Below are 47,804 nucleotides of genomic sequence, written 5' to 3'. Positions count from 1 at the left end.
GGTTGACTCGCCGGATTCCCGTGGACCACTTTGCCTTTGTCCGGGTGAACCGACGCCGAATGCGCTGTCGTGAGCCTTAGCGCCGTTGATGAGGGTGCGGGCCCAGCCGGCGGGGACGGTGCCGTAGCCGGGGAGCCGGGCCGGTTCGGCGTCGGCCTGGAAGAGGGTGCGGTCGGTCATGATGACCTGGATTTCGACGCTGCTGATCCCGCCGGGGGTGCCGGTGGTGCGGTCGACCAGGGCATCGGCCATCAGCTGCCCGCGGGTGCGGCTGTCGCTGGCGGCGTGGAGGGTGTCGGCGTGCCCGCTCAGTGCCTTGTAGACGGCGACGCCGGCGGCCACGGGCAGCAGGGCGGTCAGGTGGCACATGGTGTCGGGGGCCGGGCGGAGGCTGACGTGCCGGTCGGAGACGGCGTGCGCGGCGCGCTGGGTGACAGTGCGCGGATCACGCCGGTAAGCGGCGGCCCGGGCCGCGGCGACCAGGGTCCGGTCACCGGCCCCGGCGAAGGTCCCGGCGTCGGCGGCGAGTTCTTCGTCGACGGCGGCCCGGTCCGCGGCGGTCAGGCAGGCGGTTTCGCGCACGAGCAGGGTGGCACGCCATTCGTTCAGCTGCCCGGTCTGCAGGGCGGCGAGGGTGTGCGGCATTTCGGTCACGAGGGCTTTGGCCAGGCCCAGGAGCCGGCCGCCCTTGGCGGGGGATTCGTGCCGGGCGAGGGCGAGCTGCGCGCCGATCCCGGCGCCCAACTTCTCCGCCGGGACCCCGAGCCGGGCCTGGTCGCGGCGCTGGAGCAGGTCGAAGGCCACAGCGAGCCGGGCCTGTTCCGCGGACGCGGCGGACTTCAGGTCTTCCAAGTCCCGGATCCGGTCAATGATCCCGGCACTGTCCGTGGCCGGGCCGACGGCAGCCAGCAGGCCCGCCGCGTCCGAGACGGCCGTGTCCACGGGGGCCGGTCCGGCGCCCAGCAGGCCGGCCGCGGCGGCAAAGGATCGGGCGCGGCCGAGGCCGCCGTCGCCGTGTCCCGCCGGAACCACTTCGGGCCCCTGAATGCCGTCCATGAAGCCAGTCTCCTCCGGGGGTCGGACATTAATAGGGATAACCAGACGGAGGCCGCGAGGTCAGCGGGGTTGGGGTTTCGATGGCGGTTGTGGAGGTGCGGTCGGCGAGGTCAGCGGGGTTGGGGTTTCGGTGGCGGTTGTGGAGGTGCGGCCGCGAGTTCCCGGCCTCCGAAGACCCCCCACCCGAGCGCAACGCCCCCTGTCTCAAAAACCGGCGCGGGTCCATCATGGGAGAGGGCGTTAGCGCTGCGCCCCGAGCGGAATCGGGCGGAGGATTGTCCATGAACCAGAGGGAATCTATCGCGACGAGGATCAGCTCGCTGCCTTCGGACCGCCGCTCGCTACTTAAAGCGGCCGGCGTCGGGGCCGCGGGTATAGCGGGCATGCCGCTGCTGGCCGCCTGCACGGCCCAAAGTGTCCCCGGCGGTGCCGAAAATAGTGCCCCTGGCAACTCCGGTACGCCGTCTCCGTCGCTGCTTCCGGCGCCGGAACCGCAGGTCAAACCGCTCCTGGACCAAGAGAAGGTCAACGTCGCCTTGGCAAAGCTGGATGAAATGGTCCAGGGTGTGATGGAAAGTACCGGTGTTCCCGGCGTCGCCGTGGCCGTGGTCTACCAAGACCAAATGGTCTACGCCAAGGGCTTCGGCGTGCGGGAATCGGGCAGGCCCGAGACAGTGGACGCGGATACCGTCTTCCAAGTGGCCTCGGTATCCAAACCCTTGGCCTCCACGGTGGTGGCCGTGGCCGTGGGCCGCAAGGCCATCTCCTGGACGGAACCGGTGATCAACCACACCCCCGGCTTCGCCCTGAAAGACCCCTACGTCACGCGGAACGCCACGGTGGCCGACCTGCTGTCACATCAAGGCGGCCTCAGCACGGGGGCGGGCGATCTGTTGGAAGACCTCGGATTCGACCAGTCCTACATTCTCAGCCACCTCAACCAGCAGCCGCTGGACTCATTCCGGTCGAGCTACAACTACAGCAACTTCGGCTACACGGCAGGTGCACAGGCTGTCGCCGATGCCATGAACAAATCCTGGGCAGACCTCGCCGAAGAAGTCTTGTTCAAGCCCCTTGGCATGACCTCCACGAGCTATCGCCACGCTGACTACCAAAAGGCTACGAACAAGGCTCTGATCCACGTCCCCGCCGGTAACAAGACCTGGGTGGCCAAATACACCCGGGATGCCGACGCCGAAGCACCCGCCGGCGGGGCCAGCTCCTCCGTGCGCGACCTGGCCCGCTGGATCCGCCTGCAGCTCGCCAACGGCAGCTTTGAGGGAAGCGAGGTTATCGACCCGGACGCGCTTGGCGTCACGCATATCCCGCACGCCGTCTCGGGCCCACCGGCGACGCCGGGCGCCCGCACCCGCTTCTACGGCTTGGGTTGGAACGTCTCCTACGACGACCACGCCCGGCTCATGCTCGGGCACTCGGGAGCCTTCAACCTTGGTGCCGCGACCGCCGTCTCACTGCTCCCCGGCGAGCAGCTGGGCATTGTGGCCCTGACGAACGGCCGGCCGCAGGGCATCCCCGAAGCCATCTGCGCCGCATTCCTGGACACGGCCCAGAACGGCGCCCCGACAGTGGACTGGATCGGATTCACCTCAGGCGTCTTCCAGAAGATCGATGAGGCGGAGAAGCCAAAAGTCGACTATTCCAAGGCGCCGGCCCAGGCCAAACCGGCGCAGGGCAACGATTTCTACGTCGGCAGTTACGCGAACTCCTATTACGGCCCGCTCACCGTCGCGGTGGAGAACGGCGTGCTGACCCTTGAGCTGGGCCCGGCCGGCAGGACCACCAAGTTCCCGCTCACTCATTTCGACGGCGACACCTTCAGCTTTGAATCCATCGGCGAGAACGGCAACGGTCTTGCCGGGGCAATCTTCGCCCCCGGCGCGAACGCTGCCCCCGGCGCGAACGCTGCCCCCGGCGCGAACGCTGCCCCCGGCGCGAACGCTGCCCCCGGCGCGAAGGCTGCCCCCGGAGGCGGCACGGCGTCGAGCGTCAGGCTTGATTTCTATGATCAGACCGGACTGGGCACCTTCACCCGCGGCTGAGCCCGGACTTCAGTGAGTGAGCTTCTTCCGTAAGCTTCAAAGGAACGCCACGAGCCCCGATCCAAGGAACCCATGCCCATCAACACACAGTCGCTGAAACAGGACGGATTCACCGGTTTCCGGCCGCTCCAGGACCTTGACATCAACCGGATCCCGCAGAAGCCCGGGATCTTCGCGGTACTGCGGCCCGAGGGCTTCCGGCCGCAGTTCCTGGCCAGGAGCACCGCCGGCATCTTCAAGAAGAAGAACCCCACCCTGAAGACGGAAGCTCTCGACGCCGAATGGGTGGACGGCGCCGATGTCCTCTTCGTGGGCAAGGCCGGCCCCGGAAGCAAGGCCAACCGCGGACTGCGCCGGCAAATCCAGGAATTCGTCGACTTCGGCGAAGGCAAGCCGCCGGGCCACTGGGACGGCCGGCTCATCTGGCAGCTCGCGCTGCCTGGGTCCCTGATCATCGCGTGGAAAGAGTTGCCCGTTGAGCAACTCAACGCGGCCGAAGCCCGGTACCATGCCGCATTCGTCGAAGAATACGGCCGCCTGCCGTACGCCAACTTGGTCCAGGCGCGCATCAAAGGTGCTTAGCCGCCGTACGTGAACCGTCCCGCCACCAACGTGGCGGCCACCGGCATCGCCGCAAACTCCGCATCCGACACGGTCAGCGGGTCGCCGTCGAGCACTGCAATATCGGCGGGGTCCCCGACCCGGAGAGGGCCGCGGCCGCGGGCCGAGGCCGTGAGGGCCTCCTGCCGTGTGAGGGCCTGCTCGGCATGCCATGGCCCGCGGCCATCCAGCCGGGCCCGCGCCGTGGCGGCTGACATGGCAATCCACGGGTCCAGCGGGGCCACCGGAGCGTCCGAGCCCAGGGCGAGAGTCGCCCCGGCGGCCAGCAATGAACGGAGCGGGAAGGACCGGTCCGTGCGCCCCGGCCAGTTCGCCTCGGCAGCGTCCCGGTCATCGAGGGCATGCGCAGGCTGGACGCTCGCGGTCACGCCCAATCGGCCGAAGCGGGCGAAATCCTCGCTCCGGACAAACTGGGCATGCTCCACCCGTCCGGCGATGCCCGCCGCCTCAAACGCATCCAAGGCAACTTGGTTGGCCGCGTCGCCAATCGCGTGGACCGCCGGCACAAAACCTGCCTGCCGCGCCCGGACCAGCAGGGCGAGCAGCTCCGCCTCGCTCACGGTCAGCAGCCCGTGGCCGCCGTTCGGATACGGGTCAACGCAGTACGCTGTGCGGGTATTGAGCGAGCCATCGATCAACACCTTCAAGGGGCCCACGCTCAGGAGCCCGCCGGCGCCGGCCACCGCCAAACCTGTCCGCAGCCCCTCGGCCACGGCCCGGTCCAGATCCTGCGGATAGACGCCCGCCTCAACCCGCAGGGCCGCGAAGCCGCCGGAGATCCTCCGCAGCCAGGCGTCGCGGTTCCACGTCATCTCGAAGTCCACAATCCCGACCACGCCCCGCGCGGCCGCAGCCTGCCCTGCCTGCCGGACCCATTGGTCCACCACCGCATCCGGCAGCTGGCCGAGCTCCCGGGTCAGGGTGAACGCCGGTTCTTCCCGTAGCAGCCCGCCCGCATCCACCGGCACGCCGTACTGTTGGGCCGCTGCGGAGTTGAGCCAGACACTGTGGAGGTCGTGGCTGATCAGCGCCGTCGGCCGGCCGCGCGTCACGCCGTCCAGGAGGTCCAGACTGGGCAGGTCCGGCCAGATGGCATCGCGGAAACCGACGCCCACCAGCGTCTGGACGGGACCCGGAGCGCCGGCGCCGTTTCCGGCCTCCGCGATATTGTCCCCGGCCATATGGGCCCCGACGACGGCGGCCGCCTCGCGCGCCGAACCGGCACCGGAGAGGTCAAGCCGGTTGGAGGCCAACGCCCACTGCGTCATATGGACATGCTCATCCCACAGCCCAGGAATGACGTAGCGGCCCTCCAGGTCCACCACCCGGGTGGCAGCGGGGAGCGCACCCGAGTCCCGGCGCGACGGGATAATCGCCGACACGGCCCCGGCGCGAAGATGAACGTCGAAGCATATTTCCTCCCCAGGGTGCCGCACGGAAGCCAGCACGAGATCCGGGGGTCGGCAGGGATCGAGCGGATCAGACATAGGAACAGGCTAGGCTGGCGACGCCGCAGGAACCAACAGGCCCACACGGGACTTTCGCCCCTTACCCCCGCCACGAGCGCCCCCCAAGCTGAATGTGTGGGGAGGTTGCTGCACGGCCAGTTGGGGGCCGTGGTGAGCGAAGAACCCCTTTTACGCAATACGGCACGGGTCTCACCGCGAATTGGGGAAGGAAATGGCGTTTTGCACTTTCCGGCTTCAGCAGGAAAAGGCAGGAGACCACGGCCACATGAGTATCCATCACCATTCGGGGGACCCTAAACTCAAGGTGCTCATCCGTCTGAACGCCGACGCCGAAACAGCGCGGATCGACGTGCATGGTGTGGTGACTGTAGCCAACGTGCGGGCACTGTACGTCGTTTGCCGCCGCGTCACGACCAAGCTTCCCGGGTTCGAACTCGTGCTCGACCTCGCCCATGCCCGGGTGTCGGCCGCCGCGATCGAGGAACTCCGTGAGCGTGCCCGCGCCTCGTTGCTGTATTCGGGGATCGATGGCACGGAGACTCCGTGCCGTCTGCGCCTCGTGGACCCGCTGGTCATCCTCAAAACCAAGGAGCACGTATGAAAGCCCTCGTCTATGGCGGTCCCGGGGAGAAATCGTGGACCGAGGTCCCCGATCCCACCATCCAGAATCCCAGCGATGTGATCGTCAAAGTGGACACCACCACCATCTGCGGGACCGATCTGCACATCCTCAAAGGCGACGTTCCCGCGGTGGCCAAGGGCCGCATCCTGGGCCACGAAGGGGTCGGCACCATCACGGAGATCGGCGCGTCCGTGACCAGCCTCAAGGTCGGGGACCGCGTCATCATTTCGTGCATCAAGTCCTGCGGGCACTGCGCCAACTGCAAGACAGGTCTGTACTCGCACTGCCTGGGGGAGGAGGGAACCTCTGGCATCGGCTGGGTTTTCGGACATCTGATCGACGGCACGCAGGCCGAGTTCGTCCGCGTCCCCTACGCCGAAAACTCCCTGCACCTCCTGCCTGAGGGGGTCAGCGACCAACAGGCCGTCATGCTCTCCGACATCCTCCCCACCGGCTTTGAGATCGGCGTGCAGTACGGCCGGGTCAAGCCCGGCGACACGGTCGCCGTCATCGGCGCGGGCCCCGTGGGACTTGCCGCGATCTCCACCGCCGGCCTCTACGGCGCCGCGACGATCATCGCCGTCGACCTCGACGCGAACCGGCTTGAGAAATCCCGCGAATTCGGCGCCACCGATGTGGTCCTCTCTTCCGATGCCGACTGGAAGGAGCAGCTCATGCTCCTGACCGACGGACAGGGCGTCGACGTGGCGATCGAGGCCGTCGGCGTCCCGGCGACCTTCACGATGTGCACCGACATCGTGCGTCCCGGTGGCACCGTTGCCAACGTGGGCGTGCACGGCAAAGCCGTGGAACTGCACGTCGAAGACCTCTGGATCCGGAACATCAACATCAGCATGGGCCTGGTCAACACCAACACCACCCCCATGCTGCTCAAGCTCGTGGCACAGCAAAAAATCCCCGCGGACAGTTTCGCCACCCACCACTTCACCTTCGACGAGTTCATGGAGGCGTACGACACTTTCGCCCGCGCCGCGGAGACGAAGGCCCTCAAAGTCGTCATCACGGCATGAACGCGTTCGTTGTCCTCCACGCCGGCGGTGCCGGCATCATCGCCGAAGCCAAGCCGTTCGTGATCTCGCTCGGGCCGTAGCGGCCCGGGCCGCCAGCTTCCGGAAGCCACGCCCGGCCGGGCGTGGCAAACGGACCATCTGAAAGGACGGCGGCCATGAAAGCAGGCCGGATTGTCATGCTGGTGATCGGCTCGCTGTGCGCGCTGGTCGGTTTGGGATTGTTGGCGGGCGCCGGCTTTGCGGGCTGGGTCAACTACCAGCAACGCGACGGCAGGTACTTCATCACGCCGTCGGCGCCGTTTTCAGGCAATTCCTACGCGCTGACGACCCCCCGGCTGGACCTCATGACCGGCGGCGGGGTGGACGACGGCGTTCCAGTGGACTTTGCGGGCAGCGTGCTGCTCCGCGGTTCCTCCACCGATCCCGGCAAGGAAATCTTCATCGGAATTGCCCCGCGGGCCGACGTCGCGACGTACCTGGCCGGTGTCCGGCGCACCGAAATCGTCGACGTCAGGTTCAACCCCTTCCATGCGCAGTACCGCGAAGTGGCCGGTTCCCAAATCCCGTCCAATCCGGCCCAGCAGACCTTCTGGGCCGCGACTGCCACGGGCCCGGGGGAACAGGAACTGACCTGGGACCTCCGCTCCGGAGCCTGGGCAGTGGTGGTCATGAATGCCGACGCGACCTCTCCGGTGAGCGTGAATCTGCAGGCCGGGGCACGCACCGATCTGCTCCTGCCGGTGTTCATTGGTCTGCTGATCGGCGGCCTTGTGATGCTGCTGATCGGGGTGCCCCTGATAGTGCTGGGCGCCGTTGGACTCGGCCGTGGCGGCCCGGGCAAAGGCGGGACGGGCAGCGGTGTCCCTCCCGGCTACCTGCCGGGCCAGCCCGGTCAGCCGTATCCCGCGGGTCCCTACCCGCCCAGGGCCACCCCGGGCCAGCAGAACAGAACTGCCCCGCCGGGTGCCGTAGCGGCCTACGCCGCCCCGCCGGGGACTCCGTATCCGGTGGCGCCACGTGCGACGACCCCATACGTCTACCCCGCCCGCCTCCACGGCTACCTCGACCCGAACCTGTCACGGTGGATGTGGCTCGTGAAGTGGTTCCTGGCCATCCCGCACTACTTCGTCCTGTTCATCCTCTGGTTCGCCTTCGGAGTGGTCACAATCGTGGCGTGGTTCGCGATCCTGTTCACGGGGCGCTACCCGCGCTCGCTGTTCAATTTCAACGTCGGCGTGATCCGCTGGAACTGGCGCGTGGCCTTCTACGCCTTCAGCGCGATCGGCACGGACGTCTATCCCCCCTTCACGCTGGCCCGCACCGATTACCCGGCGGACTTCGACGTCGACTATCCCGAACGGCTGTCCCGCGGCCTGGTGCTGGTGAAATCGTGGCTGCTGGCCATTCCGCAGCTGCTGATTATCAGCCTGCTGACGGGGACCGCGAGGACGTGGGAGTACCGGAACGGCGAGTGGGTGCAGCATGGAGTGGGCATCTCCCTCCTGGGGCTGCTGGTGCTCATTGCCGGCGTGATCCTGCTATTCACAGGCCAATACCGGCAGGGGCTCTTCGACCTCCTGCTCGGCCTGAACCGCTGGATCCACCGCGTCATGGCCTACGTCGCCCTCATGCGCGACGAATATCCGCCGTTCCACCTCGATATGGGTCCGGTCGATCCGGGCGAGCTGCCGGTGCCTACATACGCCGGACCCGCCGGACCCGGCCCCGCGGTCGGACCAGGACCCGCCGGACCCGGCCCCGCGGTCGGACCAGGACCCGGACCCGCCGGACCCGGCCCCGCGGTCGGGCCCGGCCCCGCGGTCGGACCAGGCGCCGGACCCGCCGGGCCTGGACCAGCCGCCGGACCCGGAGGGCCGCCCAGAAGCTAAGGCCACGCTGCTCCCGGTCCTCTTGCCACCGGCCCGCCGCAAGAACATAGTTGAGGGAATTCACGTACTCCGCGGCACAAGGCAGGCGACCATGGTGAACATCGGGATTCCTGAAAGCGGCTTGCTTCACGGCAAGACCGCCCTGATCTACGGCGGCGGCGGAGCGGTCGGCGGGGCCGTGGCAAGGGCTTTCGCGGCCGACGGCGCCACGGTGCACATTGCCGGGAGGACGGAATCACGGCTGGAAAAAGTTGCCAATGACATTCGCGAGGCAGGCGGCACAGCCGAAACCGCCGTCGTCGACGCCCTGGACGAAGAGCAGGTGGATGCCTTCGTAAGCCGGGTGGCGAAGAAGACCAAGAGGATCGACATCTCGTTCAACGTGATCTCGTTCGGCGACGTCCAGCAGCCACTCATGGAAATTGATGTGGATGACTTCACCCAGCCCATCACCCTGGCCACGCGGACGCACTTCCTGACCACCCGCGCGGCCGCCGCCTACATGGTCAAGCAACGCTCCGGCGTCGTGCTCATGTTCGGGGGCTCGGGCCCGCAGACGATCCCCGGCCTGGGCGGTTTCAAGGTGGCGCTCGACGCGATGGAAGGGCTGCGCCGGCAGTGGGCCCTGGAACTGGGAAAACACGGCATCAGGGTGGTCACCATGGTCACCGGCGGCATTATCGAAACCATCCCGTGGCAGGCCGAGGGCCGCGAGGAGATCGTGGTGGAGATTGCCAGGGCCGCGCACCTGAACCGCACGGCCACGCTGGCGGATGTCGGTAACGTGGCCACGTTCATCGTCTCGGACAAGGCGGCGGCCATCACGGACGCGACCGTCAACATCTCCGCCGGCGCGATCGTGGACTACTGACGCCGGTTAGGCCACCAGGTTGGCTGCGGCGACGTCCATGTGCTCGAGGACCGTCGTGCGGGCCAGTGTCGCGTTGCCAGTCTCGATCGCGGCGACGATGTCGTGGTGCCGGTCCACGCTCATGTTCTTGACGGCCCTCTCGATCCCGGCAAACATGATGGACATCCGAATGGAGCCCTCAAGCGACTCCCAGGAGTGCAGCAGGGTCTCGTTTCCGGTGAGCCGGCACAGTGTCCGGTGGAACTCCAGATCGGATTCAATCCGTTCCTCCAGGCTGGCCTCGGCGGCCGCGGCCATGGCATCGACGGCCGAGCGCAGGGACGTAATCACGGAGGCCCGGTCCGGCAACTCACACAGCGTCCGGACCGCAAGCGATTCGAGCGCGGCCCGGACGGCGAAGATGTCCCGGATTTCCTTGCCGTCCAGGTGCCGCACGGACAGCCTGCCGCGCGGTCCGGCCGACAGCAGTCCTTCCTGCTCCAGCTGACGCAGGGCCTCGCGCAGTGTCCCGCGGCTGATCTGGAGCATGTCGGAGAGTTCGGTCTCCACCAGATGCCGCCCTGGCTCCAGCTCTCCGCTCGTGATGGCCGTGCGCAGGGCGGATAGCGCCTGCTCGCGGAGGCTCTTCTTTTCCAGTCCGAGAAGCGGGGCTGTTGCTCCGGCCATCGTTAGTCCTCACGCTCAGTGGTCAACTGTCTGTCAGTGGTCAACTGTCTACAGTTGGTGTGTTAACAGTTGATGGTACGGCACGGGCGGGGCCGGTGACTGCCGGCCCCGCAACATCCTCAGCCGAGTTCGGCGAGCACCTTGGCAACGACCCTCTGCACCGAGAGGCCATAGCGTTCGTGCAGGGTGGGCAGTGCGCCGGCGTCCAGGAATTCGTCCGGCAGCGCCACCGGCACCACGCGTTTGCCCAGTCCCGCGGTGACCACGGCCGAGGCCACGGTCTCGAACAACCCGCCCACCACACTGTGGTTCTCCAACGTGACCGCCAGGCGGTCGGTGTTCAGTTCGGCGAGGACCGTCGCGGTGTCGAACGGCTTGATGGTGGGGGCGTGGACGACCGCGACATCCACGTGGTGCGCTGCCAGCGCCTCGGCCGCCTGGAGGGCCCGCATGGTCATGAGCCCGCTGGAGATGAAGACGACGTCACGACCTCCACGCAGGACTTTCGCCTTGCCGAGTTCGAAGGTGTAGTCGTACTCGTCCAGCACGGTGGGGACGTTGCCGCGCAGCAGACGCAGGTATGTGGGCCCCTCGCTGGCCGCCAGCTGCGGGACCGCCTGCTCGATGTCCAGCGAGTCGCAGGGATCGACGATGGTCAGGTTGGGCATCCCGCGGAAGATCGCCATGTCCTCGGTAGCCTGGTGGCTTGGACCGTACCCGGTGGTCAGCCCCGGGAGCCCGCCGACGATATTGACGTTGAGGTTTGGCTCGGCGGCATCCAGGCACAGGAAATCGTAGGCGCGCCGGGCAGCGAACACCGAGTACGTCGAGGCGAACGGGACCAGGCCGGTCTCAGCCAGGCCGGCCGCGGCGCCGAAGAGCAGCTGTTCGGCCATGCCCATCTGGAAGAAGCGTTCCGGGAAGGCCTGGGAGAAAATGTGCATGTCCGTGTACTTGCCCAGGTCCGCGGTCAGTCCCACGATCTTGTCGTTCTCCTGCGCGGCCTTGACCAGGGCGTGCCCGAACGGTGCGGACGCGGTCTTCTGGCCCGGGTCCGCGAAGGAGGCGATCATGGCAGAGGTCTTCAGTTTCGGTGTTGTTGCGGTACTCATCGTGCGGCCTTTCCTTCGAAACCTGCGGTCAGCTGCTCTCGACAGAGCTGCCATTCGTGTTCTTCGATGCGCATGAAGTGGGCTTTTTCGCGATCCTCGAGCAGCGGCACGCCGCGGCCCACCTTCGTGTCGCACAGGATCACGGAGGGGCGTCCGACGGCGGCCGCCTGGGCGGTCGCGTTGTCAAAAGCGGCCAGCAGCGCGCCGACGTCGTTCCCGTTCACGCGCTGGGCGTACCAGCCAAACGCCTGCCACTTTTCGGTGACGGGCTCGGTGCGCAGCACGGTGTCGGTCTTGCCGTCGGCCTGCAGGGCGTTGATGTCCACCATGGCGGTGAGGTTGCCGAGCCGGTGGTGGTGGGCGCCCATCGCGGCCTCCCACGTGGAGCCCTCGTCGAGTTCGCCGTCCGAGAGGAAGTTGTAGACCCGGGAACCCGAACCCTGGTAGCGCAGGCCCAGGGCGGCACCGACGGCGATGGAGAGGCCGTGTCCGAGGGAGCCGCCGGAAATCTCCATGCCGGGGGTGTAGGTGGACATCCCGGACATCGGCAGCCGGGAGTCGTCCGAGCCGTAGGTCTCCAGTTCCTTGACGGGGATGATTCCGGCCTCGGCGAGGGCCGCGTAGTGGCCGATCGCGTAGTGGCCGGTGGAGAGCAGGAACCGGTCGCGGTCCTCCCACCCAGGATCGTCGGCGCGGAACCGGAGCTGGTCCGAGTAGACTGCGGCGAGCATGTCGGCCGCGCCGAGGGCCTGGCCCACGTAGCCTTGGCCCTGGACTTCGCCCATGTTCAGGGCATGGTGGCGGATCCGGTAGGCGGCCCCTTCGACCCGTGCCAGGCGTTCTGCCTCGACGTCGGAGGCTTTGCCTCGGGTTGTTATTTCCTGTGTTGAAACCACAATTCTGCCTTTCAAATATGACGTGACGAGCTGCTGCGGGATGCCTTCGACGGCTTCCGGGGCGGTGCGTTTCTACGCGCTCACGTGGGTGGGGGTGCTTTTGGTGGCCTCGGTAGCGAGTTCACGTTCGCGCTTGCCCCAGGTTTCACGGGTGGCGACGGCGGCCCACAGGCCGATGGCGGCGTAGGTGCCGAAGAGCAGTGCCGGTCCCATCCAGCCGAAGCTGACGAAGAGCAATGTGGTGATGAACGGGGTGAAGCCGGAGACCATAGCCGAGATCTGGTAGGCCAGCGAGGCGCCGGATGCACGGGTCTTGGCCTGGAAGAGCTCCGGGAACCAAGCGCCCTGGGCTCCGGCGAGCGAGTTCTGGCACACGGCGTAGGAGATCACCAGGGTGGCGATGATGAAGATGAACAGCCCCGTATTGACCAGCAGGAACATCGGCACCGCGAAGGCCACCGCGAAGGCGCAGGACAAGATGTAGAGCGGGCGCCGGCCGATCCTGTCCGTCAGCCGTGCCCAGGCCTGGGTGGCGAAGATGCCGATCGCGGAGGCGATGCACAAGGCCACGAGCGTCTGGGACTTGTCGGCCAGGTGCTGGCTGTTCAGGTAGGAAATCATGTAAGTGATGGACACGGCGTACCCGGCGGTCTCGGCGATGCGCAGGCCGATGCCCTTGACGATATTGCGCCAGTCGGTCTTCAGGACCTCCTTAATGGGCGACTTCACGATGTCGCCGCTGTCCTTGACCTCGTCGAAGACCGGGGACTCGGGGACCTTGGAACGGATGATCAGTCCGACGACGACCAGCACGATGCTGGCGAGGAAAGGAATGCGCCAGGCGAGTTCGCCGCCGAGCTGGACGCTGAAGAGGAACACGAGGTTGGCCAGCAGCAGCCCGACCGGGAAGCCGGCCTGAACCATGCCGGTGTACTTTCCCTTCGACTTCCAGGGTGCGTGTTCGTAGCTCATAAGGATGGCGCCGCCCCACTCCGCGCCGAAGGCCAGGCCCTGGACGATGCGGACGAACACCAGCAGAGCCGGAGCCAACAGACCCACCTGGGTGTAGGTGGGGAGCAGGCCGATGACGAAAGTGGCGATGCCCATGAGGATGAGGGAGGCCACCAGGACCGGCTTGCGGCCGACTTTGTCCCCGAGGTGCCCGCCGATGATGCCGCCGATCGGGCGGGCCGCGAATCCGACACCCAGGGTGGCGAAGGCAGCCAGGGTTCCGGTCACGGGATCGCCGGTGGGGAAGAAGGCCGTACCGAAGTACAGGGCAGCCGCCGTGCCGAAGCCGATGAAGTCATAGGTTTCGATGACCGCGCCGACGCTGGAGCCGATCGCGACCCGTTTCGCTTCCCTGGTGCCGTGCACCGGGCCCCGCATGGTCAGAGCTTCGTTGCTCATGTCAATCCCTTTCGAAGAGAGCTGCCGACGCTTCCGCACCGACACTGTCGACTGTTAACAGATGATACGCCAGTGTGACCCGCGCCATAAGGTAATGTCAACAGTCAACTTCAAAGGTTGACTGTTGACAGTCGAATTTTGTAGTGTGGTCCATATCACCACCGCCTCCGGGCGCGACCAGAGGATCAACGACGATGTTCAATTCCCGACTCGGCTGCTCGTCCATCAGCTTCCGCCACCAGGGCCTGCCAGAGGCCCTGCGCACCATAGAGGGCCTCGGCTTCGAGGAAATTGATCTCGGTGCCCTGCCCGGAGTGTGCGACCACGTTCCCTACGACCTCGACGCCGATGCCGTCGCCGCCGTCACAGCCGAGGTGGTTGCCTCCGGGCTGCGGGTCCGGTCGGTTAACGGGGACATCGGGGACCTGAACGCCTTGCTCGACGCCGACGCACAGTCAGCACGGAACCGGCACCTTGACGCGCTGCTCGCCCTGGCAGCCGGCACGGGCGCCAAGGCGCTGGTCCTGCCCTGCGGCGCCCTCGGCCACGACCCGGTCCGCAGCCTCGACGAGGACCTGGACACCATTGCCGCGCAACTCACCGCCGCCAAGCGGCGGGTCGACGTGTTCGGCGTCGAGCTCTGGACCGAGTCCCTGCACTTCCTGAGGTTCTGCTGGAACCTTGAGCGCGCGGAACAGCTGGCCGGGCGGCTGGCCGGTTCCGGGGTCGGGATCGTCATGGACTTCAGCCACATCGTGGCCGCCGGCGAGGATCCGTTGGACTACCTCAAGCGCCATCAGGGCCGGATCGCACACGTCCACTTGCGCGATGCAGTGCCGGGGAACATCAACCTCAGCATCGGCAACGGCCAGGCCGATTTCGCCGCCGGCCTGGAGGCCCTCGCGGCTGACGGCTACACCGGCCACTTCTCCCTGGAGCTGGAGACCCGGGACGTCACCCACGGGGAGCGCCCCGCGGCGGCCGCCAAGGCCGCGAGCTTCATCACAGACCTCATCTGAACCATCGATTGCTCCGAAACGGCCCTTTTGGACCGCCAAAACGGCGCTGCTGGAGCAATCGATTCAAGCAACGAGACGCAACACCAATCCAAGGAGCATCATGAATACCATCCAGCGCACCGCCGTCCTCACCGGGGCAACCTCGGACCGAGGCATCGGCATCACCACTGCACGCCGCTACGCCAGCCAGGGCTGGGCCGTGGTGATCCTGGACCTCGACGGCGAGAAGTCTGCCAAGGTCGCAGCGGAGATCGGCAACGAGTTCATCGTTCCCGCGTTTGGCTTTGAGATCGACGTCGCCAGCGAGGACTCCGTGACAGCCGCGTACAACGCCGTGGCCGCCGAAGTCCGCTCCGGCAGCCTTCCCGCCGTCGGGGCCCTGGCCAATATCGCCGGCATCACCTCCCCGGTGCCGTTCCTCGAGACCACCCTGGAACTCTGGAACAAGGTCATGGCCGTGAACGCGACGGGAACCTACCTTGTCACCCGCGCCTTCCTGCCGGACATGATCGCCAGCGGCTGGGGCCGGATCGTGAACATGTCCTCGGTTTCCGCCCAGCGCGGCGGCGGCGTCTTCGGCAAGGTCCCGTACTCCGCAGCCAAGGCCGCCATCCTGGGCTTCACCAAGGCCCTGGCCCGCGAAATAGGCAGCACCGGCGTGACCGTCAACGCCATCACCCCCGGCGCCGTGGACACGAACATCCGGGTGGGCAGCACCGAAGAGCAGGAAGCGGCCATCAACGCCGGCATTCCGCTGGGGCGCAACGCCAGTACCGAGGAAATCGCGGCCGTCATCACGTTCCTGTCCTCCGAGGAATCCGCCTACCTCACCGGCACCACCATCGATATCAACGGCGGAAGCCACATCCACTAGCCGTCCCGCCGTTGAGAAGACCGCGAGCAGCTGAAAGAGCCCACGATGACCAGAATATTTAACAACCCGTCCGATTTCGCCGAGGAAGCCCTCGCCGGCTTCTGCGACGTCCATGCGAACCTGGTGCGCCAGGTTCCCGGCGGCGCCGTCCGGCGGCACCGGCCCCGCCAACCGAAGGTGGCCGTGCTGGCCGGCGGCGGCTCGGGGCACTACCCGGCCTTCGCCGGGCTGATCGGCACCGGACTGGCCGACGGCGCCGTCGTCGGGAATATCTTCACCTCGCCGTCGGCCCAGCAGGCGTACTCCGTGGCCAAGGCAGCGGATTCCGGTGCCGGGGTGGTCTTCACCTATGGCAACTACGCGGGCGACGTCATGAACTTCGGTATGGCCAGCGAACGGCTCGCCGCCGAGGGGATCGAAGTGGAGAACGTCCTGGTGACCGACGACGTCGCCAGCGCGCCGCCGTCGGAGTCGGAAAAGCGCCGCGGCATTGCTGGTGATTTCACGGTCTTCAAGATCATGGGCGCGGCCGCCGAAGCCGGCGCCGACCTGGCCGAGGTGGTGCGCCTGGGCCGGAAGGCCAACGACCTGACCCGCACCATCGGCAGTGCCTTCCACGGCTGCACCTTCCCCGGCGCCGAGGCGCCGCTGTTCACCCTCGAGGACCGGCAGATGGGCCTCGGCCTGGGCATTCACGGCGAACCCGGCCTGTTTGATACGGATCTGCCGCCCGCGAAGGAGCTGGGACAGGAGTTCGTGTCCCGGCTGCTGGCTGAGACGCCGCATGGTGCGGGAGACCGCATCGCCGTCATTCTCAATGGGCTCGGTTCCACTAAGCACGAAGAACTCTTCGTCCTCTGGCTCAGCGTCGCAACCCTGCTTCGCGCCGCCGGCTACACACTGGTGATGCCGGAAGTCGGCGAACTGGTTACAAGCCTGGATATGGCCGGTGTGTCCCTGACCGTGACGTGGCTCGATGACGAACTCGAGCCGCTCTGGACAGCTCCCGCAGAGACCCCCGCCTACCGGCGCGGGAATGCCGCGCTCCCCGGCGGCGAGGCGGACGAGTCGGCCCCGGCCGAGGACACGGAGGAGCCGGAGGTCTTTGCCGCGGCAGAAGCTTCACGCGACTATGCACAGCAGTGCGTTGCCGCCCTGGCGGCAGCCCGCGAAGCCATCCACGACTCCGAGAAGTTCCTTGGCGACCTCGATGCCATCGCCGGCGACGGAGACCACGGGCGGGGCATGGTGCGCGGGATTGATGCGGCCAGTGCCGCCGCCGCAGACGCTGCGTCCCGCGGTGCCGGTGCCGGTGCCGCTCTGGCCGCCGCCGGCGATGCGTGGGCGGACAACGCCGGCGGCACCTCCGGGGTGCTGTGGGGCGCCGGCCTGCGGGCCTTTGGCGAGGCCCTCGGCAACGACCACGCACCCAGTGCAGCCGAACTTGCGGCAGCGGTGGTTGCCTTTGCCGCCCGGATCGCCGAGCTCGGCAAGGCCGAGGTCGGCGACAAGACCATGGTGGACGCGCTGGTCCCGTTTGCCGAGACCTTCAGCCGGCTCACCAGCGAAGGGGCGGGGGCGGATGCCGGCTGGGCGGAAGCTGCGCGGGAGGCTGCCTCCGCGGCGCAGGCCACCGCGGCCCTGCGCCCGCTGAAGGGCCGGGCGCGGCCCCTGGCGGAAAAGAGCGTGGGCACACCCGACCCCGGAGCCACGTCCCTGGCAATGGTGTTCACGGTGTTCGGTCCGCACCTTGCCGGTGTGCGGCAGGCTGCAGGGGCACGCCCGTGAGCCCGGCGGCAGGGATCCGGCTCATTGTGGGTGCGGACGAGGCCGGAGTGGATTACAAGGACCAGATCCTGGCGGACCTCCGGACGGACCCGCGGGTGGCCGAGGTCGTCGACATCGGCGTCAACCTGGGTGACGCCCCGGAGGCGTTCGCCAAGCCGTACCCGTACGTGGGCATCGCCGCGGGCGAATTGATCCGGGACGGGCAGGCGGACCGGGCCATCCTGTTCTGCGGCACCGGGATCGGGGTCGCCATCGCCGCCAACAAGGTGGACGGCATCCGGGCCGCGACCGCCCATGACTCCTTCAGCGTGGAGCGCTCCGTGCTCTCCAACAACTGCCAGGTCCTCACGATGGGCCAGCGCGGGTGGGGCTGGAACTGGCACGGCGGCTGGCGCGGGAGTGGATCGGCTACACCTTCGATCCGTCGTCCGCCTCGGCGGACAAGGTCAAGGTGCTCACCGGCTACGAGGGATGCTGAGACCTGCCCCAGGCCGCCCGGCCAGGCACGGGCCCGGGCTCCAGGCCCCTACGCCACGCTGACCTTGATCCGCTGCACCACGTTGTTGCCCATGCCCTGGTAGTTCCATGCCGGCTCCAGCGGCTGTTCGGCGCCGGTGGCATCGGTGGCACGGCAGGAGAGCTCGTGTTCGCCGGGATCGGCCACCCACGGCATCGACCATGCGCACCAAGCGAACGGCGCGGCGGGGTGCTCCAAATGGGCCGGGGCCCACTTTCCGTCGATCCCGACCTCGACTCGCTGCACGGCGCCCTGCCCGGACCACGCCCGGCCGGTCAGCATCACCGGTCCCGGGGGCAGGATCCGGCTCCGGGTGAAGAAATCCGGGACGCCCGGGGGAACCATGAGCGAGCGGACCTTGATCCAGTTGACCGGGGTGCCGGGATCCTCGGCATCGTGCTGGTAGCGGTACGCCACCGCCTGCTGGAAACCGTCATAGGGCTTAGTCAGAACCTTGATCGAGGTCAGCCACTTTACGCTCGCCATGCCGTACCAGCCGGGCACCACAAGCCGGAGCGGATAGCCGTGCTGCGGCGGCAGGTCTGCGCCGTTCATCCGGTAGGCGAGCACGACGTCGGGCCGCAGGGCCTCCTCGATCGGCAGGCTGCGCGCGTACTGCTGGGCGACGCCGCCCTGGCTGCCGGCGTCGGCCCCGGTGAAGAGCACCTCCACGGCGTCGTCCTCTACCCCGGCCCGCGTCAGCAGGTAGGCGAGCGGGACACCGGTCCACACGGCGGTCCCCACTCCCTCGAGCACCCACGGCTGGCTCAGCGGACGGGGCCGCAGGAGGGACCGGCCGTTGCCGGCGCACTCCAGGGTGACCGGGAGGGTGATGCTCGGTGCCCGGAGCAAAGCCCGCAGGCTCAGTTCGAAGGACCGCTGCACGGCGCCGCCGATCCACAGATGCCAGTGTTCGGCGTCGATGAACGGGATGTCGAAGTGGGTGAGCACGTAGTGCAGTCCGGGCGGTGTGGTGTCGCTCCGCAGGGCCTCGAGCGGCATGGAATGGTTCCGCACGGCGAGCTGGAGCTCCTCCGCCGTCAGCGGGCCGTGGCTCGGTTCGCCGGGATGCGCCCGTTGTCCGGCCTGCCGGCGCGGACTCCTCAGGACAGAAGAGTGTCTGGACATTTGCTTTGGCATGGCACGCCGCGATTCTCCCGAAGGACCAGCCCGGACTTGTGAAGAACCAGCCCGGTTTTATAGGTGTCACCTGGTTTCAGGTCTACGCCGCAGCCCGGAAACCGTCAACACCGTCCGGTCTCTTCCGACCCGGGGCTACAGCGTGTGCGCCTCGGCCAGGAACTGCTCGAGGCTCAGGGGTTCGCGGCCCGTCAGCTCATGCACCGCCGACGTCGGACCGGCGAGTTCACCGGCGGCGATGGCCGTGTAGGTGCTCACCCAGGCGTCCACCTGCCATGGCGGGGCGCCGTAGGAGGCGCGGGACGCGTAGGCCTCCGCCACGGTCTCGTTGTGGAAGGTGATGGCCCGGCCGGTTCCGGCGGTCAGGAGTTCGGCGCCGCGGGCCAGCGAGATGTCCTCCGGGCCGGTCAGGTCATAGGTCCGTCCCACGTGCAGGGACGGGTCCCGCAGCACGGTGACAGCCGAGCGGGCAACGTCCGCCCGCGCCACGGCCGCCATCACGCCGTCCCCGGCCGGGCCGCGGATCACGCCGTCCTCGCCGGCCAGCAGCGGCAGGAAGTCCAGGTAGAAATTGTCCCGCAGGAACGTGTAGTCCATGCCGGAGGCCTTGATGCGCTCCTCCGTCGCAAAGTGGTCCCGGCCCAGCGTGAACGTGGAGACCGGCGCCGCGCCGAAGAACGAGGTGTACACAATGTGCTGGACGCCCGCTGCGGCCGCCGCATCGATGAAGGCGTAGTGCTGCTGCAGCCGGTCCTCGGCCTCGGCTGCGGAGACCATGAACAACGTTTTCGCCCCGGCCAGCGCCGCCTTCGCCCGCTCCGGTTCGGCGTAGGTGGTCACGAAAGGGACGGCGCCTTCGAGCTCAGGTGCCCGGGCCGCGTCCCGCACCAGGAGCCGTTGCAGGCTGCCGGCCTGGGCCAGCAGCCTGGCCACCAGGCCGCCCAGTTGGCCGGTGGACCCGGTGACGGCAAGCTCGGGAGCGTTGGGCATGGGCCTAGGCCTCGCGGGAGGCGGGCGACTTGGTCTGCGCGGGGTCGCGTTCGGCCAGCGAACCGATGACGGCGTCGATCTTGTCCATGATCACCGCGTCCAGCTTCACACCCGCTGCCGCGACGTTTTTCTCGATCTGCTCCGGCCGGGACGCGCCCATGATCGCCGAGGCCACGTTTTTGTTCTGCAGCACCCAGGCGATGCTGAGCTGCGCCATGGTCAGCCCGGCCTCCTCCGCGATCGGCTTGAGCTGCTGGACGCCGGTGAGGACCTCGTCGGACATCCAGCGCTCGATCATCCGCGAGCCGCCCTTGGAGTCCGTGGCGCGGCTGCCCTCGGGGGCAGGCTTGCCGGGATGGTACTTGCCGCTCAGCACGCCCTGGGCAATCGGGGACCAGACGATCTGGGACAGGCCCAGTTCTTCCGACGCCGGAATCACCTCGGCCTCGATCACCCTCCACAGCATGGAGTACTGCGGCTGGTTGGAGATCAGCTGGAAGCCCAGCTCCTTGGCGAGGGCATGGCCGTCGCGGATCTGGTTGGCCGTCCACTCGCTGACCCCGATGTACAGGGCCTTGCCCTGCCGCACGATGTCTGCGAAAGCCTGCATGGTCTCTTCCAGCGGCGTCTCGTAGTCGTAGCGGTGGGCCTGGTAGAGGTCCACGTAGTCGGTCTGCAGCCGCGTGAGGGAGCCGTTGATGGATTCCATGATGTGCTTGCGGGACAGCCCAAGATCGTTGTGGCCTTTGGGCCCGGTGGGGCCGAAGACCTTCGTGAAGATTTCCAGCGACTCGCGGCGCTCGTCCTTCAAAGCAGCTCCGAGGACCGTCTCCGCCACGGTGTTGGCATACACGTCGGCCGTGTCGAAGGTGCTGATACCGGCGTCGAGCGCAGCCCGGACGCACTGCGTGGCGACGTCGTTCTCCACCTGGGAGCCATGGGTCAGCCAGTTGCCAAACGTGATTTCTGAAATCTTGAAGCCGCTGTTCCCGAGGTATCTGAATTCCATGGGTTCCAACGTAGCGGACTTGCCTGCCCGGGGTAAGGGCTCAGCCGGCCTTGCGCTCCTGGACCGGTTGTTTGGCCTTCCCAGGCGGCAGGGTTCCGCGCAGCGACACGAGCGATCCGGTGTCCAGCAGGGACTTCGCTGCGGGCATGGGCGGTTTTTTGAATGCCCGGGGGACGGTGCCAGGCGTTCCATTGGTGTCCGTGGCCGACTGCACGAGGGCAGAGACTTCCTTGATGTCCTGTGCCGGTGCCAGGGGGTTGGGCAGGTCCCGGACGGTGACCCGGACGGCCGGGCCGGCCTCGGCTCTGGCCCTCGCGGCGGCGCGGGCATCTGCCCGGGCCACGGCGGCCGCCCACTCCGGGGACAGCGCCGGTTCTTTTTTGCCTGTGTTCCGGGCGGGGCGCGCGGTCTTCGCGGCCTTGGCCGGCTGGTGCCGCGTCGGCTCCTGTGCCGCATTCTCCCGTGCCGCATCGTCCCCAACCCCGTGTTCCCGTAGTAAGGGGCTGCGGCGGAAGAGCCCGGCGACGGCCAGGACAACGACTGCCGCCAGCCGGCCGACCCCTGCGAGCACGAGGGTGGCGGCGAAAACCAGGAAGAGGCCGAGGAACATCAAGAACGCCACGCCGAGGGTCCCGAAAAAAGTCAGGTTCAGCGCAATGGTCGTTGGATCTTCCATGTCACCTCTCCTTGCCGGCCTGCTTCAGCGTGGTCCCTGCCGCAAGCACGTGGCGGGCAGGAGCCCCCTTAACAATACGTACTTTTCGCTGGCCCCGTGCCGCCCACGGCAGTCGTGGCGAAGATGTGTCAAAGCCGTTATCCGCGGGCGGGGCGCGGGCCTTCCCGGCCGGGCGTCTATAGTCAGAGACAGCCCCGCCGGCGTCGTCCGGCCCGCAGGAAGGACACCGTGTGACGCACGCCGCAGCAGCCGATTCCGAGCCCGCCGGAGCATCTGGCACGGACCGGTCGGTGAGTATTCCGGAAGCGGCATATTCCGCGCCGTATGAGGGGAACTGCCCGTGCCTGTCGGGCGAGGCGTATGTGCACTGCTGCGGCCGGTTCCATCGCGGGGACGCCGAGGCGCCGACGGCGGAGCAGCTCATGCGCTCCCGGTACAGCGCCTTCGTGGTCCGGGACGCGGGCTACTTGCTCCGAACCTGGCATCCGGACACGCGCCCCGCGGAACTGGAGTTTGATTCCGGCTTGCAGTGGCGGCGCCTGGACATCCTCTCCACCAGCCGCGGCGGCCCGCTGGACAGCGAAGGCGTGGTGGAATTCGCGGCGCACTACCGGCACGAGGGTGAACGCGGCCAGCACCGCGAAACCAGCCGCTTTGTGCGGGTGGACCGGCGCTGGTATTACCTGTCCGGCTACGAGTCCGGCGTCGTGGCCGGCTGACGCCTCCGGAGCTGGCGCCGTCGGGCTAGCGGCGCCCGGCTGATGTGTCCCCGGCCGAGTTGTCCGTGGCTGAGTAGTCCCCAACGGGGTGGTTCTCCACCGTTGCCGCCGGGCTGAAGCCGGCCCGGTCCACCTTGCGGTGGAAGCGCATGCCCGCGAGGCCGCCCAGCACTGCGCCCACCAAAGCCACCGCGGCCACGACAATCGCCGCGATGATGCTCAGGGTGTTCAACTCGCCCTCGTTGATCGGGATGCGCGGGAAGCTGTTCAGGTTGGCCAGGATGTTGAAGCGCTGCCCGGCGACCAAGCCCAGCGCGGCGACGACGATCGCGGCGATCAGGGCCCAGATCCAGACCATGAAGCCCTGCCGGGCGCCGTTGAAGCGGGCCATCCGCCCGGCGACATACCCGCCGCAGTAATAGGAGACCAGGAGGATCCCGAGCAGCACGATGATGCCGGTCAGCCCGACGGTCTGGTTGTTGGAGGCCTGGTCTACGGCGTCGTTCACGTCAGTGTTGGTAGCCAGTCCGACGGCGGTGCCTCCGGCAGCGACCAGTGCCGTGAGCAGCACGGCCGTACCCGTCGCCGCCAGCCAGCCGAAGAATGCCGAGCCGACCTTGATGCCGCCGAACTGTTCCTTCTCGCGGGCCACGACGGTCTCGCGCGTGGGGATCTCTTCCACGACAGTGTCGGGAACAGCGTCGCGGACCGGCGCGTCGCTGACGGGCCCGTCGTGGCGGACTGCCGTCACCGGGCGGGTCGTGGCGGCTTCCTGCGTGGCGGGGCGTGTTGTCTTGTCGTCGGGGCCTGCGGTGCTGCTCATGAGGGCTGCTCACTTTCGCTGAATGACCGGGCACCCTGGAGGTGCCGGTCTGGCGTCAACCTAACCACGGCAGAAACCGGTTAGCAAGGATGCTTACTATCCGTGGCGGCGGCCCGTCAGCGGTACTTGCGGTGCAGGTCCTCCCGGACGGAGGCCCGCCGGCTGGCGTCCGCGATCCACGGACCGGTTCCTTCGGACTGGTCCAGGATCCCGGCCTCCAGCCAGGCGTAGTCGCCGGCAAGTGTCTTGCGGGCCAGGGCGTGGTCTGCGTCGTCGGTGTTCCGCCACAGCCGGTCGAAATATTCATCGACGCGAACACGGGCCTGTTCGCAGTACGCCTCGGCGAGTTCGTACGCGGAGGCGCCGCGTTCGGGCTGAGTCCGCAGCAGCATCTCGGCGCGCGAACAGCAGGCTGCCATGGCAAACAGCTCGGCACCGATGTCCACGATCCGGCCCAGGAACGCCTGCTTGTGCTCAAGTTTGGCCTGCCAGCGGCCCATTCCGTAGAAGGTCTGCCGCGCCAGGCGCCGGGAGGAGCGCTCCACGTACCGCAGCTGTTTCGCGAGCCGGCCGAAGTCGCTGTAGGACCGCGGGTCCATGCCGGCGCCCGCCACGAGTTTGGGCAGCCACTTCGCGTAGAAGCCGGAGGCGCCGACGGCGGCCTTCGCCTTGTCGGAGAGGCGGGCGTCCTCCGAGGCGAGGTCTCCCGCGGCCGCCAGGTGCGCGTCCACGGCTTCGCGGGCGATCAGCAACCTCATGATTTCCGAGGACCCCTCGAAGATCCGGTTGATCCTCATGTCGCGGAGCTGCTGTTCCGCGGCGACGGCGCGCTCGCCGCGGGCCTCGAGTGAGTCGGCCGTTTCAAAGCCCCGGCCACCGCGGATTTGCACGAGTTCGTCCGCGATGAGGCAGCTGATCTCCGTGGACCACAGCTTGGCCAGGGCCGCCTCGATCCGGATGTCCTTCTGCCCGGCGTCGGCCATTTCCGCGGAGAGTTCAAACACGGCGTCCAGGGCGAAGGCGCTGGCCGCGATGAAGGCGATCTTCTTGCCCACGGCCTCATGCTGGCCGATCGGCCGGCCCCACTGCGTGCGGGCCTCGGACCATTCGCGGGCGATCTTCAGGCTCCACCGGCCCGTGGCGACGCACAGCGCAGGGATTGAGAGCCGGCCGGTGTTCAGCGTGGTGAGGGCGATTTTCAGGCCCTGCCCTTCCCGGCCCAGCCGGTTGGCCGCGGGGACCCTCACCTGGTGGAAGCGGGTGACGCCGTTTTCGATCCCGCGGAGCCCCATGAAGGTGTTGCGGTTTTCCACGGTAATGCCGGGGCTGTCCATTTCGACCACGAACGCGCTGATGCCGCCTTTGTGGGCGGTCCCGTCCGCATCGGTGTGGGGCGGCACCAGGGCCATGACCACGACGAGTTCGGCGATAACACCGTTGGTGGTCCACAGCTTGACGCCGTCCAGGAGGTACGACTCGCCGTCGTCGGAGAGGACGGCCGTGCTGCCCATCCGGGCGGGGTCGCTGCCGACGTCGGGCTCGGTGAGCAGGAAAGCGGTGATGGCGCCGGCGGCGCAGCGGGGCAGGTATTCACGCTTCTGGGCCGGAGTGCCAAAGACCTTGACGGGCTCCGGTACACCGATCGACTGGTGCGCGGAGAGCAGGGCGCCGAGGCTTGGGTGCACCGAGCCAAGCAGGGCCAGTGCGCGGCCGTAGTAGACGAGCGTGAGGCCCAGTCCGCCGTATTCGCGGGGAATTTTCATTCCGAACGCACCGAGCTCGGCGAGCCCCTTGAGATAGTCGTCCGGGATCCGGTCGTCACGTTCGATGGTGCGTCCGGACATCGTGCGGCAGTAGTCGGCAAGCCGGGCCATGAACGCCTCGCCGCGTTCGACGTCGTCGGCGGGGGCCTCGGGCCACGGGTGAATCAGGGACAAATCGAAGCTGCCCAGGTAGAGGCCCTTCGCGAAGCTGGGCTGGCTCCAACTGGTTTCGCGGGCGGCCTCGGCAATGGCACGGGCATCGGCGGCCGTCGCGTCGGGACCGACGTGCTCAGGCGCCCCGGCGGCCGACGGGCTCGGAGTATCTGGTGTTGGAGTACCCGGTGTTGGAGTACCTGATGCTGGAATACCTGACGCGGTGGCGGGGTCTTCGATGGCGGAGCTCACTGGGCATCTCCTCTAACCGGGTGACCGGCTTGAGCCCTGGATCCGCCGCGGGTGGAGGACCCTTCAGCTGTCCCGCAATACTACTCGCGGGTAAGTGCCTGTGCTAGGGGAAGACTGGCCCGGATATTCGGCCCGGAAGTCCGTGCCGAAGTCGACCTGGAAATCGGCCGGCAACTCCACCGTTGAGGCGTGGTGGACCAGCCGGTCCCAACCGTGGTTGATGCCGTGGACCAGGCCCACCACCGCGCCGGCCACTAGGTACCAGGCGAGCCGGCCCACGCCGACCAAAACCATGGCCGCGAACGCGGACACCATCATGAAGGCGCCGATCATCACGGCAAACACGAGGGTTCCAATGACCACCATCGTGCCGGTTTCCACTGCGCTTAGGTCGAACTGCATTCTTCCCCCTGCACCATTGCTCCGGTTGAACCAGTAGCCCGAGCGTAGGGTGCCGGGGTGTGCTGAACTAGGGTCCTTTGGACGTTCGTGGCCTCTTGATACGGGATCGAAATGCTACCGGGGCGTAGGTCACGGCGGAGTTGCGGCACCCTCACCAATCGCGGGTGTCGCCCCCTTGTCAGTGCCGGGATGCTGCCCTGCGTCAGTCTTCGTCGTATTCAGGGGCGCTCTGGCTCATGACCTGGAAGTCCGCGCCGAGGGCGACTTCGACCTGGGACCCGTCGTTGAGGCGCACCTCGACCTCGTAGGCCGCACCGGAATCGTCATCCCGCTCCACTTCGGTGACGCTGCCCTGGCCTACCTTCGCCAGCGCGGCACTTGATGCCATGGCACGGTCGGCGTCGCTGAGCGCCGGTCCGTCGGAATCGTCACCGATCTCAAAGTCCCCGATCTTGGCTGTGAGGGCGCCCGCACTTCCGGACCAGACATCCCTGGCCTGGGTGGCCCCGACCGCAATTGACGCTCCCCCCAGCACTACCGCTGCAGAGGCCGCCCCCGTGATCCAGATCGTTCTCTTCCGCATGATCGTCTCCTTTCAGCTGGTCATTCCAGTGTGCGCCGACATGGGGGAGCAGACAACGATGAATGCGTACGGGGCCCTGCGTTAACCTTGTAGCTGGCAGTTTTTCGAATCCGCTGCCCCGTAACGCCACCCCAAACCATCCCCTGGCAGCCGAAGGAGAGCGCGTGTCCCGTTCCGCCGTGTCATCAGCCGACGCCATCAGCGCCCGGCTCCGGGACCTTGAGCTCCTCACCAAGGGACCTGCCTGGGCGCTGACGCGCTCGGCGCCATGGGTGATCGCCGTGCTCCAGGCTTCCTTCACCCGCACGCGCGCTCAGCTGCCGCTGGAACAGTTCCATGCCGACGTCGACGCTTTCCTCGAGCAGCTCCGCCGGCAGGCCCCGGGCACGGGAGAGCAGCACAGCGGCTCGGTCAACGGCACACTCTCCGGAAAGAAATACGCGGACGAATGGACCCGCAAGAACTTCCTGACCCGCCGGAACCAGTCGGGCCAGATCGTTTACGAAGTCACCGAGCCTGCTGCCCGCGTCCTGGCTTTCCTGGACAGCCTCTCCAGCGAGCGGTCCACGCTGAACGGCTCCCGGCTCGGCACACTGCTCGGCGACGTGGAGAAGCTCGCCAACGAGACCAACCCGGACCAGAGCGCACGCATTGAATCCCTCGAAGAGGAGATCGACGAACGCCGCCAGCTGATGGAAGACATCAGCTCCGGGGATTTCGACGGACTGCTCGACGACGACGAGGCCGTGGAGGCTGCCGGCAACATCCTCGATCTCGCGGCCAGCCTGCCCGCGGACTACAAGAAGATGCGTGACCGGATCGAAGAGCTCGTGGGGGAGCTGCGCAACCAGATCATCGAGGAATCGCTCAGCAAGGGCGCCACCATGGCGCAGGTCCTCGAGGCCGACAAGCGGCTGCGGCAAAGCCCCGAAGGCCGGACGTTCCGCTCCTTCACCGCGTTCCTGGAGGACCCGCAACAGCAGCTGAGGTTCCGGTCGGCGATCGGCGAAGTGCTGAGCCGGCAGTTCGCGGACGAGCTCAGCCACGATGAACGCGAGACGCTCAAGAACCTCGTGGCCGAACTCCGCAGCCAGCACAGCCAGATCCAGCGGATCTACGGCAAGCTCAGCGAGAGCCTCAACACCTACGTCCAAAGTGACGATTTCCGGCAGTCGGTCCGGCTCCGCAAGGTCCTGCGCGAGGCCGAGCAGGCGATCCGCTCCCTGCCGTACGAGCGCGAACGGCCCGGCCTGGTCCGCGGCCCGGTGCTGTTCAGTGCCGGCTTCGAGTCCCTGGCCATGGTCAAGCTCTTCGATCCTGACGAATTCGCGGCGCCGCCCAAACTGGCCGACCCCATCGCGTTCTCCGACTCGGACCGGGCGCGCTCGCCCCGGACCGCCAAGGCCAAGCCGGAGGCCATCCGCGCCGCGCTCGCGGGGGCCGCAACCCTCACCGAGGCCTGGGCGCAACTGCCGGCGGAGGAACGCCACATCAACTCCATCCGGGCCCTCCTGTCGCAGACCCTCCACGAAGGCGCCGGCTTCGACCGCGGGGCCTGGGGCCCCATCGAATTCGAACAGATCGACGGCACCACCCGCACCGCCTACCTGCCCGTCGTCACGCTCGCGAAGGATTGACCATGACCGAAGAGACTGTGACCGAGACCCTGACAGAGACAGAGACCGCGACGGCGGTCCTGCAGTCCGCGCCCGAGCCCGCGCCAGCACCTGCGGACAGCGATGGCGCCCACGTCCGGAGCGACCCCTTTACCGTCACTCCCCGGGACACGTTCGTCGACGGCGCCGCGCTCTTCCCGGGCGACACCGGCGTGCTGCCCATGAAAGTGCGGCAGGCGCTCGTGAAGCTGCTCAAGGGCCCGTACATCGACGGCGGCCGCGACGAAAAGCTGTGGACCACGCTGCTGGACAACCAGCTGATCCTGCGCAGCCGCCTCTCCGAACTCTTCCTCACTCTGCAGCTGGACCACGAACGCAAGGTCGCCGTCCTGCGCCCCGTGGACCCCGAGGCGATCGGCGGAAGTACCCGTTCCAGCATCCTGCGCCAGCAGCGTGCCCTGAGCCGGGTCGAGACGATCGTCCTGCTCCGCCTGCGCCTGCTCCTGGACCGCCACGTCACCGCCCAGACGGACCCGACGATCACGCGCGAGGAAATCGCCGAACTCGTCGCCCACTACCAGCCCACCGGCCAGCAGGACGCCCTGCGAGATGCCGACGTCGTCAATCGCGCCATCACCAAACTCCTGGCTCGCCAGCTCCTCCTGGCCACGGGCCTGGACGAGGTCTACACCATCTCCAACGCCCTCCCGCTGGCCCTGCCGTTCGAAAACATCGGAGACATCCCGGCCCAAATCGAAGCCCTGGTCGCGGCCAGCACAGACCAGTCGGGAACGGAACCACTCCTGGAACTCGACGACACTCCTCTGGCCGGCTCTGGCTCGGAGGATGATCCGGACGACGACGCCGATGCCGCCGCCGTCGGTGACGATGACACCGACGACGCCGATGCCGTGGTCGCCCAAGGCGACCTGACAAACGAAGACGACGACGGCGATGCCGCCCCGGGAGTGGCATCGGGCCTGTCGGAGCCGGCAGCATCGTCCGCAGGACGAATGCTGTCCGGCGAAGGGGCGGGGGCGGCATCGCCGTCGTCGTCACCCAGCCGCACTGAAGAAGCCGAGGAGACCAAGTGAGTATCGCAACCATGCTCCCCATGGGCGAGCTCACCAACCCCGGCCAGATGCGCCTGGCCCTCGTCCAGGTGGTCAACTGGGGCACCTTCCACGGCGCCCACACGATGCACGTGGACCGCAACGGCACACTGCTGACCGGCAACTCGGGCGTCGGCAAGTCCACGCTGTTCGATGCCATGCTTCGGGTCTTCGACGCCCGTCCCCGGTCCAACGAAGCTGCGGCACAGCGGGCCGGGGGCGCTGTCGAGGACAAGCGCACCACGTTCACGTACATGCGCGGCAAGGTGGGCGACAAGGCCGTGGGCGAGGGCTCGGCGAGTGCGTTCCAGCGCCCCGGCGCGACCTGGTCCGCCGTCGCGCTGACATTCGACAACGCCGCCGGCACCCGGGTGACGGTTTCGGCGCTGTTCGATCTGCCCAAGAACGGCACGGAATCCAGCGTCGGCCGGTACTACGTGATCGACAACAAGCCGCTGGACCTTGGGGCGATCGAGGGCATCGCGGAGAAGAGGTTCACCAAGTCAGCGCTGGACGCGATCTTCCCGGATGCCCAGATCTTCGACGTCCACAAGGCCTTCGCTGAACGCTTCCGCCGCCTTCTCGGCATCAACTCGGATCAGGCCCTTCCGCTGCTGCGCGTCATCCAGGCCGGCAAGGGTCTCGGCGGCAGCGTGAACACCTTCTTCCGCGACCAGGTGCTCGATGCCCCTGCCACGCTGGCCGCAGCGGACGACGTCGTCGAGGAATTCAGCAACCTCATGTCCATCCGGCAGCGCCTCGAGGACGTCCGGCAGCAGCGCGACCAGCTGGCGCCCGTCCCCGGGCTGAACAAGGAATACGCGCAGGCGCTGCTGGATGCGAACCGGCTGCGGGACCTGTCCGGCGAGGAATTCGAGGCCTACAAGCAGCAGCTCGCGGTCACGGTCCATGAGAAGACCCTGGCGCGGCTGAAGGAACTGGCCCGCACTAAGGCGACTGACCTGGCCGCCGAACGTGCAGTCCGGGACGGCTTCGCCAAGGAACTGCGCCAGCTGGAGGGGGAGTACAACAACCAGGGCGGCAACGCGATTTCCGCGATCGAGCAGTCCCTGGAGAACGCAAGGGTGGGGCTCAAGCTCCGGCAGGAGGTGGAGGCATCGACCCGCAAGGCGCTGACCGACGCCGGGCTGGAACTCCAGTGGTCGGCCGCCGGCTGGGAACAGGCGCACGAGCACGCCGCGGCGCGCTCGGCCGAGCTCCAGGACGATTCCGAGGCGCTCAAGGAACTGCGCTTCGAGGCCTTTGACGGCCACGCCACCAGGAAGCGTGAACTCGCCGCGGCCCAGCAGGAGCTCGTCTCGCTGAAGACGCGCAAATCGCTGCTGCCGCCGTCGAGCATTGAAAACCGGAGCGCCATTGCCGCTGCCACGGGCGTGCCCGAGGAGCAGATGCCCTTCGGAGGCGAGCTGATCGACCTGGCCGAGGGCCAGGAACAGTGGCGCCCGGCCGCCGAGCGCGCGCTGCGGAGCCTGGCCACCACGCTGCTGGTCCCGGGCGAGCACTTCGCGGCAGTCACCCGGTACCTCAACGACCATTCCGTGCGCGGGGCGCTGCGCGCCGTGGACGTCTCCCGGCCCCTGGCCGGCGGCGCACTGGCCGTCGAGGACGTGGCCGATCGCGATCTGCTGACCAAGCTCAGTTTCCTCACCGACGCCGGGCTGCCCGCCGGGCCCCACGCCCAGGCGCTTGCGCAGGCCAGTGCCTGGCTCCGCGAACGGATTGCCCTCGACTTCGCCTACCCGTGCGTGGACGACCCGGACGAGCTCGCCGGCCTGGACAAGGGCCTGAGCCTGGGCGGCGTGGTCAAGCGCAACCGCCACACGGTGGAAAAGGATGACCGCTTCACGTCCCGCCAGGACTACGTCCTCGGGTTCGACAACGCCGCCAAGCTCGAACTGGTCGCGGCCCAGGTTGAGGACCTGCAACAGGAGCTGGCCAAGGCCGCCGAGCTGGCCCAAAGCCGGGAAGAGTCACACCAGGGCATGACCCGCCAGCTTGAAGCCCTGCGCCGGGTGGCCGAGGACCACCGGCCCTGGGAACAGGTCTCGGCCGCCGTGGCCGCGGAGGAGCTCGCCCGGATCGAGCAGCGCCTCAAGGACGCCCTCGCCGCGCAGGCCGACCTCGAACCGCTGCGCGCCAGCATCGAAGCCGCGCGGCACAAGCACCAGTCCAGCACGGAGTCCGCGGCCGTGCTGCAGAGCGAGTACAAGGCCCTCGATGCGCGCATGACCGCCGCTGATGCGCTGCTCGACGCCGCACGCACCCGGCTGGCGCAGACACCGCCGTCGGACGCCGGCGTCGCCGCGCTGGAACCGTACTTCACCGGCTTTGGCGACGTCCTGGAGATGCACGAGCTCGACAACCTCGCCAACCAGGTCCGCACCCGGCTCCTGGCCGAACTGCACGTCGCCGAGTCCCGCGGGCAGGCCACCTCGGAGCGCCTCACCCGCATTTTCGAGGGCTTCGTCCGGGAATGGGGCACGGCGATTTCTGCGGACCACGGCACCTCGATCGGCGCCGCGGGGGAGTTCGAATCCCGGTACCACGCGATTGTCAGCGACGGGCTGCCCGCCCAGGAGGCCGAGTTCCGGCAGTTCTTCAACCAGCGGACGCACGAATCCTTTTCCACCCTGCTGCACCTGCTCGACGAGGAGCGGCGCGCCATCACGAGCCGCATCCTGCCGCTGAACGGGATCCTGTCCGAGGTCAACTTCCACGAGGGCAGCTTCCTGGAACTCGACATCAAGCAGACGCTGCCCGCGACGGCGAAGCAGTTCAAGGACGCCATCCACAACGCGCTCAGGGTCCGGCACACCCGGCCCGGCAAGACTGTCGCTGCTACGTCCGCTGCTACGTCCACTGCTGCGTCCGGGGCGGAGGGGGACGACGACGCCGAGCTCACCAGCCGCTACAAGTCGCTCGAAACGCTCGTGAAGCGGCTGGGCTCGCAGACCCCGGAGGACCGCCGCTGGCGGGCCGAAGTGCTGGACGTCCGCGGCCACCTGTTCATCCAGTGCAAGGAACACCGCGAAGTCCAGGGTGCCGGTTCCAAGGGCGCCGGTCCCAAGGGGGCGGCGAAGGGTGCGAAGAAGACCGAGGTCTACATGCACGCGGACACCGGCTCCATGTCCGGTGGCGAGCGGCAGCGCTTCACCGCGTTCATCATGGCGGCGGCGCTGAGCTACCAGCTGGGCATCGCGGAACAGGGCTTCACCACGTACGGCACGGTCATGATGGATGAGGCGTTCGTCCTCGCCTCGGAGGAATTCGCCGGCGCGGGCATCAAGGCGCTGCATGAGTTCGGCTTCCAGCTCCTGCTGGCCGCGCCGGAGAACGTCATCGACCTCTCCCGGCACCTCGGCTCGGTGACGGAGATCCTCCGGGACAAGCGCACCAACCGTTCCGGCGTCCTGACGGCTCCGGTGATTGCCGCGCGTCCCGGCACGGAGGGCGCCTGGCGCTCCGAGGCGAACCCCGTGGACATCGTCCTGCGCTGACCGCACCCCTCTCCCTTGGAGCAACGCGGGGTCACTTACGGCCCATAAACGCCACCGTAATGGGCCGTAAGTGACTCCGCGTTGCTTGTGTCGGTGCTACGTTCCCTGGACGCGCTCCACGAACTGGGCCGTGCGGGCCACCAGCCCGTCGATCTGCCGCAGCACCACCGCGGCGGGGTCAGGGTTGATCTCGTTGGCCGCAGGCTCCACCCTGACATTGCGGCAGCAAAGGAAATCGGCGCAGATCAAGGTGCCCAGCGTGTTGCCGTTGCGGCCGGACTGCCCGGCGCGCTTGGCCACCCACAGCAGGACGTCGTCCTTGGAGAACACGTCCCGGCACAGCTCGCAGAGCACGGAACGGTTCTTCTTGGCCCCGCATTCAGGGGCCCGGAGCATGATGCCGGTGGGACCCTTCGGCCCCTGCACCACGAGATAGCCGCGGAGGGGCATCTTTGCGTCCCGCCAGGCCAGGAAGTCCATTGTTTCCCAGTCCAGGGTGTCGAAGCTTTTGGGGAGATTGAGTTTGGCGGCTTCTGACCGGCTCGCGTTGATGAAGGACGAGCGGATCTGCTGCGCCGTGATTTTTTGCATGACGGACACTTTCGAAAACCGGATGGCTCCGGCCAGGCGGCGCGCGGCACGCCGGGCGGATTGGGGGCAGAACACTGCCAGCCTGCGACTCCGGTGGGGCAAGGCGTCTCGCGGGACTAGTCCGTGGTGGTTCGGGACTCGGCGGGAAGGGCCTGTGCAGGAAGGCCCTATGTAGGAAGGGCCTATGCGGGCGGGGCTGGCAGGAGCGCGGGCGCGTTGCAGGCCACAGTGGCCACCCCGCTAACCGTGGCAGCAGTCATCGTCGCGATGTCCATGCTCACTTCTCCCGTCCCAGCACATCGCCGGTTCCGATTGTCCGGCGAGCCCATCCTTGCAAAGCCCGGGATTCGTGTCCAGTTCACATTCCGCACCCGACTGCTGTGCCTTGAGTGCTGCAACGCGGGGCGCATCGATGTCCCGATGCACTTCACAGGCCAATTGAGACAATTACGTTACTCGAACCTTTCTTAATTACACAAAGGATAGGCTAGCCTTACTTAGGTTTGCATCACTTACCTAAGGAGTTCCGTGGCTTTCGCCCTCTTCCCCCGTTCAGGCGGCCGCCCCGCCGGTCGCCGCCTCCGCAAGGGCGCAGGGCGGGCCGCGGCCCTTCTGGCCGCCGTCGCGCTGACCCTGACCGCCTGCTCCACCGGACCGGCAAGTTCGACGGCGACGGACGCCCCCAGCCAGCCGGTCAGCATCGCCTTCCCGGTCACCATCAAGCACCTCTTTGGCGAGACCACCATCAAGGAACAGCCCAAGCGCGTTGTGACCGTTTCCTGGGTCAACGACGACGTCGCCATCGCCCTCGGAGTGGTTCCCGTGGGCGTCCCCAAGAACGAATGGGGCGGTAACGACAAGGGCTCCACACCGTGGAAGGACGCCGCGCTGGAGAAGCTCGGCGCGGGCTTCGGCTCGGCGAAGGCCCCCGTCCAGTTCTCCGAGGCCGACGGCATCAACTTCACCGAGATCGCCAAGCTCAACCCGGACGTCATCCTGGGTGCCTATTCCGGCCTGACGGCGGAGGACTACAACAAGCTCAGCGAAATCGCACCCGTCGTGGCCCAGCCGGAGATCGCCTACGGCACCTCCTGGCAGGACTCCACCACCATCATCGGCAAGGCCCTGGGCAAGGAAGCCGAAGCCGACAAGCTGGTCTCTGACACCGAGGCCACTATCAAGGACAAGGTCTCCAAATACCCGCAGATCGCCGGAAAATCCTTCATCTACGGCAACCTGGAACCGGACAAGAGCGACGGTGTCAACGTCTACACCGCCAACGACAACCGTCCCCGCTTCCTGACCGAAATCGGCATGAAGCTCGCATCTGTTGTCGAGGACAACTCCAAGGGCTCCAAGGAATTCTTCATCCCGTGGTCCGCCGAAAAGGCCAACGAACTCAACTCGGACATCTTCGTGACCTGGGTGCCGGATGCCGCCACCACCGATTCCATCAAGACTGATCCGCTGCTGGGCCAGATCCCGGCTATCAAGACCGGCGCGCTGGTTGCCGACTCGAACAACACGCTGACGCTGTCCATCTCCGCGTCCTCGCCGCTGAGCCTGCCGTGGTCCCTGGACACGTTCCTGCCGCAGCTGGCCGGCGCCGCGGACAAAGTCGCCGGCGCAGCGAAGTAACACGCTTCCATGACGAACAGTACGACGACGGCGCCCGCCGGCCGTGTGCCCGGCGCGCCGGCCGCGCCCGCCGGGAAGAAAGCCCCCGCCAACCAGGCCGCCTGGCTGCTGGCCGCCGTCGTCATACTTGTCCTGGTCTGTGCAGCTTCCCTGGCCGTCGGAGCCCGCGGTGTCCCACTCGGCACCGTCTGGCAGGCGCTGACGGAGTTCCACCCCACCGACGGCGACCACGCCGTCACCCACGCCCGCATCCCCCGCACCGTGTTGGGCCTGCTGGCCGGCGGTGCCCTCGGGCTGGCGGGCGCGGCCATGCAGGGCGTGGCCCGCAACCCGCTCGCCGACCCCGGCATCATCGGCGTCAACGCGGGCGCGGCCCTCGCCGTCGTCACGGGGATCTACGTCTTCGGCGTTTCGTCCCTGACCGGCTACATCTGGTTCGCGTTCATCGGCTCCGCGGTGGCCGCCGTCGTCGTCTATCTGATCGCGTCCATGGGACGGGACGGGGCGACGCCGATCAAACTGGCCCTGGCCGGCGCGGCCCTGAGCGCGGGGCTGTATTCGCTGATGAACGTCGTCCTGGTTTCCAGCCAGGACACCCTGGACCGGTTCCGTTTCTGGCAGGTCGGCGGGATCGCCGGCCGGGACTGGTCCGTGGTGCTGCCCGGGCTGCCGTTCCTGGCCGCCGGGGCGCTGATCGTCCTGTTCACCGGCCGGATCCTGAACAGCCTTGCCCTCGGGGACGACATCGCCCGCGGCCTGGGCCAGCGCGTCGGACTGGTCCGCGGCGTCACCGCGCTGGGCGTCGTGCTGCTCTGCGGCTCGGCCACGGCGCTGGCCGGGCCGATCGGATTCGTCGGCCTGGTGGTTCCGCACGCCGTCCGCTTCCTGACCGGCCCGGACTACCGCTGGATCCTGCCCTTCTCGCTGGTCTCGGCGCCCGTGCTGCTCCTGCTTTCGGACGTGGTGGGCCGTGTCATCCTGCTGCCCGGCGAAGTCCCTGCGGGCATCATGACGGCCCTGGTGGGTGCGCCCGTTTTTGTGTGGCTTGTCCGCCACGGAAAGGGGGCAGGGCTGTGAGCAGGGCAGACCTCGCCAACGTCAGGCGCGAGCTGGGAGACAACGCTCCCGCGGAGCGCGAACAGGCTGGCAATGCCCGGTTCATGAGCCGAACGGCCCTGCTGGCCTTCGCCGTCGTGGTGCTCCTCGCTGTCAGCATCCTGCTGGGCAGCTACACCGTCACCATCCCGGACTTCATCAGGATCCTCACGGCCCACCTCACTGGTGGCGAAAGAATCCCCGGCGCCAGCTTCATAGTGATGGAAAACAAGCTGCCGCGGGCCGTCATCGGCACCATGATCGGGATTGCCTTCGGGCTCTCGGGCACCCTGTTCCAGACCATGCTGCGCAATCCGCTGGCCAGCCCCGATGTGATCGGCATCAGCTACGGGGCCAGCGCGGCCGCCGTCACCGCCATCGTCGTTTTCGGCGCCTCCGGGGCCGCCGTTTCCGGCGCGGCACTGTGCGGGGCCATGGCCGTAGCCGTCCTGATCTACACAATCTCGCGGAGCGGTTCCCTCGGATCAGGCGGTGGCAACCGCGGGAGCGCCGCCGGAAACCGGCTCATCCTGGCCGGCATTGGCATCGCCGCGGCACTGAACGCCGTGGTCAACTTCCTCATGACGCGGGCCGATATCCGCACCGCGGCCGAGGCCCTGATCTGGCTGAACGGATCCCTGAACTCCGCCAACTGGGACCGCGCCGGAGTGCTGACACTGGCGCTGCTGGTCCTGCTCCCCGCCGTCGCCCTCCTCGCGGGCCCGCTTCGGATCCTGGAACTGGGAGACGACGCCGCCGCCGGACTCGGCATCCGGGTGGGCCTCACCCGGCTGGGCGTGGTGGCCGTTGCCGTCGCCCTGGCCGCCGTCGCCACTGCAGCCGCGGGGCCCGTGGCCTCCGCCGCCTTCCTGGCCGGTCCCATCGCGCGCCGCTTCACCGGCAAGGCCAGCCTTCCGGCCGGCGCGTTCGTCGGCGTCCTGATTGTCCTCGCCGCCGACTACTTCGCCGCCAACATCGCCCCCCTGCTGCTGGACGGCACCGTCCTTCCCGTCGGTGTGGTCACCGGCGCGCTGGGGGCACCGTTCCTGCTGTGGCTCCTGGTCACAGCCAACCGAAAGGACGCCTGACATGGCCGTTCTGAACGCCAAGAACCTGACGCTGCAGTACGGCCAGCGCCGGGTGGTGGAAGAGCTCACGGCGGAGATTCCGGAGGGTAAGGTGACCATGATCGTGGGCGCCAATGCCTGCGGCAAATCCACGCTCCTCCGCGGTCTGTCCAGGCTGCTGAAGCCGGCCGGCGGTACCGTGACCCTGGACGGCAAGGACATCCATTCCCGCCCGGCCAAGGAACTCGCACGCATCCTTGGCCTGCTTCCGCAGCACCCCACTGCCCCCGACGGCATCCTGGTCCGGGACCTCGTGGGCCGCGGACGCTACCCGCACCAGGGCTTCTTCCGCAGCTGGAGCACAGGTGATGATCTCGCTGTGCAGCGCGCGCTGGAAGCCACCGAAACGCTGGAGCTCGCCGAGCGCAACGTCGACGAACTCTCGGGCGGGCAGCGCCAGCGCGTCTGGATCGCGATGGCGCTGGCCCAGGAAACCGAGGTCCTGCTGCTCGACGAGCCAACCACCTACCTCGACCTGGCCCACCAGGTGGAGGTCCTGGACCTGATCACGGACCTGAACCGGCAGCGCGGCACCACCGTGGCAATCGTCCTGCACGACCTGAACCTGGCGGCCCGGTACGCGGACCACGTCATCGCCATGAAAGGCGGCAGGATCGTGGCCGAGGGCACCGCCGTCGAGGTCGTCACCGAGGACTTGGTCCGTGATGTCTTTGGCCTGGACTCGCGGGTTCTTCCCGACCCCATTTCCGGCACGCCACTGATCATCCCGCTCGGCCGTCACCACGCCGAGTTCCCAAAGGCCGAAAAAGCAACCCTGGAGTTGGTCCCATGAGGGCAATTAACAGCAGTGCAAGAGCCAACAGTGCAACGGACAGTAAGGCAGCCGACATCAGCGAGGCGTGGGCACGCCGTGCGCCCTCGGCGGTAAGGGACCAACCGACCACCGAACCAATGACCCTGGCGTTCGACGTGACGGTCGCCGCGGTGCAGGAGCTCAGCCCCAACTTCCGCCGCGTCACCTTCGGCGGGTACTCCCTGCGCGACTTCGGGGTCCACGGCGAAACCCTGGACCTGCGTGTGAAGCTGATGATCCCGTCCCTTGCCGGAGACGGCACCCAGCTGCCGCTGCCGGTGTTCCACATGGAGCAGGCCGGCTGGTACCAGGCATGGCTGGCCATGGATCCCGCGACCCGCGGCTCCATGCGCACCTACACCGTGCGGCAGGAACGCCTCGACTCCGTCTACCCGGAGATCGACGTCGACTTCGTCATGCACTTCGACGCCGCCGGCAACGGCGGTCCCGCCGCGAACTGGGCCCTGAACGCCAAGCCCGGCGACGCCCTCACCATCATCGGACCCAACAACCGGGCCGCACACTGCGTCACGGCCGGGACCTACTCCGGCATCGAATGGCGGCCGGGCCTGGCCCAGCGCGTACTGCTTGCCGGTGACGAGACCGCTGTCCCGGCCATCAGCGCCATCCTAGAAAGCCTGCCGTCGTACATGAGCGGGCACGCGTTCCTGGAGGTCCCCGAGGCCGGCGACTTCCTGGACCTGACGTCGGACGCCGACGTCGAAATCACCTGGCTGGCACGCGGCGCCTCGATCGGCCGCTCCCGTCCGCACGGCGAACTCCTGCAGGAGGCGGTCCGCGCTGCCGTTCCCGAGCCCGGCTGGGTGGGCATCAAGGCCGCCGCCGGCAGGGCAGGGCCGGAACCCGATGACGTGAACGTGGACCAGGACATCCTCTGGGAGACCCCCGCCCGGATGGACGCCACGGCGATCAGCGCCGGCCGGAACCCCGGCAAGCCCGCCGGCGCACTGCCCTTCTACGCCTGGATTGCCGGCGAAGCGGGCACCGTCAAGGAGCTGCGGCGGTACTTGGTGCGGGACGTGGGGATTGACCGGAAACAGGTCGCGTTCATGGGGTACTGGCGGCAGGGGAAAGCCGAGTTGTAAGCCGTCGGTGCGTGGTCTGCCTGCGACGCCTCCGTTGCCGGCTTGCCGTCACTCCCGTTGTGCGGGCTTCGCCCGCTGCCGGTGCTTTGCCGTCGCTTAGACACCTCCCGCCGCTTCCCTCGGCCGCGAGCGGCCTCGTTCCGCTCTGGTCGGCGATGCGCTCCTTTGCAAAGCACCGGCAGCGATCTTGGGGGGGGTGGCTCACCTTGGGTGCGTTCTACCTGTCACGTGGAGACTCATCTATTGCGGTTGCGGCTCGCTGGGCCGGTCATCTTGGGTTAACTCTCCCTTTCCCTGCCGGCTTTTTGGGGTGGGTAGGGTGACGGGGTGGATTCAATTCCTTTGCTTCCGGATCGAGGCGGGCGGCGGGTCTTTGTGGCCTTGGGAGATTCTTTCACCGAGGGCGTGGGGGACTACGATCCCCGTTTTCCCAACGGCGTGCGGGGCTGGGCCGACCGGGTCGCGGAGAAGCTGGCCAAGGCGCAACCGGGGTGGGAGTACGCCAATCTGGCCATCCGCAGCAAACGACTGCGCCACATCATCGGCGAACAGCTCGGTCCCGCCGTGGCCATGGAGCCGACGCTCGTCACGTTGTACGCGGGCGGAAACGACATCCTGGATTTCGGCACGGACATCGGGGCCCTCATGCGGGACTACGAATCCCTGGTGGCTGCGCTCGCCGACACGGGGGCAACGCTGGTGCTCTTCACCGGCTTCGACGTCAAGGTCTCCGCGCTGCTGGAGCCGCTGAAGAAACGTAACGCCTTCTACAACCGGCGCGTCCGCGAGATCGCCGGCCATTACGGCGCGGTGCTGGTGGACTACTGGTGCTTCGACGCATTCCACGACCCGCGGATGTGGGATTCGGACCGGCTGCATATGTCCAAGGCAGGCCACAAATACCTCGCCTCACAGGTCCTGGACCACCTCGGCGTGCCGCACAAGATTAAACCCAGGGAGTGGGAGCCGCCAGTGAAACCGGGCCTGCGGGAGTGGGAACGCCGGCAGCGCCGCTGGGTTCGCGACTGGGTGCTGCCGTTGTTCGGGCGGAAGCTCCGCGGCGTCACCCTCGGCGATCAGCTCCGGCCGCGCTGGCCCGAACCCGTGCGGGTCCCGCGCAAGGGCGGGCTGAAGAAATTGCTGCACGACCAGCGCGCCAGCGGCGACGCCGGGTAGCCGCCGGGACTCAGCTGTCCAGCAGGTTTTCGTAGCCCGGAGCCACCCTGTTGGCGTGGAACTCCATGACCTCGAATTCAGCCACACCATTGACGTAGAACGGATCTTTGGCCAAGGCAGCGTCAAGGCTGGCCCGGTCCGCGTTGGAGAGCAACAGGCCGCCGGTGCGGGGGATTTTGCGCCCCGCGACCATGAAGACGCCGTCGTCGAAGGCTGCCTGCAGCCACGTCACGTGCGCCGGAAGATGGAACTCCACAATGTCCTCGGGGACTTTGTATGTCAGGGAGACTACGTACATGCGGCCAGCCTACCGGTAGCTGGCCGCGGACAGGCGGGAACTTTTCTGGAATTGCCCCGACTGAAGTTGAATCGTCAAGCTTCCAGTCTCCTAGAATGTAGCCATGACCGAACCCCGCTGGCTCAACGCCGACGAACGCCGGGCCTGGCTGGCCCAGCTCAGCATCAACACCATGCTGCCGGCCGCCCTGGATACCCAGCTCCACGCAGCGGGCAAGCTATCCCTGTTCGACTACAACGTGCTGGCGATGCTTTCCGAGGCCGAAGGGCGCTTGCTGCCCATGAGTGAGCTCGCTGCGCGCACCAGCGCCTCCCTGTCCCGGCTCTCGCATGTGGTCACCAAGCTGCAGAACCGCGGCTGGCTTGAGCGCAGGCCGCACCCCGGCGACGCCCGCGTGACCACGGCCCACCTGACCGACGCCGGCATGCAGACGATTGTGCAGCTCGCCCCGGGACATGTTGAAGCGGTCCGCTCACTGTTCCTCGACGCCTTGAGCCCCAAGGACGTCGCGGACCTGGCCCGGATCGGCGAAAAGATCGTGGCCCGGCTCGACGACGACCACTGGATCCTGCGCGACAACTAAGCGCGATAGCCGAATGCGCCGCCGTCAGCCCGACGTCGGCCATCCCCGTCTTTGTTGCTCACGGCAACTGCTGGCAGACTGGATTCATGGATTTCACGTCCCGCTACGTAGCCCTTGGAGACTCCTTTACGGAAGGCGTCGGCGACGACGACCCCACTCGGCCCAACGGCGTCCGGGGCTGGGCGGACCGGGTGGCAGAAGGGCTTGGCGCCACCGATCCCGGCTTCGGGTACGCGAATCTTGCCATCCGCGGCCGGAAACTCCGCCAGATCCTGGCTGAACAGGTCGATGCCGCCGTCGCACTCAAACCCACCCTGGTCAGCATCTACGCCGGCGCCAACGACATCCTCCGTCCAAAGGTCGACATCGATGATCTGCTGGCCGAATACGACGCCGGAATCCGCAAGCTCACGGCCACTGGCGCCACCGTGGTGATGTTCACCGGGTTCGATGCGCGGGGCTCCAAGATTTTCGGCACCATGCGCGGCCGTACGGCCATCTATAACGAGCTGGTTCGCGGCATCGCCGGGGACCACGGTGCCCTGCTGGTCGATTACTGGCGTTTCAGCGAGTACTACGACTGGGGCATGTGGGCCACGGACCGGATGCACATGTCAGCTGCCGGCCACGCGAACATGGCCAAGCGCGTCCTCACGGTGCTGGCACACGATCACTCGATTGACGTCCCGCCCATGACGCCTGTGCCTGAGCTGAGCCGGGTGGACGCCCTCCGCGCGAATGCCCGGTGGGTCCGCGAATTCGCCGGCCCGTGGGTTGTCCGGCGGGTCACCGGGAAATCGTCCGGCGACGGCCTGGTGCCGAAGTATGGCCAGCTGACCCACCTCTAGAACAGCACCCTAGGCGCGGAACCCCGGCGTCGCGAGCAGTTCCCCGCCGCGGCGGACGGCGAGGACATCGATCTCCCAACCGTCCGTGGCCCGGTGCAGCATCGCGGTCCCGCCGGCCACGATCGCCGTCGCCAGCACATCGGCGGTGACAATGTCTGCCGCAGCCACCGAGACCTGGACGAACTCGGCGCCGGAGGAGCCAGCGGTCCGGGCCCCGAAGCCCGCTGCCCAGATGTGGTCACCCCGCTCCGCCGAGCCCGACGTCGCCAGGGCGCACCGGGTGCTAGGTCCGCCCAGCTCGTAGGCGGCAAGCAGTGCTGAGCGGTCCAGCGGGTCAACGACGCCGGCCGCCCACGAAGCTCCGCTGCCCGGCACGGGAGAGCCCTTCACCAGCACGTCGCCGCCGGCATTCAGGCACCAATCGGTGATCCCGCGGCTCCGCAACGCCTCACCGGCCTGCCCGATCGCGTAGCCCTTGATAAGCCCGGAAAGGTCCAGCACGCCGTCGGGCCGTTCCGGGGAGAACGCGCCCTCCGTCCTGAGCCGCCAGGTGAGCGCATCCGCGTAGCGGTCCCGTATCCCGGCGGATGAGTCCCGCAGGCAAAGCTCCCCGCGCGCCAGCCGGCTGGCCTCGGAATCGGGACKGTACAGGCTGAACGTTTCGTCCAACCCGGCAAAGACGCGCTCGACGGCGGCGGTTGCGGCGTCGAGCTTTGCCTCGCCGCCCGCAGCACCCGGGACGGCCCCCGCTGGAACGGTAAGGCTGATGACGGTGCCCATGGAGCTAAAAGTCCTGGCTCTCAGGGCCGGGCCGCCCAGCTCAGAGGTTGGCTGCATCGAGAGCCGCCTGCAGGGAGTTCAAGTATGCGTCGCTGGTCACCGTGGCACCACTGACGGTCTGCACGTCCGCGGATTGGGCGGCAAGGACCTCGGTGCGCAGGAGCGGGGCCGCCCGGTTGCTGATCTGCACGGACTTGCGTTCGGCATCGGTCAGCTGAAGCGCCGTGACGTCGGTGATCTTTCCGGCCTTCACCGTGATTTGCACCTGGACGGAGCCGAACCGGGTCTGGACGACGGAGCCTGCGTACGTCCCTACAGCCTTGGCCGAGGCCCCTGTGGTGCTGCTCGCGCTTGACGAGCTTGATGATCCCGACGAGCCGGAGGCCCCTGCTGAGCCGGACGTTCCGCTTGAGCCGGACGAACCCGTGGACCCGGTGGACCCGGCGGCCGCGCTTGCGACGGAGCTGCCGGTATCGGCTACGTGGATGCCCGACTGCCAGCCGGCAATGAGGATGCCGGCGGAGGCCAGGGCGGCTGATAATGCTGCGCGGGTTCTCACCAGTCGAACCTTTCGTAGTGGATTTGGTCTTCCCGGACGCCGGCTGCGCGGGCGTCTTCAAGCACGTTGTGTGCCCAGGCGGAGGGTCCACAGACGTACACGTCTGCGTCAGTGATATTCGGGTGGTAGCTGGCCAGCCGGTGGCCTGCGCGGGCGGCGTGCTCCGGAAGCCAGGTCCGGATGCCGGCCGGGCGGGAGCCGGTCAAGTGGAATAGGGTGGCGCCGCGCCGCCGGCACAGATCGAGGATCTCCTCGCCCAGGTAGAGCTCGGATTCGCTGTGTCCGCGGAGAATGACAGTGGCGTTGCCGGGCTGGAATGGCGTGCTCTCCAGCAGGGCACGAACCGGCGTGATACCGATTCCGGCTCCCACCATGACCACATGCTTGCGGCTCCGCGCGGCCGTGCTGAACAGCCCGTACGGGCCCTCCACTGCCACTTTGGTGCCGGGCTTCAGCGACGCCAGCTGGGATGACCCCCGGCCCAGGTTGCGGACAGTGATCCTCAGCGTGCCCTGGGCAGCGGCGTCGAAGTGTACGGGTTCGGCGGACAGGCTGAACGGATGCGGATGCCACCACAGGCCCGGAGCCAGGAACCGCCAGATAAAGAACCGGCCGCCGCTGCCTGCCAGTTCGTCCAGTCGAAGGCCGGACATTTCAATGCTGACCACTCCAGGGGCCACCCGCACCACCCGCTTGACGGTCAGCTGGTGCCTGAATGTTGCCACCAAAGGCTGGACCACCCGGTAGTAGAGGAGTGCGGCGCCAGTCGCCATGCACAGAGCCAGCCAGTACCAGCGCTGCCAGGTGCCCTCGGCAAAGAGGCCGCCCACACTGAACTGGTGGGGGAGGGACGTCAGGACGGCCGCGTACGTCAGGAGGTGGACGGCGTACCAGAATTCGTAAGGGAACCGACGTCGGACCGCCACGAGGGAGGTGACGACGACGGCGATGAACAGGAGCATGGAAATGTAGGCCAGCCACATGTCAGGCACAAGGACCCAGAGGGCAACCGACTCGCTGACAGGGTCCAGCCCTTCCGCCATGCCGTAGCCGATGGCAATGAGGATTCCGTGCGCCAGCAGCAGGTACAGGGCCGGTTTGCCCAGCTTGCGGTGAAACTCAAGGGCGCGGTCGTGGCCGACTGTCTGGTCGATAAGTGGGATTCGGGCCGCCAGCAGCAGCATGAGAAGCACCAGGTCCATGCCGGCGAGGCCGGCCACAATCCCCAGTGCGGTGAAGAAGCCGGCAGGAGTCGAGAGGCCGGCCACTCCGCCGTCGGCCAGCCACAAGGCAACCGCGCCTGCCAGCGACGCCCAGAAAAGGACCGTCAGCAGATCCGCTCGTAGCAACCGCCGGCGGTACTGCGCCCTGAACGGGTTCACAGCGCCACCGGAGCTGCGGCGAACCCCGGGACGGTTCGTCAGAAGTTGTGTGTTCATGGATCCAGAATTGCCCCGCTGCCTATCATTTGGCTGTGAAAAGGCTTCGTCGGGCATATGACCCGGAGGCCCGGGCCTAGCGCATGGACTGGCCGTGGGGCACTGTCCTATACACCATTCAGCGACGGATTGGTCTTTAATTCGCCGAACTCGTAGACTTGGTAGGCGCTAGGTGGCGCGGAGCGTGCGCAATTGCTCCGGTTGGCAGGACCCGTCTGAAAAATCGACGGTCCTGGAGGCCGGTAGTTAGGGGCTCAAGTTGCGCGCTTTCCTGTATTCGCCCAGCATCCCGGCACTTCGCAACGGCTGTCTAACAGACCGCCAGCGCCAGGTGCCCGTGGCCCACAATCTTCGCCGCAGTGAGGAACCAGACGGTTTATGCCGTCTGGCTGAATCCCGCGGACACGGCGGTTGGGGGAGGGAGCCGGATGCGGACGCCGCCCAACGCACGGTCAGCGGGAACTCCGTTAGCCGTTTCATTTATTTTTTGAGGAGAGTCGTCATGGCAGCACACTGCCAGGTGACCGGAGCCGAGCCGGGCTTTGGACACAGCATTTCGCACTCGCACCGTCGCAACAAGCGCCGGTTCGACCCGAACATCCAGAAGAAGCGCTACTGGGTTCCGTCCCTGCGCCGTAACGTCACCCTGCAGGTCTCTGCGCGTGGCATCAAGACCATCGACGTACGCGGCATTGACGTAGTCGTCGCCGCCATCCTGGCACGAGGAGTGAAGCTCTAATGGCAAAGGATAAGGACGTACGTCCGATCATCAAGCTGAAGTCGACCGCGGGCACGGGTTACACCTACGTGACGCGCAAGAACCGTCGTAACGACCCGGACCGTCTGGTCCTGAAGAAGTACGACCCCAAAATCCGCCAGCACGTCGAATTCCGAGAGGAGCGCTAAACACATGGCTAAGAAGTCAATGATCGCTAAGAACGAACAGCGTAAAGTCATCGTCGAGCGTTACGCTGCAAAGCGCCTCGAACTGAAGAAGGCTCTGGTTGATCCCAACTCAACCGACGAAGTACGCGAAGCTGCTCGCCTCGGCCTGCAGAAGCTGCCCCGCAACGCCTCACCGGTACGTCTGCGTAACCGCGACATCATCGATGGCCGTCCGCGCGGTACCTTCCAGAAGTTCGGCATCTCCCGTGTTCGCTTCCGCGACATGGCTCACCGCGGTGAGCTCCCGGGCATCACGAAGTCTTCCTGGTAATTCAGTACTCCTGAAGCCAGTGGCTTGAAGAAGGGCCGGCAACCATTTGGTTGCCGGCCCTTCTCGCATTTAACGTCCGGGCCGTCACCCGGGGGTTATAGGACAAAACGTGTGTAAATGCCGGGCGTGTCAGGTGCGTCCTGCCCAGCCTTTGCGGGCCCAGAGGCCTTCTTCGGCGCTGGTGCCGTGGCCGTATTCCTCGGGGCCGTTGGGTTGCTCGGGTGCTGGTTGTGCCTGGAGGCGTTTGGGGGTGTGGTGCTCTTGCCGGATGAGCCGGGTGGGCTGGACCGGGTTCTCGCTGTGCAGGTAGAGGTACCACTCGATGGCCCGCTTCTGGTGCACTTCACTCATCCCGCGGTGGGCCCTGAGCAGGAGTCGTAGCTGGGCGTTCGTGCCGCCTTCGATCCGGTTGGTCGTGGAGGCGATGTCCAGGCCGGCGAACTCGGTGCGCAGGTAGGTGAACAGCGTCCCTGCCTGGCTGAGCCGTTCCAGGAGCCGGTAGGCCTTGCGGAGCCGGTCATGGGTGAACCACCAGGTCTGGTTCGCCCGCACCCACGCCGGCGCCAGGGTGTTCGCGCTGCGGTAGGTCCGTGCCCGGACCAGCTGGCCGTGGTCCTGGTACCAGTCGTTGAGGTGGCCAAGCCACGCCGCGGCCTGAACCGGCGTGCTGATCCGAGCCAGGGCCCGGCCCAGGCGCAGGAGGGCTTTGCCGGCCTCGGTCCTGGGCCGGTTCGTCAGGTAAGTGCGCACGTTGCGCTGGACATGGACCAGGCAGCGCTGCACGGCGGTATCGGACCAACAGTCAGACAACGCCGCCGCGATCCCGGAACCGCCGTCGGTGATCACGACCCGAGGGGCGGGGAACCGGCCAAGCAGGGCAGCCCATGCGGCCTTCTTCTCCGTGTCGCACCTCTGCCACCCGAGCACGTAATCCCCGGAGACCGCGATCAGGCAGCACCACGAGCCGACATAGATCCCGTCGATCTGGATCTCGTCGTGGATCTCGCCCGTCGACGGGATCCTCGGGACGATATTCCAGCACCACGCCGTGCGGCGACGGAACGACCGGGGCGTGCCGAACGAGACAGCACCTGCCTGGCTACCGCTGCCCAGCAGCCAGCTTAGAAACGCTTCCAGCTCCGCACGCCGGCTCACATCACGGCGTTCACCCGAGCGGCTCGCCCCGCAATCCAGGCACCGGTAGCGCTGCTTGCCCGCAGCCGTTTTTCCGTTCCGAACCAGCGCCCGGCCGCAAACCAGACATTCCAGAGATATACAAGCGCCCCAGCCACCCTAAGCTCCGAAAGCTTAGCTATCCCTGATTTCGCCCGCCAGCGCTGGGAAGCACGCCCCTCACATACACACGTTTTGTCCTATAACCCTCACCCGGCCCCCGCTGTTGCGTGCCGTGGTGATGCACCGCACAGTGCTGGTTTGCGGCGGTGGTGGGTCTGGTGGGGTGGTTTTGGGTGGTTTTGGGTTGTGGTGGCAGGGTTTTTGGGTGGTGGGGTGGGTGTGGGGGGTGGAGTTGCGGTGGGGGCGTGGTGGGTGTATTGTTTTCTAAGTCGCCGCGAGGGAGACCAGCGGAAATGCTGGGAACCGGAGGCGGCCAATCCCCTAAATTTCAAGACCGGATCTGGTCGGCGTTTTGTGCGCTCCGGGTTCGGGTGGGGCGGGTCGGATGGTTTGCGGGTCGCGGAAACGCTGATTTGCAAAGCGGTCCGGACTCGGGTAASTTTGAAAAGTTGCTCCGGAGCGATCCTCGACCGAAATGGTTGTGGTGGTGCCGGGTGTGTCTGTTGTTTGAGAACTCAATAGTGTGCCAAGTTTGTTGATACCAATTTATTGTATTGAATTGGTTGAATTTGCCGGGCCCG

43 protein-coding genes and 2 pseudogenes are annotated in these 47,804 nt (G+C 67.3%); 25 read left to right on the top strand and 20 right to left on the bottom strand.

Translation table 11 applies throughout. The annotated features are described in order from the left end of the window. Positions 1-1,056: DUF222 domain-containing protein (locus AC1DXI_RS18630; RefSeq protein ID WP_476939845.1), on the bottom strand; the 1,056-nt coding region annotated here is incomplete at its 3' end. Between the two features lie 281 nt (positions 1,057-1,337). Here AC1DXI_RS18630 and AC1DXI_RS18625 point away from each other — a divergent pair. Further along, on the top strand, positions 1,338-3,116 hold the full coding sequence (locus tag AC1DXI_RS18625; RefSeq protein ID WP_476939844.1) for a serine hydrolase: 1,779 nt from the start codon (positions 1,338-1,340) through the stop codon (positions 3,114-3,116). A 72-nt stretch (positions 3,117-3,188) separates the two neighbouring features. After that, a complete protein-coding gene (locus AC1DXI_RS18620) occupies positions 3,189-3,698 on the top strand; it encodes a hypothetical protein (RefSeq protein WP_476939843.1) in 510 nt (169 codons plus the stop codon). On the opposite strand, the gene AC1DXI_RS18615 is transcribed toward AC1DXI_RS18620, so the two are convergent. Continuing rightward, a complete protein-coding gene (locus AC1DXI_RS18615; protein WP_476939842.1) occupies positions 3,695-5,224 on the bottom strand; it encodes an amidohydrolase in 1,530 nt (509 codons plus the stop codon). The genes AC1DXI_RS18620 and AC1DXI_RS18615 overlap by 4 nt on opposite strands. 247 nt (positions 5,225-5,471) lie before the next feature. Here AC1DXI_RS18615 and AC1DXI_RS18610 point away from each other — a divergent pair, with 247 nt between their 5' ends. The 4 genes from AC1DXI_RS18610 to AC1DXI_RS18595 all read left to right on the top strand — a co-directional run bounded on the left by AC1DXI_RS18610 (position 5,472) and on the right by AC1DXI_RS18595 (position 9,619). Further along, positions 5,472-5,807, top strand: a complete 336-nt coding sequence (locus AC1DXI_RS18610; protein ID WP_476939841.1) for a hypothetical protein — start codon at positions 5,472-5,474, stop codon at positions 5,805-5,807. Next, positions 5,804-6,859, top strand: a complete 1,056-nt coding sequence (locus AC1DXI_RS18605) for a zinc-dependent alcohol dehydrogenase family protein (RefSeq protein ID WP_018776072.1) — start codon at positions 5,804-5,806, stop codon at positions 6,857-6,859. Before AC1DXI_RS18610 ends, AC1DXI_RS18605 begins: the two co-directional genes overlap by 4 nt. A gap of 155 nt (positions 6,860-7,014) precedes the next feature. Then, complete coding sequence (locus AC1DXI_RS18600; RefSeq protein ID WP_476939840.1) at positions 7,015-8,748, top strand: DUF4389 domain-containing protein; 1,734 nt, start codon at positions 7,015-7,017, stop codon at positions 8,746-8,748. Positions 8,749-8,839: 91 nt separating this feature from the next. Continuing rightward, positions 8,840-9,619: an SDR family NAD(P)-dependent oxidoreductase gene (locus AC1DXI_RS18595; RefSeq protein WP_476939839.1), complete on the top strand. Its 780-nt coding sequence runs from the start codon at positions 8,840-8,842 to the stop codon at positions 9,617-9,619. Between the two features lie 6 nt (positions 9,620-9,625). On the opposite strand, the gene AC1DXI_RS18590 is transcribed toward AC1DXI_RS18595, so the two are convergent. The 4 genes from AC1DXI_RS18590 to AC1DXI_RS18575 form a co-directional block, all read right to left on the bottom strand. Continuing rightward, positions 9,626-10,285, bottom strand: a complete 660-nt coding sequence (locus tag AC1DXI_RS18590; RefSeq protein WP_018776075.1) for a GntR family transcriptional regulator — start codon at positions 10,283-10,285, stop codon at positions 9,626-9,628. Between the two features lie 119 nt (positions 10,286-10,404). Further along, on the bottom strand, positions 10,405-11,397 hold the full coding sequence (locus AC1DXI_RS18585; RefSeq protein WP_476939838.1) for a transketolase family protein: 993 nt from the start codon (positions 11,395-11,397) through the stop codon (positions 10,405-10,407). Beyond that, the gene (locus tag AC1DXI_RS18580; protein WP_476939849.1) at positions 11,394-12,275 is read right to left on the bottom strand and encodes a transketolase; all 882 of its coding nucleotides are present in this window, start codon (positions 12,273-12,275) and stop codon (positions 11,394-11,396) included. The genes AC1DXI_RS18585 and AC1DXI_RS18580 overlap by 4 nt, the downstream gene beginning before the upstream one ends. A 90-nt stretch (positions 12,276-12,365) precedes the next feature. After that, positions 12,366-13,703: an MFS transporter gene (locus AC1DXI_RS18575; protein WP_476939837.1), complete on the bottom strand. Its 1,338-nt coding sequence runs from the start codon at positions 13,701-13,703 to the stop codon at positions 12,366-12,368. A gap of 194 nt (positions 13,704-13,897) precedes the next feature. Between AC1DXI_RS18575 and AC1DXI_RS18570 the strand changes: the two genes are divergently transcribed. From AC1DXI_RS18570 to AC1DXI_RS18555, 4 genes and pseudogenes are all read left to right on the top strand, one after another. Beyond that, on the top strand, positions 13,898-14,722 hold the full coding sequence (locus tag AC1DXI_RS18570) for a sugar phosphate isomerase/epimerase family protein (protein ID WP_476939836.1): 825 nt from the start codon (positions 13,898-13,900) through the stop codon (positions 14,720-14,722). A 100-nt stretch (positions 14,723-14,822) separates the two neighbouring features. Next, complete coding sequence (locus AC1DXI_RS18565) at positions 14,823-15,596, top strand: SDR family NAD(P)-dependent oxidoreductase (protein WP_476939835.1); 774 nt, start codon at positions 14,823-14,825, stop codon at positions 15,594-15,596. Between the two features lie 45 nt (positions 15,597-15,641). Beyond that, complete coding sequence (locus AC1DXI_RS18560; RefSeq protein WP_476939834.1) at positions 15,642-17,384, top strand: dihydroxyacetone kinase family protein; 1,743 nt, start codon at positions 15,642-15,644, stop codon at positions 17,382-17,384. Positions 17,385-17,398: 14 nt separating this feature from the next. After that, positions 17,399-17,862 (top strand): annotated as a pseudogene (locus AC1DXI_RS18555) (ribose-5-phosphate isomerase). A gap of 48 nt (positions 17,863-17,910) precedes the next feature. Here the strand turns inward: AC1DXI_RS18555 and AC1DXI_RS18550 are convergent. The 4 genes from AC1DXI_RS18550 to AC1DXI_RS18535 all read right to left on the bottom strand — a co-directional run bounded on the left by AC1DXI_RS18550 (position 17,911) and on the right by AC1DXI_RS18535 (position 21,716). Next, positions 17,911-19,029, bottom strand: coding sequence for a sulfite oxidase (locus AC1DXI_RS18550; RefSeq protein ID WP_476939833.1), 1,119 nt, complete (start codon positions 19,027-19,029; stop codon positions 17,911-17,913). 147 nt (positions 19,030-19,176) lie between these two features. Continuing rightward, positions 19,177-20,031 carry an SDR family oxidoreductase gene (locus AC1DXI_RS18545; protein WP_476939832.1) on the bottom strand — a complete coding sequence of 285 codons (855 nt, stop codon included), beginning with the start codon at positions 20,029-20,031 and terminating at the stop codon, positions 19,177-19,179. A 4-nt stretch (positions 20,032-20,035) separates the two neighbouring features. Further along, positions 20,036-21,040, bottom strand: coding sequence for an aldo/keto reductase family protein (locus tag AC1DXI_RS18540; protein ID WP_370116438.1), 1,005 nt, complete (start codon positions 21,038-21,040; stop codon positions 20,036-20,038). 40 nt (positions 21,041-21,080) lie between these two features. Beyond that, on the bottom strand, positions 21,081-21,716 hold the full coding sequence (locus tag AC1DXI_RS18535; protein ID WP_476939831.1) for a hypothetical protein: 636 nt from the start codon (positions 21,714-21,716) through the stop codon (positions 21,081-21,083). 290 nt (positions 21,717-22,006) lie between these two features. Between AC1DXI_RS18535 and AC1DXI_RS18530 the strand changes: the two genes are divergently transcribed. Further along, positions 22,007-22,435 (top strand): YchJ family protein, encoded by a 429-nt coding sequence (locus AC1DXI_RS18530; protein ID WP_476939848.1) that lies wholly within the window; start codon positions 22,007-22,009, stop codon positions 22,433-22,435. Positions 22,436-22,460: 25 nt separating this feature from the next. Here AC1DXI_RS18530 and AC1DXI_RS18525 read toward each other — a convergent pair whose 3' ends face one another. The 4 genes from AC1DXI_RS18525 to AC1DXI_RS18510 all read right to left on the bottom strand — a co-directional run bounded on the left by AC1DXI_RS18525 (position 22,461) and on the right by AC1DXI_RS18510 (position 26,411). After that, positions 22,461-23,258 (bottom strand): hypothetical protein, encoded by a 798-nt coding sequence (locus tag AC1DXI_RS18525; protein WP_476939830.1) that lies wholly within the window; start codon positions 23,256-23,258, stop codon positions 22,461-22,463. Positions 23,259-23,374: 116 nt separating this feature from the next. Then, a complete protein-coding gene (locus tag AC1DXI_RS18520) occupies positions 23,375-25,426 on the bottom strand; it encodes an acyl-CoA dehydrogenase family protein (RefSeq protein ID WP_476939829.1) in 2,052 nt (683 codons plus the stop codon). Positions 25,427-25,489: 63 nt separating this feature from the next. After that, positions 25,490-25,828, bottom strand: a complete 339-nt coding sequence (locus AC1DXI_RS18515) for a hypothetical protein (protein WP_476939828.1) — start codon at positions 25,826-25,828, stop codon at positions 25,490-25,492. Between the two features lie 202 nt (positions 25,829-26,030). Further along, on the bottom strand, positions 26,031-26,411 hold the full coding sequence (locus tag AC1DXI_RS18510; RefSeq protein WP_026537886.1) for a PepSY domain-containing protein: 381 nt from the start codon (positions 26,409-26,411) through the stop codon (positions 26,031-26,033). 164 nt (positions 26,412-26,575) lie between these two features. Here AC1DXI_RS18510 and AC1DXI_RS18505 point away from each other — a divergent pair, with 164 nt between their 5' ends. The 3 genes and pseudogenes from AC1DXI_RS18505 to AC1DXI_RS18495 all read left to right on the top strand — a co-directional run bounded on the left by AC1DXI_RS18505 (position 26,576) and on the right by AC1DXI_RS18495 (position 32,657). Then, a complete protein-coding gene (locus tag AC1DXI_RS18505; protein WP_476939827.1) occupies positions 26,576-28,048 on the top strand; it encodes a DUF3375 family protein in 1,473 nt (490 codons plus the stop codon). A gap of 2 nt (positions 28,049-28,050) precedes the next feature. Continuing rightward, positions 28,051-28,902: pseudogene (locus AC1DXI_RS18500) on the top strand (DUF4194 domain-containing protein); the annotation flags it as partial. 215 nt (positions 28,903-29,117) lie between these two features. Next, on the top strand, positions 29,118-32,657 hold the full coding sequence (locus tag AC1DXI_RS18495; protein WP_476939826.1) for an ATP-binding protein: 3,540 nt from the start codon (positions 29,118-29,120) through the stop codon (positions 32,655-32,657). Between the two features lie 96 nt (positions 32,658-32,753). On the opposite strand, the gene AC1DXI_RS18490 is transcribed toward AC1DXI_RS18495, so the two are convergent. Further along, positions 32,754-33,248, bottom strand: coding sequence for an FBP domain-containing protein (locus AC1DXI_RS18490; RefSeq protein ID WP_476939825.1), 495 nt, complete (start codon positions 33,246-33,248; stop codon positions 32,754-32,756). 528 nt (positions 33,249-33,776) lie between these two features. Between AC1DXI_RS18490 and AC1DXI_RS18485 the strand changes: the two genes are divergently transcribed. From AC1DXI_RS18485 to AC1DXI_RS18460, 6 genes are all read left to right on the top strand, one after another. Further along, positions 33,777-34,886: an iron-siderophore ABC transporter substrate-binding protein gene (locus AC1DXI_RS18485; protein ID WP_476939824.1), complete on the top strand. Its 1,110-nt coding sequence runs from the start codon at positions 33,777-33,779 to the stop codon at positions 34,884-34,886. A gap of 9 nt (positions 34,887-34,895) precedes the next feature. Then, positions 34,896-35,963 (top strand): FecCD family ABC transporter permease, encoded by a 1,068-nt coding sequence (locus tag AC1DXI_RS18480; RefSeq protein ID WP_476939823.1) that lies wholly within the window; start codon positions 34,896-34,898, stop codon positions 35,961-35,963. An 83-nt stretch (positions 35,964-36,046) separates the two neighbouring features. Beyond that, positions 36,047-37,069 (top strand): FecCD family ABC transporter permease, encoded by a 1,023-nt coding sequence (locus AC1DXI_RS18475; protein WP_476939847.1) that lies wholly within the window; start codon positions 36,047-36,049, stop codon positions 37,067-37,069. Between the two features lies 1 nt (position 37,070). Next, positions 37,071-37,901, top strand: a complete 831-nt coding sequence (locus AC1DXI_RS18470; protein ID WP_476939822.1) for an ABC transporter ATP-binding protein — start codon at positions 37,071-37,073, stop codon at positions 37,899-37,901. 119 nt (positions 37,902-38,020) lie between these two features. Continuing rightward, positions 38,021-39,028: a siderophore-interacting protein gene (locus AC1DXI_RS18465; protein WP_476939821.1), complete on the top strand. Its 1,008-nt coding sequence runs from the start codon at positions 38,021-38,023 to the stop codon at positions 39,026-39,028. 381 nt (positions 39,029-39,409) lie between these two features. Next, positions 39,410-40,204 carry an SGNH/GDSL hydrolase family protein gene (locus AC1DXI_RS18460; RefSeq protein WP_476939820.1) on the top strand — a complete coding sequence of 265 codons (795 nt, stop codon included), beginning with the start codon at positions 39,410-39,412 and terminating at the stop codon, positions 40,202-40,204. 10 nt (positions 40,205-40,214) lie between these two features. Here AC1DXI_RS18460 and AC1DXI_RS18455 read toward each other — a convergent pair whose 3' ends face one another. Next, entirely contained in the window at positions 40,215-40,502 is a 288-nt protein-coding gene (locus AC1DXI_RS18455) for a YciI family protein (protein ID WP_018776102.1), read from the bottom strand. A 103-nt stretch (positions 40,503-40,605) separates the two neighbouring features. On the opposite strand from AC1DXI_RS18455, the gene AC1DXI_RS18450 reads away from it, so the two are divergent. Both AC1DXI_RS18450 and AC1DXI_RS18445 read left to right on the top strand, forming a co-directional pair. Continuing rightward, positions 40,606-41,085 (top strand): MarR family winged helix-turn-helix transcriptional regulator, encoded by a 480-nt coding sequence (locus tag AC1DXI_RS18450; protein WP_476939819.1) that lies wholly within the window; start codon positions 40,606-40,608, stop codon positions 41,083-41,085. Between the two features lie 86 nt (positions 41,086-41,171). Next, positions 41,172-41,933, top strand: coding sequence for an SGNH/GDSL hydrolase family protein (locus AC1DXI_RS18445; RefSeq protein WP_476939818.1), 762 nt, complete (start codon positions 41,172-41,174; stop codon positions 41,931-41,933). Positions 41,934-41,942: 9 nt separating this feature from the next. Here the strand turns inward: AC1DXI_RS18445 and AC1DXI_RS18440 are convergent, their stop codons facing one another. The 3 genes from AC1DXI_RS18440 to AC1DXI_RS18430 are packed head-to-tail and all read right to left on the bottom strand — an operon-like array spanning position 41,943 to position 44,711. After that, positions 41,943-42,713: an FAD:protein FMN transferase gene (locus tag AC1DXI_RS18440; protein ID WP_476939817.1), complete on the bottom strand. Its 771-nt coding sequence runs from the start codon at positions 42,711-42,713 to the stop codon at positions 41,943-41,945. Positions 42,714-42,753: 40 nt separating this feature from the next. Continuing rightward, the gene (locus AC1DXI_RS18435) at positions 42,754-43,272 is read right to left on the bottom strand and encodes an FMN-binding protein (protein ID WP_476939816.1); all 519 of its coding nucleotides are present in this window, start codon (positions 43,270-43,272) and stop codon (positions 42,754-42,756) included. Then, positions 43,269-44,711 (bottom strand): ferredoxin reductase family protein, encoded by a 1,443-nt coding sequence (locus tag AC1DXI_RS18430; protein WP_476939815.1) that lies wholly within the window; start codon positions 44,709-44,711, stop codon positions 43,269-43,271. The genes AC1DXI_RS18435 and AC1DXI_RS18430 overlap by 4 nt, the downstream gene beginning before the upstream one ends. A 502-nt stretch (positions 44,712-45,213) precedes the next feature. Between AC1DXI_RS18430 and rpmB the strand changes: the two genes are divergently transcribed. Genes rpmB through rpsN form a run of 3 tightly spaced genes read left to right on the top strand, consistent with a single transcriptional unit; the run spans position 45,214 to position 45,927 of the window. Beyond that, entirely contained in the window at positions 45,214-45,450 is a 237-nt protein-coding gene (gene rpmB, locus AC1DXI_RS18425) for a 50S ribosomal protein L28 (RefSeq protein ID WP_011693744.1), read from the top strand. Beyond that, entirely contained in the window at positions 45,450-45,617 is a 168-nt protein-coding gene (gene rpmG, locus AC1DXI_RS18420) for a 50S ribosomal protein L33 (RefSeq protein WP_003798558.1), read from the top strand. The genes rpmB and rpmG overlap by 1 nt, the downstream gene beginning before the upstream one ends. Before the next feature lie 4 nt (positions 45,618-45,621). Further along, positions 45,622-45,927 carry a 30S ribosomal protein S14 gene (rpsN, locus tag AC1DXI_RS18415; protein ID WP_026266887.1) on the top strand — a complete coding sequence of 102 codons (306 nt, stop codon included), beginning with the start codon at positions 45,622-45,624 and terminating at the stop codon, positions 45,925-45,927. Positions 45,928-46,056: 129 nt separating this feature from the next. Here rpsN and AC1DXI_RS18410 read toward each other — a convergent pair whose 3' ends face one another. Beyond that, on the bottom strand, positions 46,057-47,187 hold the full coding sequence (locus AC1DXI_RS18410) for an IS1249 family transposase (protein ID WP_476939846.1): 1,131 nt from the start codon (positions 47,185-47,187) through the stop codon (positions 46,057-46,059). Positions 47,188-47,804 lie beyond the last annotated feature (617 nt).

Source organism: Arthrobacter sp. P1_H7, assembly GCF_056405215.1.
This window is presented reverse-complemented; position numbering and strand designations above follow the sequence as displayed.

What these genes read in the sequence shown, in the direction of transcription:
- AC1DXI_RS18625 (WP_476939844.1), top strand. Translation starts at nt 1,338, where the DNA reads ATGAACCAGAGGGAATCTATCGCGACGAGGATCAGCTCGCTGCCTTCG.
- AC1DXI_RS18620 (WP_476939843.1), top strand. Translation starts at nt 3,189, where the DNA reads ATGCCCATCAACACACAGTCGCTGAAACAGGACGGATTCACCGGTTTC.
- AC1DXI_RS18615 (WP_476939842.1), bottom strand. Translation starts at nt 5,224, where the DNA reads ATGTCTGATCCGCTCGATCCCTGCCGACCCCCGGATCTCGTGCTGGCT.
- AC1DXI_RS18610 (WP_476939841.1), top strand. Translation starts at nt 5,472, where the DNA reads ATGAGTATCCATCACCATTCGGGGGACCCTAAACTCAAGGTGCTCATC.
- AC1DXI_RS18605 (WP_018776072.1), top strand. Translation starts at nt 5,804, where the DNA reads ATGAAAGCCCTCGTCTATGGCGGTCCCGGGGAGAAATCGTGGACCGAG.
- AC1DXI_RS18600 (WP_476939840.1), top strand. Translation starts at nt 7,015, where the DNA reads ATGAAAGCAGGCCGGATTGTCATGCTGGTGATCGGCTCGCTGTGCGCG.
- AC1DXI_RS18595 (WP_476939839.1), top strand. Translation starts at nt 8,840, where the DNA reads ATGGTGAACATCGGGATTCCTGAAAGCGGCTTGCTTCACGGCAAGACC.
- AC1DXI_RS18590 (WP_018776075.1), bottom strand. Translation starts at nt 10,285, where the DNA reads ATGGCCGGAGCAACAGCCCCGCTTCTCGGACTGGAAAAGAAGAGCCTC.
- AC1DXI_RS18585 (WP_476939838.1), bottom strand. Translation starts at nt 11,397, where the DNA reads ATGAGTACCGCAACAACACCGAAACTGAAGACCTCTGCCATGATCGCC.
- AC1DXI_RS18575 (WP_476939837.1), bottom strand. Translation starts at nt 13,703, where the DNA reads ATGAGCAACGAAGCTCTGACCATGCGGGGCCCGGTGCACGGCACCAGG.
- AC1DXI_RS18570 (WP_476939836.1), top strand. Translation starts at nt 13,898, where the DNA reads ATGTTCAATTCCCGACTCGGCTGCTCGTCCATCAGCTTCCGCCACCAG.
- AC1DXI_RS18565 (WP_476939835.1), top strand. Translation starts at nt 14,823, where the DNA reads ATGAATACCATCCAGCGCACCGCCGTCCTCACCGGGGCAACCTCGGAC.
- AC1DXI_RS18560 (WP_476939834.1), top strand. Translation starts at nt 15,642, where the DNA reads ATGACCAGAATATTTAACAACCCGTCCGATTTCGCCGAGGAAGCCCTC.
- AC1DXI_RS18550 (WP_476939833.1), bottom strand. Translation starts at nt 19,029, where the DNA reads ATGTCCAGACACTCTTCTGTCCTGAGGAGTCCGCGCCGGCAGGCCGGA.
- AC1DXI_RS18545 (WP_476939832.1), bottom strand. Translation starts at nt 20,031, where the DNA reads ATGCCCAACGCTCCCGAGCTTGCCGTCACCGGGTCCACCGGCCAACTG.
- AC1DXI_RS18540 (WP_370116438.1), bottom strand. Translation starts at nt 21,040, where the DNA reads ATGGAATTCAGATACCTCGGGAACAGCGGCTTCAAGATTTCAGAAATC.
- AC1DXI_RS18535 (WP_476939831.1), bottom strand. Translation starts at nt 21,716, where the DNA reads ATGGAAGATCCAACGACCATTGCGCTGAACCTGACTTTTTTCGGGACC.
- AC1DXI_RS18525 (WP_476939830.1), bottom strand. Translation starts at nt 23,258, where the DNA reads ATGAGCAGCACCGCAGGCCCCGACGACAAGACAACACGCCCCGCCACG.
- AC1DXI_RS18515 (WP_476939828.1), bottom strand. Translation starts at nt 25,828, where the DNA reads ATGCAGTTCGACCTAAGCGCAGTGGAAACCGGCACGATGGTGGTCATT.
- AC1DXI_RS18510 (WP_026537886.1), bottom strand. Translation starts at nt 26,411, where the DNA reads ATGCGGAAGAGAACGATCTGGATCACGGGGGCGGCCTCTGCAGCGGTA.
- AC1DXI_RS18490 (WP_476939825.1), bottom strand. Translation starts at nt 33,248, where the DNA reads ATGCAAAAAATCACGGCGCAGCAGATCCGCTCGTCCTTCATCAACGCG.
- AC1DXI_RS18480 (WP_476939823.1), top strand. Translation starts at nt 34,896, where the DNA reads ATGACGAACAGTACGACGACGGCGCCCGCCGGCCGTGTGCCCGGCGCG.
- AC1DXI_RS18475 (WP_476939847.1), top strand. Translation starts at nt 36,047, where the DNA reads ATGAGCCGAACGGCCCTGCTGGCCTTCGCCGTCGTGGTGCTCCTCGCT.
- AC1DXI_RS18470 (WP_476939822.1), top strand. Translation starts at nt 37,071, where the DNA reads ATGGCCGTTCTGAACGCCAAGAACCTGACGCTGCAGTACGGCCAGCGC.
- AC1DXI_RS18465 (WP_476939821.1), top strand. Translation starts at nt 38,021, where the DNA reads ATGACCCTGGCGTTCGACGTGACGGTCGCCGCGGTGCAGGAGCTCAGC.
- AC1DXI_RS18455 (WP_018776102.1), bottom strand. Translation starts at nt 40,502, where the DNA reads ATGTACGTAGTCTCCCTGACATACAAAGTCCCCGAGGACATTGTGGAG.
- AC1DXI_RS18450 (WP_476939819.1), top strand. Translation starts at nt 40,606, where the DNA reads ATGACCGAACCCCGCTGGCTCAACGCCGACGAACGCCGGGCCTGGCTG.
- AC1DXI_RS18445 (WP_476939818.1), top strand. Translation starts at nt 41,172, where the DNA reads ATGGATTTCACGTCCCGCTACGTAGCCCTTGGAGACTCCTTTACGGAA.
- AC1DXI_RS18430 (WP_476939815.1), bottom strand. Translation starts at nt 44,711, where the DNA reads ATGAACACACAACTTCTGACGAACCGTCCCGGGGTTCGCCGCAGCTCC.
- rpmB (WP_011693744.1), top strand. Translation starts at nt 45,214, where the DNA reads ATGGCAGCACACTGCCAGGTGACCGGAGCCGAGCCGGGCTTTGGACAC.
- rpmG (WP_003798558.1), top strand. Translation starts at nt 45,450, where the DNA reads ATGGCAAAGGATAAGGACGTACGTCCGATCATCAAGCTGAAGTCGACC.
- rpsN (WP_026266887.1), top strand. Translation starts at nt 45,622, where the DNA reads ATGGCTAAGAAGTCAATGATCGCTAAGAACGAACAGCGTAAAGTCATC.